General features: G+C 31.5%; 57 protein-coding genes (1 of these 57 running past the window's edge). 15 read left to right on the forward strand and 42 right to left on the reverse strand.

Annotation, left to right across the window (positions count from 1 at the left end; all coding sequences use genetic code 11):
• Positions 1-588: 588 nt before the first annotated feature.
• From perR to KA867_RS11290, 3 genes are all read right to left on the reverse strand, one after another.
• Positions 589-1,050: a peroxide-responsive transcriptional repressor PerR gene (gene perR / locus KA867_RS11280; protein WP_019469639.1), complete on the reverse strand. Its 462-nt coding sequence runs from the start codon at positions 1,048-1,050 to the stop codon at positions 589-591.
• A gap of 94 nt (positions 1,051-1,144) precedes the next feature.
• On the reverse strand, positions 1,145-2,095 hold the full coding sequence (locus tag KA867_RS11285; RefSeq protein WP_210138072.1) for an NAD(P)-dependent oxidoreductase: 951 nt from the start codon (positions 2,093-2,095) through the stop codon (positions 1,145-1,147).
• A 6-nt stretch (positions 2,096-2,101) separates the two neighbouring features.
• Complete coding sequence (locus KA867_RS11290) at positions 2,102-2,557, reverse strand: peroxiredoxin (protein WP_064264313.1); 456 nt, start codon at positions 2,555-2,557, stop codon at positions 2,102-2,104.
• Between the two features lie 81 nt (positions 2,558-2,638).
• Here KA867_RS11290 and KA867_RS11295 point away from each other — a divergent pair, with 81 nt between their 5' ends.
• Positions 2,639-3,928 (forward strand): glutamate-1-semialdehyde 2,1-aminomutase, encoded by a 1,290-nt coding sequence (locus tag KA867_RS11295; RefSeq protein WP_210138073.1) that lies wholly within the window; start codon positions 2,639-2,641, stop codon positions 3,926-3,928.
• 75 nt (positions 3,929-4,003) lie between these two features.
• Positions 4,004-5,098, forward strand: a complete 1,095-nt coding sequence (locus tag KA867_RS11300) for an FUSC family protein (protein WP_210138074.1) — start codon at positions 4,004-4,006, stop codon at positions 5,096-5,098.
• Positions 5,099-5,232: 134 nt separating this feature from the next.
• Here the strand turns inward: KA867_RS11300 and KA867_RS11305 are convergent, their stop codons facing one another.
• The 3 genes from KA867_RS11305 to mutY all read right to left on the reverse strand — a co-directional run bounded on the left by KA867_RS11305 (position 5,233) and on the right by mutY (position 8,821).
• Complete coding sequence (locus tag KA867_RS11305) at positions 5,233-6,969, reverse strand: ABC transporter ATP-binding protein (protein ID WP_210138075.1); 1,737 nt, start codon at positions 6,967-6,969, stop codon at positions 5,233-5,235.
• 196 nt (positions 6,970-7,165) lie between these two features.
• Positions 7,166-7,708, reverse strand: coding sequence for a nucleoside tri-diphosphate phosphatase (gene ntdP / locus KA867_RS11310; RefSeq protein ID WP_019469633.1), 543 nt, complete (start codon positions 7,706-7,708; stop codon positions 7,166-7,168).
• Between the two features lie 66 nt (positions 7,709-7,774).
• On the reverse strand, positions 7,775-8,821 hold the full coding sequence (gene mutY, locus KA867_RS11315; RefSeq protein ID WP_210138076.1) for an A/G-specific adenine glycosylase: 1,047 nt from the start codon (positions 8,819-8,821) through the stop codon (positions 7,775-7,777).
• 123 nt (positions 8,822-8,944) lie between these two features.
• On the opposite strand from mutY, the gene KA867_RS11320 reads away from it, so the two are divergent.
• Positions 8,945-9,922, forward strand: a complete 978-nt coding sequence (locus KA867_RS11320) for a metal-dependent hydrolase (RefSeq protein WP_210138077.1) — start codon at positions 8,945-8,947, stop codon at positions 9,920-9,922.
• A gap of 91 nt (positions 9,923-10,013) precedes the next feature.
• On the opposite strand, the gene KA867_RS11325 is transcribed toward KA867_RS11320, so the two are convergent.
• The 7 genes from KA867_RS11325 to KA867_RS11355 form a co-directional block, all read right to left on the reverse strand.
• Positions 10,014-10,874 (reverse strand): sugar ABC transporter permease, encoded by an 861-nt coding sequence (locus KA867_RS11325; RefSeq protein WP_210138078.1) that lies wholly within the window; start codon positions 10,872-10,874, stop codon positions 10,014-10,016.
• Between the two features lie 9 nt (positions 10,875-10,883).
• Positions 10,884-12,416, reverse strand: a complete 1,533-nt coding sequence (locus KA867_RS11330; RefSeq protein WP_210138079.1) for an ATP-binding cassette domain-containing protein — start codon at positions 12,414-12,416, stop codon at positions 10,884-10,886.
• Between the two features lie 15 nt (positions 12,417-12,431).
• Entirely contained in the window at positions 12,432-12,746 is a 315-nt protein-coding gene (locus KA867_RS11335; protein ID WP_119535908.1) for a YfhH family protein, read from the reverse strand.
• Positions 12,724-13,542, reverse strand: coding sequence for a recombination regulator RecX (gene recX, locus KA867_RS11340; RefSeq protein WP_210138080.1), 819 nt, complete (start codon positions 13,540-13,542; stop codon positions 12,724-12,726). The genes KA867_RS11335 and recX overlap by 23 nt, the downstream gene beginning before the upstream one ends.
• A 355-nt stretch (positions 13,543-13,897) precedes the next feature.
• Positions 13,898-14,710: a monofunctional peptidoglycan glycosyltransferase SgtB gene (sgtB, locus tag KA867_RS11345; protein WP_210138081.1), complete on the reverse strand. Its 813-nt coding sequence runs from the start codon at positions 14,708-14,710 to the stop codon at positions 13,898-13,900.
• 336 nt (positions 14,711-15,046) lie between these two features.
• A complete protein-coding gene (locus tag KA867_RS11350) occupies positions 15,047-15,565 on the reverse strand; it encodes a type 1 glutamine amidotransferase domain-containing protein (RefSeq protein WP_210138082.1) in 519 nt (172 codons plus the stop codon).
• Positions 15,566-15,654: 89 nt separating this feature from the next.
• Positions 15,655-15,825: an SE1561 family protein gene (locus tag KA867_RS11355; RefSeq protein WP_019469624.1), complete on the reverse strand. Its 171-nt coding sequence runs from the start codon at positions 15,823-15,825 to the stop codon at positions 15,655-15,657.
• Positions 15,826-16,001: 176 nt separating this feature from the next.
• On the opposite strand from KA867_RS11355, the gene yfkAB reads away from it, so the two are divergent.
• Complete coding sequence (gene yfkAB, locus KA867_RS11360; RefSeq protein ID WP_210138083.1) at positions 16,002-17,162, forward strand: radical SAM/CxCxxxxC motif protein YfkAB; 1,161 nt, start codon at positions 16,002-16,004, stop codon at positions 17,160-17,162.
• Positions 17,163-17,283: 121 nt separating this feature from the next.
• Here yfkAB and KA867_RS11365 read toward each other — a convergent pair whose 3' ends face one another.
• From KA867_RS11365 to KA867_RS11375, 3 genes are all read right to left on the reverse strand, one after another.
• The gene (locus KA867_RS11365) at positions 17,284-17,805 is read right to left on the reverse strand and encodes an acyl-CoA thioesterase (RefSeq protein WP_064264286.1); all 522 of its coding nucleotides are present in this window, start codon (positions 17,803-17,805) and stop codon (positions 17,284-17,286) included.
• Positions 17,806-17,961: 156 nt separating this feature from the next.
• Complete coding sequence (locus KA867_RS11370; protein WP_210138084.1) at positions 17,962-19,200, reverse strand: aminopeptidase; 1,239 nt, start codon at positions 19,198-19,200, stop codon at positions 17,962-17,964.
• Positions 19,201-19,214: 14 nt separating this feature from the next.
• Positions 19,215-19,418, reverse strand: a complete 204-nt coding sequence (locus KA867_RS11375) for a DUF1128 family protein (protein ID WP_046207949.1) — start codon at positions 19,416-19,418, stop codon at positions 19,215-19,217.
• A 132-nt stretch (positions 19,419-19,550) separates the two neighbouring features.
• Here KA867_RS11375 and KA867_RS11380 point away from each other — a divergent pair, with 132 nt between their 5' ends.
• The 3 genes from KA867_RS11380 to KA867_RS11390 all read left to right on the forward strand — a co-directional run bounded on the left by KA867_RS11380 (position 19,551) and on the right by KA867_RS11390 (position 21,696).
• Positions 19,551-20,015, forward strand: a complete 465-nt coding sequence (locus KA867_RS11380; RefSeq protein WP_210138085.1) for a low molecular weight protein-tyrosine-phosphatase — start codon at positions 19,551-19,553, stop codon at positions 20,013-20,015.
• Positions 20,016-20,022: 7 nt separating this feature from the next.
• A complete protein-coding gene (locus tag KA867_RS11385; RefSeq protein ID WP_019469618.1) occupies positions 20,023-20,307 on the forward strand; it encodes a YtxH domain-containing protein in 285 nt (94 codons plus the stop codon).
• A 309-nt stretch (positions 20,308-20,616) separates the two neighbouring features.
• Positions 20,617-21,696 (forward strand): YihY/virulence factor BrkB family protein, encoded by a 1,080-nt coding sequence (locus KA867_RS11390; RefSeq protein WP_210138086.1) that lies wholly within the window; start codon positions 20,617-20,619, stop codon positions 21,694-21,696.
• An 89-nt stretch (positions 21,697-21,785) separates the two neighbouring features.
• On the opposite strand, the gene vraR is transcribed toward KA867_RS11390, so the two are convergent.
• From vraR to map, 5 genes are all read right to left on the reverse strand, one after another.
• Positions 21,786-22,415 (reverse strand): response regulator transcription factor VraR, encoded by a 630-nt coding sequence (gene vraR / locus KA867_RS11395; protein ID WP_019469616.1) that lies wholly within the window; start codon positions 22,413-22,415, stop codon positions 21,786-21,788.
• Positions 22,405-23,448, reverse strand: coding sequence for a sensor histidine kinase VraS (gene vraS, locus KA867_RS11400; protein ID WP_210138087.1), 1,044 nt, complete (start codon positions 23,446-23,448; stop codon positions 22,405-22,407). Before vraS ends, vraR begins: the two co-directional genes overlap by 11 nt.
• Positions 23,445-24,146, reverse strand: coding sequence for a cell wall-active antibiotics response protein VraT (gene vraT / locus KA867_RS11405; RefSeq protein WP_210138088.1), 702 nt, complete (start codon positions 24,144-24,146; stop codon positions 23,445-23,447). Before vraT ends, vraS begins: the two co-directional genes overlap by 4 nt.
• 16 nt (positions 24,147-24,162) lie before the next feature.
• A complete protein-coding gene (locus tag KA867_RS11410; RefSeq protein ID WP_210138089.1) occupies positions 24,163-24,549 on the reverse strand; it encodes a hypothetical protein in 387 nt (128 codons plus the stop codon).
• 104 nt (positions 24,550-24,653) lie between these two features.
• The gene (map, locus tag KA867_RS11415; RefSeq protein WP_064264275.1) at positions 24,654-25,406 is read right to left on the reverse strand and encodes a type I methionyl aminopeptidase; all 753 of its coding nucleotides are present in this window, start codon (positions 25,404-25,406) and stop codon (positions 24,654-24,656) included.
• A 176-nt stretch (positions 25,407-25,582) separates the two neighbouring features.
• On the opposite strand from map, the gene KA867_RS11420 reads away from it, so the two are divergent.
• Positions 25,583-26,569 (forward strand): FUSC family protein, encoded by a 987-nt coding sequence (locus KA867_RS11420; protein ID WP_210138090.1) that lies wholly within the window; start codon positions 25,583-25,585, stop codon positions 26,567-26,569.
• An 88-nt stretch (positions 26,570-26,657) separates the two neighbouring features.
• Here KA867_RS11420 and gatD read toward each other — a convergent pair whose 3' ends face one another.
• A complete protein-coding gene (gatD, locus tag KA867_RS11425; protein WP_210138091.1) occupies positions 26,658-27,380 on the reverse strand; it encodes a lipid II isoglutaminyl synthase subunit GatD in 723 nt (240 codons plus the stop codon).
• Complete coding sequence (gene murT / locus KA867_RS11430) at positions 27,377-28,696, reverse strand: lipid II isoglutaminyl synthase subunit MurT (protein WP_210138092.1); 1,320 nt, start codon at positions 28,694-28,696, stop codon at positions 27,377-27,379. Before murT ends, gatD begins: the two co-directional genes overlap by 4 nt.
• A gap of 170 nt (positions 28,697-28,866) precedes the next feature.
• Between murT and KA867_RS11435 the strand changes: the two genes are divergently transcribed.
• Both KA867_RS11435 and KA867_RS11440 read left to right on the forward strand, forming a co-directional pair.
• Positions 28,867-29,373: a ferritin gene (locus KA867_RS11435; protein ID WP_019469608.1), complete on the forward strand. Its 507-nt coding sequence runs from the start codon at positions 28,867-28,869 to the stop codon at positions 29,371-29,373.
• A 211-nt stretch (positions 29,374-29,584) separates the two neighbouring features.
• Positions 29,585-30,139, forward strand: a complete 555-nt coding sequence (locus KA867_RS11440; protein ID WP_210138093.1) for a 3'-5' exonuclease — start codon at positions 29,585-29,587, stop codon at positions 30,137-30,139.
• Between the two features lie 38 nt (positions 30,140-30,177).
• Here KA867_RS11440 and dinB read toward each other — a convergent pair whose 3' ends face one another.
• From dinB to gatC, 7 genes are all read right to left on the reverse strand, one after another.
• Positions 30,178-31,248 carry a DNA polymerase IV gene (dinB, locus tag KA867_RS11445; RefSeq protein WP_210138094.1) on the reverse strand — a complete coding sequence of 357 codons (1,071 nt, stop codon included), beginning with the start codon at positions 31,246-31,248 and terminating at the stop codon, positions 30,178-30,180.
• 198 nt (positions 31,249-31,446) lie between these two features.
• A complete protein-coding gene (locus KA867_RS11450; RefSeq protein ID WP_210138095.1) occupies positions 31,447-32,001 on the reverse strand; it encodes a DUF3267 domain-containing protein in 555 nt (184 codons plus the stop codon).
• A 205-nt stretch (positions 32,002-32,206) separates the two neighbouring features.
• On the reverse strand, positions 32,207-33,568 hold the full coding sequence (gene rlmD / locus KA867_RS11455) for a 23S rRNA (uracil(1939)-C(5))-methyltransferase RlmD (protein ID WP_210138096.1): 1,362 nt from the start codon (positions 33,566-33,568) through the stop codon (positions 32,207-32,209).
• A gap of 135 nt (positions 33,569-33,703) precedes the next feature.
• A complete protein-coding gene (locus KA867_RS11460; protein WP_210138097.1) occupies positions 33,704-34,621 on the reverse strand; it encodes a diacylglycerol kinase in 918 nt (305 codons plus the stop codon).
• A 440-nt stretch (positions 34,622-35,061) separates the two neighbouring features.
• Entirely contained in the window at positions 35,062-36,489 is a 1,428-nt protein-coding gene (gene gatB, locus KA867_RS11465) for an Asp-tRNA(Asn)/Glu-tRNA(Gln) amidotransferase subunit GatB (RefSeq protein WP_019469601.1), read from the reverse strand.
• Positions 36,490-36,501: 12 nt separating this feature from the next.
• Positions 36,502-37,959 carry an Asp-tRNA(Asn)/Glu-tRNA(Gln) amidotransferase subunit GatA gene (gene gatA / locus KA867_RS11470; protein ID WP_210138098.1) on the reverse strand — a complete coding sequence of 486 codons (1,458 nt, stop codon included), beginning with the start codon at positions 37,957-37,959 and terminating at the stop codon, positions 36,502-36,504.
• Position 37,960: 1 nt separating this feature from the next.
• Positions 37,961-38,263 (reverse strand): Asp-tRNA(Asn)/Glu-tRNA(Gln) amidotransferase subunit GatC, encoded by a 303-nt coding sequence (gene gatC, locus KA867_RS11475; RefSeq protein ID WP_019469599.1) that lies wholly within the window; start codon positions 38,261-38,263, stop codon positions 37,961-37,963.
• Between the two features lie 382 nt (positions 38,264-38,645).
• Here gatC and putP point away from each other — a divergent pair, with 382 nt between their 5' ends.
• Positions 38,646-40,181, forward strand: a complete 1,536-nt coding sequence (gene putP / locus KA867_RS11480) for a sodium/proline symporter PutP (protein ID WP_210138099.1) — start codon at positions 38,646-38,648, stop codon at positions 40,179-40,181.
• A gap of 98 nt (positions 40,182-40,279) precedes the next feature.
• On the opposite strand, the gene KA867_RS11485 is transcribed toward putP, so the two are convergent.
• The 10 genes from KA867_RS11485 to KA867_RS11530 all read right to left on the reverse strand — a co-directional run bounded on the left by KA867_RS11485 (position 40,280) and on the right by KA867_RS11530 (position 51,848).
• Complete coding sequence (locus KA867_RS11485) at positions 40,280-41,491, reverse strand: CamS family sex pheromone protein (protein WP_210138100.1); 1,212 nt, start codon at positions 41,489-41,491, stop codon at positions 40,280-40,282.
• Between the two features lie 12 nt (positions 41,492-41,503).
• Positions 41,504-43,507, reverse strand: coding sequence for an NAD-dependent DNA ligase LigA (ligA, locus tag KA867_RS11490; RefSeq protein WP_210138101.1), 2,004 nt, complete (start codon positions 43,505-43,507; stop codon positions 41,504-41,506).
• A gap of 3 nt (positions 43,508-43,510) precedes the next feature.
• Complete coding sequence (pcrA, locus tag KA867_RS11495) at positions 43,511-45,715, reverse strand: DNA helicase PcrA (protein ID WP_210138102.1); 2,205 nt, start codon at positions 45,713-45,715, stop codon at positions 43,511-43,513.
• Entirely contained in the window at positions 45,712-46,404 is a 693-nt protein-coding gene (pcrB, locus tag KA867_RS11500) for a heptaprenylglyceryl phosphate synthase (protein ID WP_210138103.1), read from the reverse strand. Before pcrB ends, pcrA begins: the two co-directional genes overlap by 4 nt.
• A 287-nt stretch (positions 46,405-46,691) precedes the next feature.
• Positions 46,692-46,994: a YerC/YecD family TrpR-related protein gene (locus tag KA867_RS11505; protein WP_019469593.1), complete on the reverse strand. Its 303-nt coding sequence runs from the start codon at positions 46,992-46,994 to the stop codon at positions 46,692-46,694.
• Positions 46,995-47,079: 85 nt separating this feature from the next.
• Complete coding sequence (gene purB / locus KA867_RS11510) at positions 47,080-48,375, reverse strand: adenylosuccinate lyase (protein WP_210138104.1); 1,296 nt, start codon at positions 48,373-48,375, stop codon at positions 47,080-47,082.
• Between the two features lie 344 nt (positions 48,376-48,719).
• Positions 48,720-48,905, reverse strand: a complete 186-nt coding sequence (locus KA867_RS11515) for an NETI motif-containing protein (RefSeq protein ID WP_210138105.1) — start codon at positions 48,903-48,905, stop codon at positions 48,720-48,722.
• Positions 48,902-49,480, reverse strand: a complete 579-nt coding sequence (locus KA867_RS11520; RefSeq protein ID WP_210138106.1) for a DUF2179 domain-containing protein — start codon at positions 49,478-49,480, stop codon at positions 48,902-48,904. The genes KA867_RS11515 and KA867_RS11520 overlap by 4 nt, the downstream gene beginning before the upstream one ends.
• A gap of 69 nt (positions 49,481-49,549) precedes the next feature.
• Positions 49,550-50,386 carry an ammonia-dependent NAD(+) synthetase gene (nadE, locus tag KA867_RS11525; RefSeq protein ID WP_210138107.1) on the reverse strand — a complete coding sequence of 279 codons (837 nt, stop codon included), beginning with the start codon at positions 50,384-50,386 and terminating at the stop codon, positions 49,550-49,552.
• Positions 50,379-51,848 carry a nicotinate phosphoribosyltransferase gene (locus tag KA867_RS11530; RefSeq protein WP_210138108.1) on the reverse strand — a complete coding sequence of 490 codons (1,470 nt, stop codon included), beginning with the start codon at positions 51,846-51,848 and terminating at the stop codon, positions 50,379-50,381. The genes nadE and KA867_RS11530 overlap by 8 nt, the downstream gene beginning before the upstream one ends.
• Positions 51,849-52,088: 240 nt before the next feature.
• Here KA867_RS11530 and KA867_RS11535 point away from each other — a divergent pair, with 240 nt between their 5' ends.
• Both KA867_RS11535 and KA867_RS11540 read left to right on the forward strand, forming a co-directional pair.
• Positions 52,089-53,156, forward strand: a complete 1,068-nt coding sequence (locus tag KA867_RS11535) for a nitric oxide synthase oxygenase (RefSeq protein WP_281060324.1) — start codon at positions 52,089-52,091, stop codon at positions 53,154-53,156.
• Positions 53,157-53,195: 39 nt separating this feature from the next.
• Positions 53,196-54,005 carry a prephenate dehydratase gene (locus KA867_RS11540; protein ID WP_210138110.1) on the forward strand — a complete coding sequence of 270 codons (810 nt, stop codon included), beginning with the start codon at positions 53,196-53,198 and terminating at the stop codon, positions 54,003-54,005.
• A gap of 109 nt (positions 54,006-54,114) precedes the next feature.
• On the opposite strand, the gene KA867_RS11545 is transcribed toward KA867_RS11540, so the two are convergent.
• Positions 54,115-55,668: an SLC13 family permease gene (locus KA867_RS11545; RefSeq protein WP_210138111.1), complete on the reverse strand. Its 1,554-nt coding sequence runs from the start codon at positions 55,666-55,668 to the stop codon at positions 54,115-54,117.
• 131 nt (positions 55,669-55,799) lie between these two features.
• Positions 55,800-56,882, reverse strand: a complete 1,083-nt coding sequence (locus KA867_RS11550) for a glycosyl hydrolase family 28-related protein (RefSeq protein WP_210138112.1) — start codon at positions 56,880-56,882, stop codon at positions 55,800-55,802.
• Between the two features lie 135 nt (positions 56,883-57,017).
• On the opposite strand from KA867_RS11550, the gene KA867_RS11555 reads away from it, so the two are divergent.
• Both KA867_RS11555 and KA867_RS11560 read left to right on the forward strand, forming a co-directional pair.
• Positions 57,018-57,569: a cysteine hydrolase family protein gene (locus KA867_RS11555; RefSeq protein WP_210138113.1), complete on the forward strand. Its 552-nt coding sequence runs from the start codon at positions 57,018-57,020 to the stop codon at positions 57,567-57,569.
• A 55-nt stretch (positions 57,570-57,624) separates the two neighbouring features.
• On the forward strand, positions 57,625-57,671 hold the 5' end (the start) of the coding sequence (locus KA867_RS11560; protein WP_210138114.1) for a manganese-dependent inorganic pyrophosphatase. It continues 880 nt past the right edge of the window; only the first 47 of its 927 coding nucleotides appear in the window; its start codon is at positions 57,625-57,627; its stop codon lies off the right edge, out of view.

The following is a 57,671-nucleotide window of genomic DNA, read 5'->3' on the forward strand; positions in this document are numbered from 1 at the left end:
GTGTGTTATTAATAACACGTTGTTTTGATTCAACATTTAATGTTGAAATCGGAATTAACGTTGACATATTGCAATTCAGTTTTCAATGTTCATTGATGTGTTACAAGAATTAATTGTAACATTAAGCTTTTGTTAAGTCAATAATAAATTTTTGTTTGTTATTATTAAGTTTGTTTCGTTTGTTAACTCAACATTTAATATTGTATAACCATTCAATAATTTTAACAAGTGTCAAATTTACACTTTATATTATTTTTGTTTGGTTTGCTTTTAAGTCATCTCGTTTTGACGACTTTTATATAATATCAAGATTAATCTCACACGTCAATTCAATTCTAATAACTTTTTAGTTAAATTTTACCTTTGTAATAACTAATTATCTCTTATATGTATTTATATGTTAAAACGTATAATTATATTTATTTTTTGTGTCTACTCCTACTATTACATTATCAATAAATATCATCTTATGTGTCTTTCCTTTTATTAATCTATATTATCTCTTAGTAATACAAAGTGCCACATTTATAATCTTTTATAAATGTGGCACTTTGTATCTTAATAACTTTTATATTTGTTCAATTGTAATTACTGCTGTAATTTTTCTTTATCTTTACATTCTTTACATAGACCATAAATTTCCATACGATGATGCGTTACATCAAAATTCGTTACGTGTTGAGCTAATTGTTCAACTTCATCTAGTTGTGGATAATGAAAATCTACAATCTTTCCACAATTTTCACATATAACATGATAATGATTATGTGTATTAAAATCGAAGCGACTTGAAGCATCTCCATAAGGTAATTCTTTAACAATGCCAATTCCTTTAAATACACGTAAATTATTATATATCGTTGCAACACTTATATTTGGAAAATCGGGTGAAAGTGCTTGATAAATCTCATCAGCAGTGGGATGTGTTTCAGAGACAATTAAAAACTTCAATATCGCCTGTCTTTGTGGTGTTATTCTTATCCCATTATCTCTTAAAGACGCAATCGAATCTTCTAATTGATGTTCAACAGTTTCCATCTCTGCACTCATGTCCCTCACCATCTTTCTATTTAATAATAATTATTACTTAATATTAATATAACTGTTGCATCATTGAATTGTCAATAAACAAAGACCATTTCAATCAATATCCTGTTTTTGGATCAACTTCATTCTCAATTAAAGTATTCTTATTGAGAAAGTGGTTGAGATTGCGTTTAAATATCTCAGTTACTTCTTGTTTATTTTCTATACCATTACCTGTGATATGTGCTGTAATTGTAATGTTACTTATATCATATAATTGATTCCTTGATTTAAGTGGTTCATTTTCAAAAACATCTAAATATGAATGTCGTATGACGTTTTCTCTCATAACATTTGCTATTACATTTTCCTCAACAATTGTTCCTCTTCCTACATTAATAAATAAAGCAGAGTCTTTCATCTTTTCGAAATGTTCTTTTTGAAGTAAATGTATCGTTTGTTTCGTTTCAGGTAACGTATTGACAACTATATCCGCTTCTTCCAATGCTTGTGATAAATGATTAATATTGTACGTTTTTGAGAAGCCATCTACTGGGTGACCAGTTGTATTAACACCTTGTACAATCATGTCCATCGCGTTCGCAATAGTTGCTGTTTTTTGAGCTATGCTTCCTGTTCCTAAAAATAAAAGTTTTTCACCGCTCACTCTTTTACCAGTTAACTTTGAATCATAATTTTTATTTATTTGATTGATAAATGAAACTTTCATTTTCTTATAGTCATCTAATATAAAAGCCATAATAAATTCAGACATTTGTTTTGCATGTACGCCACGACCATTCGTCAACAATATATTATGTTTATTGATATAATCCAAAGGAAGATTATTGACACCGGTAGCATACCAAGCCAACCATTTTAAATTCGGACATTCCTTCAAGAAGTCTTCATCTAATTGACCATCATACCCAAACAGTATATCTAAATCTTTTTTATCATAGTCATTAATTTCAGAAACACCATTTGTAAATATAAAATTGACGTTTGGAAAAGCTTCAACTAAATTATTTTCTAACTCTCCCATTTTTTTCAAACTAACTGCTTTCATCTTTAATCACCCCAGTATTGCTTTTAATTCGTCCATTTGTGATTTTACTTTCACTTTTTCTATGACATCGATTATAATACCTTCTTCATCTATAACGAATGTAGTTCTTACGATACCCATAGTTTCTTTCCCAAAATTTTTCTTTAATTGGTATACACCCACTTCTGTGGATAATTGATAATCTTCATCGACCAAAAGGTCAAAATTTAAATTATGCTTATTACTAAAGTTTTGATGTTTTTTCTTTGTATCTCCACTAATGCCATAAACTTTTGTTTTAAGTTCATTAAAATATGATAAATTGTCTCTAAAGTCACATGCTTCTGTTGTGCATGTTGGCGTGTTATCTCTTGGATAAAAATAGAGCACTGCTTTATATCCTTTTAATGTGTCATTAGAAATAATATCGCCATTTTGATTTTCAAGTTTAAATTCTGGAAATTGATCTCCTTTTTTCAACAAATAACTCACCCTATTTCTTTTTACTAATAATTATATGATACGATAATAAACGAAAATATTAAATAAAAGAGGTTGATATAAATGAAATTTACAGAAAGTGAAAGACTTCAAGATTACTCAAATGAATATATATTGGGAGGCGTCAATTCACCCTCTCGTTCGTATAAAGCTGTAGGTGGTGGCGCTCCAGTAATGATGAAATCAGGTCAAGGCGCTTATTTATTTGATGTAGATGGTAATAAATATATCGATTATTTACAAGCTTATGGTCCAATAATTACTGGTCATGCTCATCCTCATATAACTAAAGCTATTCAAGAACAGGCTGCACTTGGCGTATTATATGGAACGCCAACAGAGCTTGAAATAAATTTCGCTAAGAAATTACGTAACGCTATCCCTTCATTAGAAAAGATTCGCTTCGTCAACTCTGGAACTGAAGCTGTAATGACAACAATACGAGTGGCACGTGCGTATACTAAAAGAAATAAGATAATTAAATTTTCTGGCCAATATCACGGTCACTCAGATTTAGTATTAGTTGCAGCTGGAAGTGGCCCTTCTCAATTAGGGTCACCTGACTCAGCCGGAGTTCCTCAAAGTGTAGCTCAAGAAGTCATCACAGTACCTTATAATGATATAGAGTCTTATAAAGAAGCAATTGATTATTGGGGAGATGATATTGCAGCAGTATTAGTCGAACCTATCGTTGGTAATTTTGGTATGGTCAAACCTAAACCTGGATTTTTAGAACAAGTAAATGAAATTACCCATAATAATGGAAGTTTAGTAATTTATGATGAGGTTATCACAGCATTTCGCTTCCACTTTGGCGGCGCTCAAGATTTATATCAGGTTTATCCAGATTTAACAGCTTTCGGTAAAATAGTAGGCGGTGGGCTACCTATTGGTGGTTATGGTGGTAAACAAGATATTATGGAACAAGTTGCGCCTCTAGGTCCTGCATATCAAGCTGGAACGATGGCTGGTAATCCATTATCTATGAAAGCAGGCATCGCATTATTAGAAGTATTAGAACAAGATGGTATCTACGAACATTTAGATAGCCTAGGTCAACAATTAGAGGACGGTTTGAATAAATTAATTCAAAAACATAATATAACTGCTACAGTCAATAGAGTTTATGGTGCACTAACACTTTATTTTACTAATGAGATTGTCACACATTATGATCAAGTTGAAAATTCAGATGGTGATGCTTTTGCACAATTCTTTAAACTCATGTTACATCAAGGTATTAATCTCGCTCCTTCAAAATTTGAAGCTTGGTTTTTAACAACTGAACATACTAAAGATGATATTGATAAAACATTAGATGCTGTAGATTACGCTTTTAGTCAAATGAAATAAACTTGAATTTTATAGGGAATCGTTGTATAACAAGTATAAACATAATTTTATTAAATATATGAAGGAGCGGTACATTTGAAATTAGGAGCACGCATTCTGAAGACAGGTATAGCTATTATACTTGCTTTGTTTATCGCTTCTCTGTTCCCTGATGAAGCAGGATTAAAAGCAATCGCTGCTGTCAGTGCGGTAATCGCGATGCAACCAAGTGTTTTTCGTTCCATTAAAACAATTTCTGAAAGAGCAATTGGTAACCTGATCGGTGCAATACTTGCAGTAGTTATGGTTACTGTATTTGGTAATAATCCAGTAATCATGGGGGTTACTGTTATATTATTAATTGCTATTTTATTCCGTTTTAACTTGGAACATGTAGCTACACTTGCAAGTATAACTGCATTAATTATTATGGGAACACATACTGGTAACTTTTATATTTCTGCATTTTACAGATTTGTCCTTGTTATGGTAGGTGTAATTAGTTCTTCTGCAGTTAATCTTTTATTCTTACCCCCTAAATTCGAGTCTAAAATTTATTATAATTCATTAAACATTTGTTCAGATATCTTCGTATGGTTCAAACTTGTGTTAAATGATACATCTGAATATCATCATATAAAAGAAGATAGAGGACTAATCAGCAAACGAATTACGAAATTAGAGCAAATATTTGAATACTATGAGGAAGAACGACCTTGGACGAAAAAACAAATTTATGCACAAAATCGAAAAAAAATTCTATTTAAACAAGTCGTGCGTAGTACACGGCAAGCATACGATGTTTTAAAACGTATGAATCGTTATCAAAACGATCTTCATAATTTAAATAATGAGTTGTTACTTCAAATAAAATTAGAAATAGATTTGCTCATTGCTTATCACGAACAAATTTTCATCAGTATTTCAAAAAAAGCGCGATATGATATAAGTCATTTTGATAGTCAGATTGAAAATCCACAAAAAAAAGATTTAATGGATGCTTTCCAGCGAGAAATCATTAAAGATCCTTACCAAACAACATATTCATTTACAAATATAATGCAGATTATTTCAGCTATTGAAGAATATCGTTATACAATAGAACATTTGGATCGCTTAGTTATCAGTTTCTTCTCATATCACTCTAATGATAATGAAATTGAAATTGAAGAAGAAGATTTTGATTTATAAAACCATCAATATTTGAACTAAAAAGACCAGAGACATTATAAAATGTCTCTGGTCTTTTTATCTCATTTATTCAACTTAAAATTATTCATACACATAAACCGCGCTTAAATAATCAAAAATTCAGCAAATCACTTTTATAGATTTTGAATGCTATAAAGATGTTCATATGCACCCTTTTTCGCAAGTAATTCTTTATGTGTTCCACTTTCTACTACCTCACCATTTTCTATAACAACAATTTTATCTGCATGAGTAATTGTAGATAATCTATGTGCCACAATTAATGTTGTACGATCTTCACTCAAAATATTTAATGCATCCTGAATTATAGATTCACTTTCTAAATCTAATGCACTTGTTGCTTCATCTAGTATAATTATCGGTGGATTATTTAAGAAGATTCGCGCGATAGATATGCGTTGTTTCTGACCTCCAGAAAGTTTGACGCCTCTTTCACCCACTTCAGTATCATATCCATCTGTTAATTCCATAATGAAGTCATGTGCGTTTGCCATTTTTGCAGCTGCAATGACTTCTTCATCTGTTGCATCAGGTCTACCTAATAAAATATTTTCCTTAATTGTATCTGAGAATAGTACGTTATCTTGTTGGACTAATCCGATTTGATGTCTGAGACTGCCTGTTAAATAGGATTTTATATTGGTACCATCAATTTTGATCTCGCCATCTGTAACATCATAAAATCTTGGTATAAGATTGATAAGTGTCGATTTACCTCCACCACTCATACCGACAAATGCTACTGTTTCTCCTTGTTCGATATCCAAATTAATGTGGTTTAATATCGTAGATTCATCCGTATTATATTGAAAACTCACATTATTTATTTCAATACGTCCTTCTTTAATTTCTAATGGTAAGGCACCTTTTTTATTTTTAATATCATAACCTTCATCCATTAGCTGAAACACACGGTCCATTGATGCAAAACTTTGCGTTAACGTAGTAAATGAAGAAACCAATCTACGTAATGGACCAAATAGTTGTTCAAGATAACCCACGAATGCAGCGAGTGTACCTACTGTAATGGAACCGTTGATAGCTAATACTGCACCAGAACCTATTACAATTAAAGGTCCTAAATCAGTCACTGTATTAATTGCAGAAAATGAATAAGCATTCCATCTTGTATGTGTAAATGCACGTTGTAAGAAATTACTATTATGCTTATCAAAGTTAACTGCTTCGTTATCTTCTATTGCAAAACTTTTAATGACTGACATGCCCTGTACACGTTCATGTAAAAACCCTTGGACTTCAGCCAAAGCTTGTGATCTTTTTCGCGTTAAATTTCTTAAACGTCCAAAGAAGAAATAGACAGTCAGAATATAAACTGGGAATATGATAATTGCAGCCAGTGTTAATTTTACATCTAATACAAACATAATTGATAACGCTATAATGATTGTTATGCAATCAAGCCAAATATTCATAAGTCCTGTTAAAATGAAATCTTTTGTCTGTTCAACATCATTAATTACTCTTGAAATAACTTGTCCAGCTTGGTTATTAGCATAAAATCTTGCGCTTAATGCTTGTAAATGATTATATAGACGCTTACGAATATCATATAATATTTTATTACTTGTCCACTGAGCTAAATATTGTCTTAAAAATTCTATAGGTGGTCTTACGATTACAAAAATAAATAAGGCTATTCCCAATGCAATTCCCAATCTAGTAAATTTTTCTTCTACCGAAATTGCACCATTATTGATAATGTCATCAATAACGTATTTAATTAATAACGGAATAAGCATTGGAATACCAAATTTTAATATACCTACAAGAATTGTGGCAATGATCCGCCATTTATATGGTTTTACGAATTGTATATATCTGCGAATCATACAAACTATACCTCCTTGCTTATTTCAGCAAATGAAACAGCCTTCGCTGAAATTCAACGAGGCTGTTAATACAATTATCTACAATCAGATGATTTAGTTAAGCATTTGCTATGAATTTTTATTCTATACAATTAACTTGTATCATATATACCTATATAACTATATCGAATATAACTATCAAATACATTAAATATGCTTAATAATCTCTAATCTTTTTGAATCTTTCACGCCAAACTTTAATAAAGTCTGGTGCAAATGGACCTTTTTTCTGTTCAATCCATTGTTGAAGAATATCTACATTTCTTCGTAAAATCACATCAATATCAGATGAATAATTCATTTGGCGCATATGTTGCTCATATTCGTCCTCATCTAACAAATGATATTTACCATTGGGATAAACTTTAATATCTAAATCGTAATCTATATATTTTAGAGCTTCCTCATCACATACAAATGGTGAAGATAAATTACAATAATAATAAACACCATCTTCTCTAAACATACAAATAACATTAAACCAATATTCGGAATGGAAGTATACAATTGCAGGTTCTCTTGTAATCCATGTGCGATTATCACTTTCTGTTACCAATGTATGGTCATTACCACCAATGACAACATGATCCGTACCTTTTAAAATAGTTGTTTCAGACCAAACACGGTGTATGTTTCCATCGTGTTTATAACTTTGAATTTTTATCGTCTGACCCTCTTTAGGTATGGACTCTTTAACCATGCTCCACACCACCTTTTCTGATTTCACATATTGAATTATAACATAATTAACGATGACAGAACGACCTTAAATATTTGTTAGCAAAAAATTATATATTTTTGACATACTTACTGGGAAGTTATATTCATCTTTATCATTAACGCGCATCCACACCATGTTGTCAGTTAATGTAATATCTTGTTGTCTAACGTAACTTTGAGATAAATACACATCAATATCCCAAGTTAAATGTGTGAATTGATGTTTTAATGAATAAACAGGTTTACTTTGAAATTGAATTTCTGTAGATAATTGTGTATTAATATTTTCATTACTTTCCGCTTCATACATAGGAAATTCCCACATATTATTCAAAAGTTTTTGAGTCCTTTTTTCAATTAGTAAATCCCCTTTTTCGTTACTCACGATATATACATTTTGCTTGATATGTTTTTTCTTCACTTTCGTAGTTTTTACAGGCAATGCTTCAACTGTTCCTTGTTCAAATGCTTCACAATGTTCTTGGACAGGACAAAAAAGACATAACGCGTTTTTAGGTGTACAAATTAATGCACCTAGTTCCATCATAGCTTGATTAAAAGTACCTGAATCTTCTTGTACATAAAATTCCAATTCTTTTTCAAATGCTTTTCTTGTGGTTTGTAATTTGGTATCACGATGATCATTGTTTAATCTTGACCAAACTCTAAAAACGTTACCGTCTACTGTTGCTAATGGAAGATTGAAAGCAATACTCATGACTGCTGCTTGTGTATATGGACCCACACCTTTAAGTTTTCCAAAGCGCTCAGGGTCATCGGGAACTTCACCATTATAATTAATTGCTACATCTTTTATCGCAGTATGGAAGTTATGTGCACGACTATAATAACCAAGTCCTTCCCAATATTTAAGTACTTCATCTTCATGTGCATTACTTAAATCAGTAATTGTCGGAAACCTGTTTACAAATTTATGATAATAATCAATAACTGTCTTCACTTGAGTTTGTTGTAACATTACTTCACTCAACCAAATATAGTATGGATTTTTAGTTTCTCTCCAAGGCATTTGTCTTTGATTTTTCTCAAACCATTTTACGAGATTATTTTTAAATTGCGATTCATTATACATGTTATACATCTCTTTCTCTAAGTGATTCTAAAACTTTTTTTCTTCATTTTAGTATGTTAATTTTATTATTTAGTATATTAGATTATAATAGAAATAATAATGAAATGAAATGAGAGGATACTTATGGATACAGGTACACATATTGTCATGGGCATTGGATTAACCGCTTTGGCAACACAAGATCCTGCAATGACTGGCTCATTTGCAGCAACAGCAACTACTCTAATCATTGGTTCACTGATACCAGATGGTGATACAGTTTTAAAACTTAAAGATAATGCTACTTATATATCAAATCATAGAGGTATAACACATTCAATACCTTTTACGATTTTGTGGCCATTACTTATAACTTTATTTATTTTTACATTTTTCAAAAATATTGATGCTAGCCATATCTGGTTATGGGCTCAGCTTGCGGTTTTTCTTCATGTCTTTGTAGATATATTTAATTCTTATGGAACTCAGGCGCTCAGACCCATCACAAATAAATGGATTCAACTCAGTGTAATCAATACTTTTGATCCAATCATATTTACCCTTTGGTGTGTTGGTATTATACTTTGGATATTAGGCTTACATCCTTACATTTCATTCTTCCCTATTTTTGCTATTCTTGTTATTTATTATATTATTCGTTTTAGAATGCAAGCCATCATTAAACAACAAGCGCTTAAACAGATAAAGCAAGAACATAATCCAGTTAAAGTTTTTGTTGCACCTACTATGCGATTTATGGAATGGCGCGTAGCTATTCAAACAGAAAAGCACGATTATGTTGGACGAAGTTATGGTAGAAACATCGTTTTTAGTGATAAATCAGAACGTCATTCTTTTCCTAGTAATGATTTAATGCAATTTGTTGAAGATGATAAAAACATCAAAACTTTCCTTAACTTCTCATCTATTTATCGTTGGGAAGCTAGAAAATTAGATGATGATACGACAGAAATTAGATTGATTGATTTACGCTATCTCAAAAATGGACACTATTCATTTGTAGCAATCGCACATTTAGATGAGTTTATGAATATTGATCATTCTTATATTGGTTGGGTGTTTAGTGAAGATAAACTACAAAGAAAATTATTTGCTAAGTGATATGCTATTGATAATAACAAAGGCTGAGACACAATCATGTGTCTCAGCCTTTAATATTATATTGAAGATATATAATTAAAATATAAAATCATTATTTATGATTTGTGTTTGTATCTTGAGCAGTTACGTTTTCGTTATGATTTGTCTCGTTTTTTAATTTAGTATCAGTCGATTTTTCTACTTGGTCATTTCCAAATCTAAATTTTTGATACGCAGTCATTCTATACATCGCAAATATAACTGCACAAACTGTAGCCATTAAAAATATAAAATAAAAATGGTACGGTATATTATTTAGACTTAATGCGCCTAAAACAACAGATTGTGAAATTCCCTCTATAAGATAAAACAACGGATTTAACATTAAAATATGTGAAATTACAGTTGAATGACTGGACGGGATAAATACAATCGGTACGATAAAGAACATGATTACTGATAATATATAAAATATGATATTTACATTATTTTTGGTAATAGTCAGTAAACCAAATACCGTAGAAATTGTTACAACAAATATAATTGACATAACGACAAAATATATTGTCGATGGAATAGAACTTTCTATGTTAACTGGTGTCATTATGATAATCATCATTAATGCAATAAACATCAATAAATTAGAAATAATAGCTATCATAATAGTTTGGAAAATGGGATTTAAATTAAAAACTTTCGCAGTAAAATACTCTTTTTTAAACAATTGGTAACTTTGATAAATAGCTACCCAAATAAATGAAAAACTTATTAATGCTGCTAACCTAAAATAGCCACGTGCTTGTTTTATTTCTTCTGTACCATTCACATTAAATATAAACATTAACAAACATAATAATAGGATGCTACTAATAAATGGTATAACAAACCATTTCCATTGTCCCTTTAACCGATGATACAAATGTTTACTTAAAAATGGTGCATTCTTATAAAAATTAATTAGATTATCTATCATTTACTACACCTACAATTCAATATATATCCATTTATCATTTTTAAAATCTGCCATGAAATAACCATCACCTGATTTAGTAATCCAGAAGTTATTATCAATATTAAATTTATCTTTTAACTTCGCTTTATCTTTCATCGGAATTGTAAATCCAGAGAGTTTATTTTGATCATTAAATATCATAGCAATCGGTTGTTGAACGATAGGAACAATAAAACGATCATTTTTTCCTTCTTCTGGAACTAGCGAATCAGTCACAGTACCATGTTTTTTATGTAAGTGACTATTAAAAAATTCGTAATAATTACTATAATTTTTACTCATAAATGGCGCAAGTGCATCACCACTATGTTCTTCAAATAAACCAGCTGGATCAAAATAGCGTATATCTTTTTTACCAACTTTATAAGACTGATTATCAACACTAACGCGATAATTTTTAGTATTTTCACCTGTTATTGTAAGCAAAGCATATTTGGTTGGACTTAAATCTTTACCATTCTTAAAATTATCTAGTTTAACTGAATCATCTAATACAATTCCATATGACAGTTTATCTTCATAGGGATTTTTGGGTTGATTCTGAATAGAAGCCTGGTCCTCGTTTTGTCCAATTTCAATTTTTCCAATATCATTAAACATTAGTAACGCTGTTAAAAATACCCCTAAGATAAAAATAGTAATAAATGTCCAGAACCTGACTAATACTATCGGTGGTTTGACGTGATTATACCTTTCAATGCGTTTGAAATTATATGTTAGTTTTGGCGTACGTGCTCTGCTCTTTTTCCAATCCAAATCAAAGTTTTGCTTTTCTTCTTTACTTTCTAAAGATGCTCTATCTTTCTCATGTTCATTAAAGACAGGAATGACTTGATTTATAGAACCTTCCATTCTAAGTTGGCCATGCGAAACCCACGCTATATAATTACTTGCTTTACTAACTCTTTCAACATTGTCATCTATCATAACAACGGTTAAATTATTATTTATGTATTCGTCTGATAGTTCAATTGCTTTTTCAAAATATTCATCTGTTAAGTTTTGTAGTATTTTATTAAAAATGATAATACTTGCTTTAGATGTTCTGGCAAGCGAAAAAAGTATACGTGCATATGCTTCATCTGATAATTCACATATGGGTGTATCACTTTGTTCTTCGACATGTGAATATTTTAAGACTTGTTCGACTTTATGCGTATTTACTTTGTATGGGAATAGCGTAACTGCATTTGATATGTAATCATTAACTGATATATTTTGTGAATATTTATCGTCTATATCTGCATAAAACAAATCTGTTTTACGCACAGCTCTACCCTTATCAGGTTTGATTTCACCACTTAATATCCGACCTACAAGTGATTTTGAAGACTCAGGTTCACCGATAATTCCAAGTGATTCACCTTGATAGATATGTAGGTTAATATTATTTAACTCTATGTTTTCTGCTTCATAACCAAAAGGTTGATACCACTTTTTTGATTTTTTATTTCTATAGTAATGTGTTACATTAAGTAACTTTAAAATAATTGAACTACCCATGCTATCTTCATCCTTCTACAGTTTTAATAATGCTAAGGGTAAACCTTCTTCTGGCTCTGAACTATTGATTCTGAATCCCCACGCAAATATTCCTTTAAGTCGCTCTACTTTAAAATAACTTCCAGTACCATCATTTAATTTATAAATTTTTCCAAGTTCTACTTTATTTCTATCTACTAAATAACTTTCCGCTATGATTGCTTTACTTGCATATACGTCATACTCATTATAAATACCATTCATTTCTGCTTTACGCATTTGTTCTTTATATCCTTGAATTTCATGACGTAATTCTATTTCGCTCATTTCACTCAATTTCTTCTGTTCCATCTTCAATACCACTCTCTTCTAGTTTAGCTTTTATTTTATCATATTGATAACCTTTTCTCATAAGTGTTTCAATTGTTTTATTGACCAATTTTCTACCTGTATATTTTTTTGAAATTTTAGTATACGCTTTTTCTAAATCATCTTGTAATAACACATCTAACGTCTCTTCTGATTGTGAAAAATCTAATTCTTCCATAACAGTATTAATCGTTTCAAAAGTATAGCCTTTTTGCATTAAAGATTGTTTTAGCTTTTCTTTACGCTTTATTTGTGGTCCCTTTTTTTGTTTCAATATTTTATTTGCTAATTTTATGATCTTATCTAAAGGTTGCTCATCATCATATAAAAGCGCATATTCATCAATGATATTTTGTTCTATACCTGCTTCACGTAATTTTTGTTTGAAAATTTCAGGCCCTTTATCTGTAGTTAAAATCATCGTATTTTTTAAACTATTAGCATAATCTTTATGATCTATTAAATTTTGTTTATGGCAATAATCTAATACATTTGCAATAACACTTTCTGAAATATCTTTTTTTGCCAGATGTTGTGATACTTCGTGATCAGTCCTTTTTCTGTATGATAAATATTGAATTGCTATATTAATTGCTTGTCTATATTGCTCATAATTTTGAATTTTTTCCATATCTGATGCATCAACGATTTGTCCTTTTTTAAGGTTGAAATATACAAAAGTATCAATATCAATACCCATCTCAAATTCATCATCTAAATATAAATTAAAACGATCTTTATTACTTTTTTGAACTTCTATTTTTGTGATTTTCGGCATTATCTTCACTCCACTTATAAGAATAACTTATATTGATTATGAATGGAATTATAGTGATTTTTATTTGCAAACTACAACTTCACTATGATTATGTTCAAATTATAACATGGTTTGCTGGATAATCCTTTCACGAAATAGCATACCTAATCTGTATATATCGATATATTTTATAGTGCTTTACATACTTAAAAATTCTCCTAACCTCAAATACAGTTAAATATTGTATATTTTTAAAATTTTAATGATATTAAAAAACTCCCTCCAAGTAATCATTTTTTAGGTGACTTCTTGGAAAGGAGTTTGTCATTGGGCATTCATTTTATACAGCTAATAATCATTAGTGATATTACTTTAATCATACACCTAATTCTAATAATGCATTTTTGTATTGCTCATCCGTAATAAATTCTTGTTGTTTCATTTTTTCTAAATCAATTTTCACTCGATTTATAAAATTATCGGACATATCATCGATATTATAAACACTAGGTGCATTAATTTTACTTGCTAAAATCGCACTTTGTAAAACTGAAATTTGTGGTAACTCCTGATTATTTTTATCTGTCGTCACTCCAAAATAATAATTTGCAGCTGATTCTACTGAATAATTATCACTACCGTAATAAATGTTATTCATATAAAAACTGAGTATTTCATCTTTACTATATGATTTTTCAACACGATGAGCTACAAATAATTCCTTAACTTTACGCGTAATTGATTGTTCGTTATCATAAAAATAATTTTTTACTACCTGCTGTGTGATTGTACTTCCACCCTGTACACTTTTATCACTTAATGTTGAAAATAGTGCTCGTGATGTTCCCTTTATATCAAATCCATGATGCTTATAATAACGCTCATCTTCCATAGCTATAAATGCACCTTTAGTATAATCTGGCATATTTGATACAGATACAAACGAATCTTTATTTTCTATTTTTTTTAATTCATCAACATCTGCACGAGTACTCAAAGCATACATTATAGCAATAAATAAACCTAAAACAATTATAATTGGAACAAGTAGTTTAAAGAAAAGTCCTTTTCCTTTTTTATGTTTTTGTGATTTTGTTACTGGTTGAAAATAAGTATTATATTGAGGTTCGTTTACAGTATCAGTTTGAGATTTTTTAGTTGTTTGCTTATAACGATCGCTTCTTTTCATGCGGTAGCTCCTTTATATTGCTCTCATATCATTATAAGTGAGTTTATCAATTGTTGGGATTTTTATCTATAGTAAATCATAAAAATCAGTCCAAGGGTGTATGTGTATCTCCTATCAAAGCATTATAATAAGCAATTTAGCCAAATCTATTTAATCATATATTTGATAATATCATCGTTTTCCAAATCTCGCTTTAAATTTAAAAATTTCTATAATAAGCAAAAAGAAGTTGCCTTTATTTTATGACGAACCACTTTTGTATCATAAAAGTAAATTCATCTAAAATAGAGACAACTTCTTTTTTAAATATCAATGATTCAATTAGCGTTTAATTTCTTAAGCGTTTAATTGATCTACAATTGCTTTATTAAAGTCATCTAAATCATCAGGTGTACGACTAGTCACAATATTATTATCAACGACTACTGATTCATCAACTACTTGTGCACCTGCATTCGCTAAATCTTTACGAACATTTAATACTGCAGTTAATGTTCTACCTGATAAGTCATCTGTATCTATTAAAATTTGTGGTCCATGGCAAATTGCAAACGTTGGAACATCATTTTTGGTAAAATATTTAGCAAATGTACCGTATCTGCCTTCAGAATCACCACGTAGATGATCAGGTGAGAAACCACCTGGAATTAATAATCCATCATAATCTTCTGGTTTTGCATCAGCAATACTTACGTCCACAGAAACTTTTTCACCATGTTTCCCAACAACTTCACTATTGGCTTCATCTCCAATAACAACAGCTTCGTGACCGGCTTCTTCAATTGCTTCTTTAGGACTTGTTAATTCTATATCTTCAAATTCATTCGTTACAATAATTGCTACTTTTTTAGCCATGAATTATCACCTTTCCATATTTATGTTATATACTCTGTATAGACGAAACTAGAGTTTTTTAAACATAAAAAACTTTTAATACTCCAAATTTAATCTGATGATTTCGAAACTGATTTAACTTTTTCTTCTAATTGATCTAATAAGCCAATCCATTCGTCTATGTCTTCTACTTTAACTTCATTGGGGTTTACATGATCGATATCATTCATAAATTTTTCTAATCTCTTTTTTATTTGATCTATTGTTTGATTGTCATCCATTGTATTAGTAACTCCTTTTTTTCAGATATTATTATACTAACATGGATTTGACAAATTTTGCCAAAGTCTTAATAATTATAAACTGAAATAATTTAACTAAATTAGAATAATTTCTATATGTTTAATCATTTCATATATTTAAACCTAAACCAAGCTTTAATAAAAGGATGTTTAAAATGACATATCAAAAATCTTTATTGTCTAGTATTAAAAAACCTATTTCTATATTTAATGATCCATGGGAAACCTATAATGATATTCAAGAACATAATGCATTAACTCTGAGTAATATTGAATTCACAACGACGAATCTATGCAATATGCGTTGTAGTCATTGTGCGGTAGGATACACACTTCAAACTGCAGACCCTTCTCCTTTGCCAATGGACTTAATTTATCGCCGCTTGGATGAAATTCCAAATTTAAAAACGATGTCAATCACTGGTGGTGAACCTATGTTTTCAAAGAAATCCATTAAAAATGTTGTGAAACCACTATTGAAATACGCATATGATCGCGGAATTTATGTTCAAATGAATTCAAACTTAACGTTACCTATCGACAGATATTTAGATATTGCTGAATATATTGATGTAATGCATATTTCACATAATTGGGGAACCATAGATGAATTTACAGAAGTTGGATTTGGAGCAATGGAAAAACAACCACCACTGAAAGCGAAATTACGACTTTATGATCAAATGTTATCAAACGCTCGAACACTTTCTGAACAAGGTATGTTCATTTCTGCTGAAACAATGTTAAACAAAAGTACAAGACCCTATTTGAATAAAATACATAATGAAATTGTTAATGATATGAAATGTCAAAGACATGAAATTCATCCGATGTATCCATCTGACTTTGCTAGTCAATTAGAGGTGCTATCATTAACTGAAATAAAAGAAGCAATTCATCATTTACTAGATATTCGACACCCAGATATATGGATGCTTTTTGGAACACTGCCAATTTACCCATGTATAACTAACGAAGATGATCAAGCGTTGCTACATAGATTAAGAAATTCAAAAAATATAACGATGCGAAATGATCCAGATGGTAGAAATAGGTTGAATGTAAATGTATTTTCTGGAAACATTATAGTGACTGATTTCGGTGATGAAAATGGCACTTTATCAAATATTAAATACGATAAACTCACGGATGTTTTTGATGCATGGCTAAAGACACCTTTAGCACAATCACTTAACTGCCATTGTCCTAAATTTAATTGCTTAGGGCCAAACGTTCTAGTAAAAAATATGTATTATCCTGATACAAATTTCAAACAAAATGAAATAGATATGCATCGACTTTATCCTATGCATTAATCATTTCTATTGAGCTTAAATTTTCAATTAGCAAGGGAATGTCTATTTTTCAAATATGATGAATATCTATAATCAAAACTAGGATTTCAACCATCATATTCGTAATAGACATTCCCTAACTTTATTCAATATGTTGCACACTAGCTAAAAACTCAATTGTTTCTTTACTTTCCTGTCTTCTTTCTTTGCGGCGTTTAACCCTCGCTAATGCTGTTTCGTGAAACCAGTTTTCAGTTTTTGTTTCTGGATACACTTGTGGCACATGTGTTGGCTTGCCATCATTATCCAGGGCAACAAATGTCAAAAAACTTAGTGCTGCTAGGTGTCGTTCATCTTTCAAAACATCTTCAATTGTAATCTGTACGCATACTTCCATTGATGATGTACCTGCATATGACACCATCGCTTCATATGACACTATGTCCCCAGTTTTGATTGGCTTTAAAAAATCAACAGAATCTGTAGATGCTGTAACAACTTGTGTGTTACTATGCTTCATTGCTGTAATAGCTGCTATTTCATCAATGTTAGCCATCAACATTCCACCGAACATCGTATGATGATGATTAGTATCTTGTGGAAATACTTGTCTTGCTTTAACACTTCTTGATTCAGACATCGATTTCATTTTTGTAGTTCCCATAATATATTCCTTCCCTTTTTAAACTTAAACAAATATAAATTAGGAGTGGGATAGAAATCTAATTTTATTAAAAAGATTTCGTCTTCCCACCCCGATAATGATGACTATAGCTGAAATAAGTGTCTCATAATCAAATTTTTCTTCATTTTCAAATGGTTAGTTTGCCCAATTACCATTTTCAAAAATCAGTTCTTGCTCACCATTTGTAGTGATACCATAAATCGTTAAATCAGAACTACCTATCATAAAGTCGACATGAATCAATGAATCATTTAATCCATGTGCTAACTTTTCTTCAGTAGTCATTGTTGTACCACCTTCAATATTAAAACCATAAGCTGAACCTAGTGCAATATGACATGAGGCATTTTCATCGAATAAAGTGTTGTAAAATATTGTGTTACGATTTGAAATTGGTGAATCGTCGGGTACTAAAGCAACCTCACCTAAATGTTTGGCACCTTCGTCTGTATTTAATAAATCACGTAGCACTTCTTCACCTTGTTCAGCTTTAAAATCTACTACCTCACCATCTTTAAACGTAAGTGTAAAACCATCAATAATATTACCGTTATGGCTTAATGGTAATTTATTGGTCACATATCCGTTCACTTTCAAACGATGCGGTGCTGTGAATACCTCTTCTGTTGGGATATTAGCAACAAATGCTTGACCATCCTCTGTATAACTTGTTGCATCTTCCCAAATATGACCTTCTGGAAGACCAATTTCCAAATCAGTTCCTTCAGAGATATAATGTAATGACGCATAGTTTTTACGTTGCAGTTTATCTGCATGTTCACTTAAATTAGCAATATGCTTTTCCCAATTTGCCACTGGATCGTTTCCGTCAACACGTACTATATCTAGCACTTCATCAATAAATTTTTCATATGCTTCTTCTACAGTTAATTCTGGATATACACGTGCTGCCCAAGCTTTAGACGGAAAGGCAGCTACACACCAAGGAAATTGATTTTTCTGACTTGCTTCCATATAACCTTTATATGCTGTAGCGTATTGTCTTTGGAAAATGGCTAATTTATCATTATCTATACCATTTAATAAATCTGGATCCTGAGTAATTAGCGCGAGATTAGCTGCGCCACGGTTAACATAATCCATACGTTTAGCAACTTCATACGCTTTAACTTCATTATTTTCAAAATGGTCAACCGTTTCATTTTCAAATTTAAGTCGTGCTAAACGATCATCACTATACTCTACTTTCACATCTGAAGCACCTCTTTTATATGCTGCTTCAACTATGTAATGCGTTAATTCTAAAGCATCAACGCTTGAACGGATAAATACTGGCTGGCCTTCTTGTACGTTCATGCCAATACCAGCTAATAATTCAGCGTATTGTTTCATTTTATGTTGTAATTGCCCCATATTTAAACTCTCCCTTATTTACGAATTTGTCCAAGTGCATCTGCAATTGCCGAAGCTTCACTTGGCGTAAATGAGGCTTTGGACGTTACATAATCATATACCTCTTTTACTTCTTGTGCATCAGCAGATTTATACTTTTCGGGATTGATTAAACTTTGATTTACTAAATTTAAACGATCACGAATTTCTTCAATCATTTCTTCGTTATTTTTAGTCACTACTCTCACCTCTTTTTAGTTTATTTTATCAAATTTGCTAACCTTGTAAAACTTTTATCATAATTCCTCTTTAGAAATGATTAATAAACCATTAAAATGGGAAATAGGATTATATAATTTGGAGGTCAATATATGATTACAGTTGCTTTTGTTTGTCTTGGAAATATTTGTCGCTCACCTATGGCAGAAGCTATAATGCGGCAAAGGTTAAAAGATAGAAGTATCAATGGTATAGAAGTCACTTCAAGAGGTACAGGTAAATGGAATCTTGGACAATCACCTCATGAAGGGACACAAAAAATATTATCTGAACACAATATTCCATTTAATGGTATGATTAGTGAACTATTTGAATCTAACGACGACTTTGATTATATTATTGCTATGGATCAAAGCAACGTTGATGATATTCAAAGTATTAATCCAAATATTAAAGGAAAATTATTTAAATTGTTAGAATTCAGTGATATGACTGAAACTGATGTACCAGATCCATATTATACAAATAATTTCGAAGGCGTGTATAACATGGTACAATCATCTTGTGATAATTTAATTGATTTCATTATTAAAGATGCTAATTTAAGAGAGGGGTAACAACATCATGCAAAACAAATTAATTCCAGGTATATTATTAGGTGCTGTAATAGGAGGCGCAGCAACACTTGCTGACAAATCTACACGCCAATCATTAAAACAATCAATTAAAGATATTAAAGAAGGCAATCGTTCTCAAAAACCTTCAGCAATTTCTAATATAAAAGATGAAGTCTCATATTGGAAAGATGCAATAGAAGAAATCAGACGTAATAATCCAGAGTTAGAGCGCTCTTTAAAAGATGCAAAAGACACATTTGTTGAACGTAAAAATAATCGTTTGAAAAATTAAATAAATAATATCGTGACTAATGAACATAATAAATGTTTGGTCACTTCATAATGATAATTTGAAATGAAACGTCATAGACGACTTACACATAATATAACTTAGTCATTCAAGCGGGGGCGGGAATAGGAAATCTACTTTTAAGTTTTGATTTCATTCCCACCCTCTTTATTTTTGATTTGTTATTTTGATATTTTATTTTTCAAAAGTTACTTTATTTCAAAAGAATATAGCAACACATATTTACCTTTATTGCATTTTACAGTATATTAAACTGTATACGTAAAATATCAATACATAAGGAGATTTGATATGTCTAAAAATGAAAAAACATCTTCTAATTTTCTGAATGAAACTAAAGAAATGGAAGATCAAAAGAACAAAAAAGATAAGAACGAACAAATTGAACGTGATCGTATATACATAACACCAAATGAATTTAAATCGAAATCGCCAAAAAAAGACAATCAAGAATTTTTTGTATCACGTATCAATAAGCCTGCAAAATATACTAAAGATTCAAATTTTTTCTCTTATTTAGTATATAGAATAGGAAAAGACGATGCATCTGGATTATCAGCACAACTATCCTATTATTTTATGTTATCTCTATTTCCTATGTTACTTTTCTTGTTATCGATTGTGCCGTACCTCGGTATTAAACAAAGTTCGATTAGAAGCATGATTAAGGAACATGTGCCACAAGATTATGCACCACAAGTATCATCTATTATTGGCGATATTATGGGCAATGCAAGTGGCGGCATTTTATCTGTAGGTTTAATCTTAGCGTTATGGTCTGCTTCTAATGGTATGACTGCTTTGATGAATTCTTTTAATGTGGCTTATGACGTAGAAGATAGCAGAAATTTTATTGTTTCTAAACTATTAAGTGTAGTATTTACACTGGCATTAATTATTGTCTTACCACTAGCGATTGTACTACCTACATTTGGTGAACAAATCGGGTCATTGCTATTTGGACCTTTAGGCTTAGGCGATCAAGTTAAATGGATTTTCAACTTAGTTAGATTTGCACTACCTGTTATTGTAGTACTTATAGCATTTATAGTACTATATACGTTAGCACCAAATGTTAAAATTAAAATGCTTTCGGTTATACCCGGTGCTATTTTTGCAACTATCGTATTTTTAGGCGGCTCTTATTTATTTGGTATTTATATTTCAAATTTTGCTAATTATTCTAAAACATATGGTAGTATCGCTGGTATTATCATATTAATGTTATGGCTTTATATCACTGGTTTTATCATTATTATTGGTGCTGAAATCAATGCAATTATGCATCAAAGAAAAGTAGTTGCAGGTAAAACACCAGAAGAAATTACAATTGATCAAATTGAAGAAGAAAAAAATAACGAAATAGATTAAGCGACAGAAGCTTTCTTCGAATATAAATTTAAAAAAGCTAAAACCTAGGCATACATTATTTTGTATCTCTGCTTAGGTTTTAGCTTTTATTATTGTATTAAATTATGTTGAAATGCATAAATTACAGCTTGAGTTCTATCTTGTACTTCTAATTTACTCAATACGTTGCTCACATGTGTTTTAACTGTTTTGATTGTAATGTGTGAAGCACTGGCAATCTCTTGATTTGAGTACCCTTTAGCAATCAATAATAATATTTCCATTTCACGTTCAGTTAGCATCTCATATAATTCAGCACGTTGTTTCATACGATTTCTCATCTTAACCAACACTTCTGCTTCAAATACAGATTCATCTCGATACGTTTTACGTATCGCCTCAGCGATATCACTGGCACTTGTTGTTTTTAAAATATAGCTATCTACACCAGAATCTAATGCACGGTACACTTCATTATCTTCAATATAACTTGTTAGCATAACAACTTTAATGTGTGGCAAATCTTTCTTAATTTGTTCTGTAGCTTCTACGCCATCCATATCATCCATCAGTAAGTCCATTAAAATTAAATCGGGTTTTAGTTCATGTGCTTTTTCAATTGCATCTTTTCCCGATTGCCCTTCTCCGACTACTTCTATATCTGGTTGAGTAGATAAATAACTAGAAATACCAATTCTGACCATTTCATGATCATCAACAAATAATACTTTAATCGGCATATGAATCCTCCTTATTTAATGGGGCTTTGACTTCAATTCGTGTTCCTGAATCTGGCAGTGATAGTATATGAAACGTTGCGCCAATTTCAAGTGCTCGTTCGCGCATATTTTTTAAACCATAGCTTTGTTCTACCTTATCATCTACGTTAAAGCCTTTACCATCATCTTGTATACGTAATAATAAATATTCTTCTCTATTAAACAATTCAATTGTAACTTTTGTCCCTTTTGAATGTCTTAATGTATTTGAAATTGCTTCTTGTGTAATTCTAAATAAATGATCTTCTATACCTTTAGGTACGTCGAATTCTTCAATATCATGTACAACTTTCATAGGCACTTTTTTCTGCAAATCAACCACTAAATCTTTGATACCTTGGCCAAGTGATTTATCTTTCAAGCCAATTGGTCTTAAATGTAATAGCAAAGCACGCATCTCTAATTGTGAATCTTGAATCATTTTTTCTAATACTGGAATTTGTTGATCTAAAGGCGCTTTCAAATCAGTTTCTTTAATAGCAGAGAGCATCATACTTGCTGCAAACAATTGCTGGCTTACGGAATCATGTAACTCTCGAGCCAGTCTTTGTCTTTCATCTTCAATTATTTTTTTAACTTTCACATCGTTCATATTATATGATTCATTTGTTAAATTTTGTGTTTTTAAACGCAATCTATGAACTTCTTGATTGAGTGGTACAAGCGTTTGATATAATTCAATGGTTTCATTATATAATTCTATATTTTGGTCATTGATACCTACTGTTTGCCCTTCTATAGAACGCTCAATTTGGTCTTGTAACCAATGATTTTGTTGATTGATTTTATACGCTAGCACTGAGCCAACAATGATGCAAAGTAATATAACCAATAAGTTGATAAATAGTAAAACTGGTATTCCAAAAATTTGCGTATAAATCATGCCTTGAAAATATATAATATTCACAAAAACTTTATCTATAAAAAACATAGCGAAAAATGTACTATAAACTAATATCAACATTGATCCTATTGCTCTTATGTAGTGATTCATTTATAAATCACCTCAACATCTCCTATAAATGTTGACAAATAGACATTAACAGCATAATTATCTTCTTTTGTTTCTTCAACAACTTTAATATTGTTGTTTTCAACTTTATATGATGTTTCATTAACATAAGCATTACCATAAAGTGCTGAAAAATGTAATTTTATATTGTAATTTAAAGGTACAATAATTTGCACTTTACCTAAAAAATGTCTTATCACTACAGTATTATGTTCTCTAATATTAGCAGCTTTAGACATATCTATATGAATGTCACCAATACCATGCTGTATTTGTAAATCTTCCCATTTATAAACATAAATAGGTGTACGTTGTTCACCAAACCACTTTTGCTTAATAAATTCTGGAGATTCTACTGCCTCTTCTGTCGCAATGATTTTCAAAGGTTTGAACCTATAAAATATATATCTCACAATTAACACAATTAAAAATATAAACAATATGATAATTGTGTATTTATTGGATAGTAAAGTAAAAGCAATAAGTAATACCCCAATCCAAAACGATAATAACCCGCGTATTTTATGAAAATATAAATATCCTACATAAACCAATATACAGCCTAATAATAATACAAAAATAAAACCTATTTTTTCAAAGAAAATATAGTAGAAATTTGCTATTATCATTAATGCTGTAAACACAATCAACATCTCAGTTGATATATATTTATGAGTCATGTTTCGCCACCTTTCTTCAAGCGACTAAACTAATTTGTTCGATTAAATCACATTCTGTTTCAACATTCACTTTTTCCTTTGCCTGTTGTGATAAATCGGCTACAATACGTGCGTAGTCTGCTTCCATTTCATTCAAATCTTTTTTAATTTTTTCTATATCATAGTGCTCAATCTCTTGTGCACATTCAATATCAGATTCATCTAAAATGTCGATATATTTATTTTCTAAAGATAATGTTAAATGATCTATTAATCTAGCTACATAAGTTTTTCTTTCAAATAGATAATTTATGTACATTTCTATACTTCTTAATTTTTTATCAAGATATTGTCTATATTCAATTAAACTTGAATAAAAGGTTTGTTTAGTCATTTTTTCTAGATAAGTCGTAATATAATTCATAGAATCACCTCATGATTGATTAGATTCTATTATAAAAAATTTCCGGAACCATTAGTATAGGCTCCGGAACCATCTTATATTAGGACTTTAGACCGAAACTTATTCTAATCTATTTTAGTAGTTAAAACTGGTCCTTCTTTTGTTACTATAACGGTATGTTCAATTTGTGCAACAAAGCTTTTATCTTGAGTTTCAAATGCCCATTCATTCTTACCTTCTGTGACAAATGTAGCTTTTGAAGAAATAAATGGCTCAACAGCAATTACAGTGCCTTCTTTAAGCAAAGTTTTATCTTTTGGATCATAATAATTCATCACATGGCTAGGAGATTCATGTAATGATTGACCAACACCATGACCTGTTAAATTTTTAATTACTGTTAAGTCATTTTTACGTGCTGTTGCGTGAACCGCTTTACCAATTTGACTTAGCTTTGCACCAGGTTTGATTTTTGTCATAGCTGCTTCAAATGCTTCTAAAGCAACATCACAAACTTTTTGTTTCAATGGATTATCCGCTTCACCAACTACAAATGAAATACCAGTGTCAGCATAATACCCATTTTTCAATGCAGAAACATCAATATTTACTAAGTCACCTTCACGAATTTTTCGTTTTCCAGGAATACCATGTGCCACTTCTTCATTAACACTGATACAAGTTTGACCAGGAAAGTTTTCATCATGAATTGGTGCTGAGATAGCTCCGTGTTCTTCAAATAAATCTTTTGCGATATCATCAAGTTCTTTAGTAGTGATGCCAGGTGTAGTAGCTTCTTGCATTTTGTCTCTAACTAGTGCGCAGATATATCCAATATCTTTTAGTGCTGTTAATTCTTCTTCTGTTTTTACAATCATTTTATCCCGTTCCTTTTTGTAAATTATATTCTTTCTTATTATAGCAGACTTTTTTTGATATAATAAATTAGAAAATTTTTATCATATATAGTTTAACATTTTAACCAAATAATGACATAACCACTTTTACAATTCTGGTTAAATCATTAAACGTTTATTTTTATAGGAGTTTTAATATGAATGATTCTTGGTATAAAAATATTGTTGGTGCAAGAACTTTGAAAACAGGTTTAGCTACATTTTTAACTGCTCTTTTTTGTCTAGCTTTAAATTTAAATCCAATTTTCGCTATATTAACAGCTATCGTCACAATTGAACCAACCGCTAAGGCCTCTTTAATAAAAGGTTATAGAAGACTGCCTGCAACAATTATCGGTGCCTTATTTGCCGTTATATTTACTTTTATTTTCGGCGATCAATCTGCTTTTGCCTACGCATTTAGTGCAACATTCACCATTATTCTTTGTACAAAATTAAATTTACAAGTAGGTACAACTGTAGCAACTTTAACAGCAATGGCTATGATTCCGGGCATACATGATGCTTATTACTATAATTTCTTTTCCAGATTATTAACGGCTATCATTGGTTTAGTTACAGCGGGATTAGTAAATTTTATTGTCTTACCTCCCAAATATTATAATCAATTGGATGATGCTATTAATCAAACTGAAGAAAAAATGTACGCGTTATTTCATAAACGTATGCGTCAACTTGTTATTGGTAAATTTTATAATGGAACGACCAACCAACAATTAACTACATTATTAAATTTAAACCAAAAAGTCGAGACGTTACTTTCTTATCAAAAAGATGAGCTCAGTTATCACAAACACCACAATTCAGAATGGATTCGTTTAAAATCTTTAACTACGCGTACACATACAAATCGCTTATTTATAACGCACTTATCTAACTTAGTTTTTTTACCAAAAGACACACAAGTTACTTTTACTAAAGATGAGCAACTTGCCATCCTAAATATTGCTGAGAGTATAAATAACATACATAGAACTGGACATTTTGAGCGTCATCCAAAATCAGCGTCGTTACTTAAATCCACCGTCAAAGGTTTAGATGAGTTTGATAAAAATCAATTAAAAAGTCATATTGTCTATGAAATACTATTAATTTATAGAATTTTAAATAGTCGATTTGCTTAAATTGATTAAATATTGTTACATCAAAAAACAGCCTAGAACATTTTGTCCTAGGCTGTGATTTATTTTATTCATACTCGTTAAATCTTTACTATTTTTGTTGGGAAACGCGCTCAACAATTACTTTCTTAGCTGCTTCTTCCTCTGTATTGTCTAATTCTTTCGGTTCAAATACAAGGCCTTTACGCTCGCAAGCTTTTTCTAATAGATAATCTGTAATTTCATGATTTTTAGGTAGTATCGGTCCATGTAAATAAGTACCTAGTAGATTCTTGTAATGAATGCCTTCTTTAGCATCGTCATCATTATTACCAAAACCATGCGTAACTTCACCTAAAGTACCGTAATTATGATAAGTACGGCCCCCATGGTTTTCAAATCCTACAATTGTACCAAAAGTATTACTTTCAATAACGATATCTCCTGTTAAACGATTTTTTTTAGATTCTGTATAAAAATCTAAAATATTTAAACCGTCTAGTTCTGTGCCATCTGGTGTAATGTATTTACGTCCTAAAAACTGGTAACCACCGCATACAGTTAGACCAGGCAAACCATCTTCAATAGCAGCTTTTAACTTACTTTTTATTTTACTCAATTCTAATGTTGCTAATGCTTGTTCTCTGTCACTACCTCCACCAATAAAGAAGATATCACATTCATCAAAAGTAACATTATCCGTCTGATTAATATCTACAACTTTTAAAGTGATATTACGGCGTTTTGCACGTTGTTTAAGTGCAATGATATTACCTATATCACTGTACAAATTTAATTTATCAGGCATAAAGTGATAGACCGTTAACTCATTCATTTTACGTTATCCTCCTCAAAAGAGTGATTCAATTGTTTTAACATAGGGGCAAGCGATGTATAGTTAGGTATTGCTACAGTAAAACTATTAGTATATTCCATTGTTTTCGCAGTAGCTTTATAGATATCATTTTCTAAAATAACTGGTACATTAATCTCTGCGAGCTTTAATCTCAATTGTAGCTCTTCTGCTCGTGTACCTGTAACTATTATAGCTTCTATCTGTTGATTCGCTAATTTTTCAAAGTCAGCATCATAAATCCAAGATGTATCACGTCCATCTGCAGCATGATCATTTAAGCTGATGACGTAAACTTTGTTCCCCTCTATCCGATCACCAACTGAGAGACTTGCATTCATACCTGCAGGGTTCTTAGCTAAATTAATCATTGCTTCTTTCGTACCCTTTTTAAAATATTGCATTCTGCCATTATCAGAAGTATATGTTTCAAATCCTTTTCGAATTGACGCATCATTTAATCCAAGTTCTCTGAGCACGGTATAAGCAGCAATTGCATTATATGCATTAAAATCGCCTGCAATTTTCATATTAAATGTTGTAGTGCCAACATTTAAATTTATAAAAGGTGTTAAATCAAAGTGAGCTACTTCATATTTTGTGTTTTCTCGTTTAAAGCCACATTCACAATAATAATGACCCAATTGATTATAATGAATATAATCATAATGTAATAAGCGACCACAATTTGGACAATATCTACTTTCATTCATAGAACTTTGTTCAAAATCATACGCGTGCTTTTTCATTCCATAATAATTAACAGTGTCACTCGCTATCTTTAATCTACTGACAAATGGATCATCAGCATTTAACAATAATTTTATCCCTTTATTATCAATTGCTTTTGCAATATTATTTACCATAATATCGATTTCCCCAAATCGATCCATTTGATCACGGAAGAAATTAGTGACTACCATCATCGTTGGCGTAACTTCATTAAGTACTCTTGGTATTGAACCTTCATCAATTTCAATAACTGCGATTTTAGTATTTTTTTTAATTTGCAAAATAAAGGCAGATGTAATGCCAGCAGCCATATTAGCACCTTCATTATTATGTATGATTTCTATTTGATTCTCTTTCAAAGTATGACCTATTAAATTTGATGTAGTCGTTTTCCCATTTGTACCACTTATAAATACAATCTCATCTACATGAGATGCTAATTCTCTTAAAATATTTTTATCCACTTTTCTAGCTACTTGCCCTGGTAAGTCTGTTCCCTTTTTCCCAACACTACGACTTACTTGTCTTGCCAGTCTCGCTAGACGTGTTGCAGTCCATTGTCTCATCTACTTCCTCCTCTACTATTCACTCAAATATTATAACACGATTAAGTTGTATTCCAAACAATTCTCAATGCAAATATCTTTCACTTTCTTTAGATTAGAATAATTATTATTTACGAATGAGAATAAATTTGCTATACTAATGAAAAATGATAGATGGAGGCTATTAACTTATGTTGAATAAAGAATTATTAGATGCATTAAATGAACAAATGAACCACGAATATTTTGCTGCACATGCTTATATGGCAATGGCTGCATATTGCGATAGCAAGTCCTACGAAGGCTTTGCTAATTTCTATATCCAGCAAGCAAAAGAAGAAAGATTTCATGGTAAGAAAATTTATGATTATATCAATGATCGTGGTGAACAAGCAATATTTAATTCAATACCAGCACCTAAATCTGAATTCACAAGTATCTTAGAAACTTTTGAAGATGGCTTAGCTCAAGAACAAGATGTAACACGTAGATTTTACAACTTATCTGACTTAGCTAATAAAGATAAAGATTACGCCACAATTTCATTTTTAAATTGGTTCCTAGATGAACAAGTCGAAGAAGAATCAATGTTTGATACACATATTGATTATTTAAACCGTATCGGTGATGATAGTAACACTTTATATTTATATGAGAAAGAATTAGCTGCACGTTCATTTAATGAAGACGAAGCATAGCGTTAATATGCTAACAACTTTTATTAATTAAATTAATGATGAATATACAGAAGCATGCCAACATAATTGGCATGCTTTTTAAGTAATTTTTTGTTAGTAGTAAAGGACTGTTGGTCATCTATGAAGTTTAATTGAGTTTTACTCACTTGACTTCGAAAAGAGAATTATATAAAGTCAAAACATATTCTATAAGAGAAAGGGTTCTTGCTTGATGACAGCCAATGCTTATATTGCTTTAGATTTTGAAACTGCAAACGGAAAAAGAACGAGTATATGTTCAGTGGGAATGGTCAAAGTAATCAATCATCAAATCACAGAATCTTTTTATACACTGATTAATCCAAATGACTATTTTTCAAAACAAAACATTGCCGTACATGGTATTAATCCAAATGATGTAAAAGATGCACCGACATTTGAATCAGTATATCCATATATGATGCAATTCATTGATGGATTACCAGTTGTTGCTCATAATGCTGCATTTGATATGAATGTTTTGTATGACAGTATTAAGCAAATTGGTCAAGATACACCAAAAATCACTTATTTTTGCTCACTACAACTATCAAGAAAGACAATAAATAATCATCGTTATGGGTTGAACCATATGATGCATTATTACAATCTAGATTTTCATGGTCATCACGATGCTTTAAATGATGCTAAAGCATGCGCAATGATTACATTTCGATTATTAAAACACTATGATGATTTGAATAGTATATTAACAATATTTGGTAAGCAGTTAAAAGATAAAGATTAATTTATTCAAAATCAGGATTTATTTCCATGGTATTTCGTTTATATATAGTCATAAATTGTCATGTTTTCATATGTCGCATTTTCTAAGTTACCTACTGTAACGCCCACCAATCTAATTGGTGTTTCTGAATCTTTGAGTTCAGTATATAAACTATAAGCAATGTTATAAATATCCGTCTCATTTCTAATCGGATCTCTCAAACTTCTTTGTTTTGACAGAGTTTCAAATTTAAAAGTTTTAATTTTAACAGTGACAGTTTTGCCAGATTTTTGAATTCTGGCTAAGCGTTCAGCTGTTTTATGGCTTAATTCCCAAATTTTTTGAAGTATTTGATCATCATCATTAACGTCTGTTGCAAAGGTGCGTTCTGTGCCAACGGACTTTCTAATTCTTGTGGCTTTCACTTCATTATTATCTATACCTCTCGCCTTATTATACAATCCATAACCGCGTTTCCCAAAAAGACGAATTAATTCACGCTCACTTTGATTATATAAATCTTGGCCATTATAAATTTCATGCTCATGCATTTTTTCTTTAGAAGCTTTGCCCACTCCTGGAAAATCACCAATATCTAAGCCCATTAATATTTCATGTACATTTTTATAATCAATAATGGTTAAACCGTTAGGCTTATTCATACCGCTCGCTAATTTTGCCAAAAATTTATTATAAGAGACACCTGCAGAGGACGTTAATTGGGTAGCTTCGTAAATATCTCTACGAATATATTGCGCAATCATAGAAGCTGGTAAATCAGGACGGACTAAATGCGTAATGTCTAAATATGCTTCATCCAATGACAATGGTTCAACAATTTCAGTGTAACTTTTAAAAATATTCATAATTGTGTTTGAAGCTTCCTTATAAGCTTCAAATCTAGGAGATACATAAAAACCATTCGGACATAATTTATGTGCTTGTGCGGTGGGCATTGCAGAATGAACACCATATTTTCTTGCTTCATAAGAAGCCGTTGACACCACGCCTCTACCACTCGCTTTTCCACCGACAATAACTGGTTTCCCTTTTAAATTTGGATTATCCCTTATTTCTACTTGAGCAAAGAAATAATCCATATCTATATGAATAATTCTTCTTTCTGTCAATGCACACACCTCCCTTTTTAAACTTATATAATTATATTATTGATATTTATCTTACAATCTAAATGATTTTGATACATAATATATGCTCATGATAGTAAAACAAACAAAAAAGAGTTAGCTATCCGCTTCTTAAATACGATATCATCTATAATGATAATTATGTATTTAGCAGTAATACTAACTCAGATTAATTAATGCTTATGATTTTGGTTCAGTTTGCAATTCAATTGAAGGGTTTTTTGTATAATATTTAATACCATCCTCAGTATCTTCTATGACTTCCACTTTTTCATTTAACACACCTGAAAGTAAATACAAATCCACAACACAATATCCAATATGAAAACTTGTAATAAATATGATAGATGAATAAGGCATAATAAAAAATATGATAAATAAAATGGATGATATAATAATTAAAGGGGCTAACATAATTAAGCTATATTGCCATTTTTTGAAATAAACTTGTGGCATATGTGACTTTATCAAACCATATTTAACTCGATAAATAGGTTTTCGACCTTTTGATAAAATGCGAAACATTAAGTTATGAATCAATTCATGTAAGAAATAAACTATTGTAAAACCTAAAATACCATACAATAAATTAAATAAGATATTTTGCTCTATAACCGAAGCAAATAAATAAGCAAATTTATATGATAACAATATACTGATCATTACTATTGTTAATTGGAATAGTAAGAATCCTTCTAATAACTTTTTATTAGAAAACAACTCAATTTTAAACATTAGCAACCCTCCAAATGCTTTGTTGTTACCTAGAGTATACAATGATTTTTACCACTTAGAAAGAGCTCTTGAACAAAGTTAATGACTTGTAATTGAATTTTAACAAATCTTCTTACATTGAAATAAACTGCAACACTGAGTAAACAACAAGTTAATTAACTTTACACAATATTTATTAAATCATGCTTATCTATTAACCTACGTTTTATATACGATTGAATTGAGCAACCGTTTCAACATGTGTTGTATGAGGAAACATATCTACTGGTGTAATCTTCGTTAGTTTGTAATGTTGTGCTAAATATTGCGCATCACGTTGTTGTGTTGAAGGATTACATGAAATATAGACAATTTTTCTTGGGTTTAATTCTAATAATGTTTTTAAAAATGTTTCGTCACAGCCTTTTCTAGGCGGATCAACCATCACTACATCTGGTTTAATTCCTTGTGCTTTCCATTTTAATATAACCTCTTCTGCCTTACCACAGACAAAAGTAGTATTTTCAAATTGGTTTATAGTCGCATTTTGTTTTGCATCTTCAATGGCTTCTGACACAACTTCTACACCATAAACATGTTTCGCTTTTGGTGCCATATATAAACCTATCGTTCCGATACCACAGTAAGTATCCAAGACAACATCATCCTGCTTTAAATTTGCATATTCAATCGCAAGTTGATACAATTTTTCAGTTTGTATCGAATTAATTTGATAAAAAGATTGATCACTTATTTTGAAGGTAACGTCTGATAATTTATCATTGATTGTTGTCTTACCATATAAAGTATTAGATTCTGGTCCTAATATTACATTTGAATGTGTATTATTGACATTATGCTTAATACTTGTAATTTCAGGAAATGTTTTAACTAATTTTTGCACAAGTAAATCACTCTGTTTAAACTTCTTACCATTCGTCACAAAGATTACCATTAACTCTCTTGTATGGTGTCCAGTACGAATGACAACATGTCTCATAAGCCCTTGTTTTTTATGTTCATTATAAACACTAATATTTAATTCGTTAAACCAAACTTTAAGTTGGTTCATAACTTCTTGATGCAATTGGTCTTGGATTAAACAACTTTCCATATCTATAATATCGTGACTTCTTTGTCTATAAAAACCTGAAATAACCTCTTCGTCTTTATTCTTTCCAACAGGTATTTGTGATTTATTTCGATAATACCAAGGATTTTCCATACCAACTGTGTCATTAATAATCGTATCTTTAAAATCTGCTTTTCGATGAAACAAATTTATTACTTGTTCTTTTTTCATATTCAATTGAGCTTGGTATGTCATATGTTGTAATTGACAGCCTCCGCATTTGTAATAATATACACATGGTGGCTCAACACGTTCATTACTTTGTTCTTTAATTTCTATCAATTTACCTATTGCAAAATTCTTTTTTACTTTAATCACTTTGAATTTAATCGTCTCATCTATTAAAGTATTAGGAATAAACACAGGATACCGATCTAACTTTACAACGCCATGTCCTTCATGTGTTAAATCAATTACGTGTCCTTCTAAGATTTCATTTTTTTGTAATATGCTCATATTATCACCCCATATAAAAGAGGTTAGGCTATTTGTATCTTTACCTAACCTCGTTGTCTATTAACGTTTTTTAAGATTCATTTTTACTTATTTAAAACTAGTTCACGATTACGATTTATTTTAATATTATATTTGTTATTGCTCAACTAACTCCTCATTTTTAATGTCATTTGGTGTATAAACTTCAATATGCTGTTTTAAATTCAAGAAGTTTCCGGGCAATTTACCACCATATTCACCGTCCACATTTAATTGCATATCTATAAATGAAGAGATATTGATTGATTTTGCTTTTTTATAATGCACTTTAGGATGTTTAATATGCTCACCTCTTGATGCAAGGGTCATAATATGCCCTAACTCTGCTAAATTCGCTTTTTCCACTATGATCAGGGTGAAATAACCATCATCTAATTTTGCATCAGGCACTAATTTTTCAAATCCTGCCATAGAGTTGGTCAAACCTAGTAAAAATAAGAGCGCCTCTCCCTGAAAAACCTCATCATCATATTCGATACGTAAGTCAACAGCTTTCATCTGAGGTAACATTTCAAATCCTTTAATATAATACGCAAAAGGCCCAACAATTGATTTCAATCTACTTGGTGTTTCATAAGATACTTGTGTCAATTGTCCCCCTGCAGCTAAATTAATAAAATATCTACTATTCATTTTTCCAATATCAACGCGCGTTGAATGGCCTTCTATAATCACATCAATCGCACTCATAATATCACTGGGTAAATGCAATGCACGCCCAAAATCATTTACAGTTCCCATTGGGATAATTCCAATCTTAGGTCTATTTGGATGTTCTGCTATACCATTGATGACTTCATTGAGCGTTCCATCGCCTCCTGCAGCTATTAAAACATCATAGTTTTGGGTTAAACAACGTTTAGCTTCAGTTGTTGCATCACCAATTTTTTCAGTTGCATAGGCACTCGTTTCAAAACCGGCCTTTTCTAATTTTATTAACACATCTGGCAATGTTCGTTTAAACAATTCTTTACCAGATGTTGGGTTATAAATGATTCTAGCTCGTTTTCTCATATTTTATCCCTCAACTTTTTATACTCAGTATATATATTAAATGATTTAGTTAAATGATAAAAGCATTTAGGCTATTTTCAAAAAGAAAATATAATATACTACTTAATATTAAAGAAATTGAAACTCCCATTCCTATTCTCAAAACATGGCACTATCCATAATTTAAATTAGCACGCTTATAGTTTAAGATTTTGACTGTGTATCATACTTGCCTGATACATCGTTCATTCTTATAGTAGTTCACACTTATTATTCCCTTGAATTCAGCAGTTTATAAAATCGCATTAAAAAGTAGTAGTCAATGGGCACTTATAGTTTTATAAAAAAACGTCAATTCCTATTTTGTTATAGAAATTGACGTTTAATACGTTATCCAAGATGTTTATGTCTCGGGTTCTTCATTCATTAGATTATAACTGTTCAAAATACAAATAATATTGTTATCTTTTATCTAATTCTTGTTTTAATAGTTGATTCACTAATTGTGGGTTAGCTTGACCTTTTGAAGCTTTCATAATTTGACCAACTAAGAAGCCCATTGCTTTACCCTTACCATTTTGATAGTCTTCAACTGATTGTGGGTTGTTGTCTAACGCTTCATTTACAAATTTAAGAAGTGTCGCTTCGTCAGAGATTTGAACTAAACCTTTATCTTCCATAATTTGTTTTGCGTCTCCACCATTTTCAGCTAGTTCCGGGAAAACTTTTTTAGCAATTTTACTGCTCATTGTGCCATCTTCAATTAATTTAATCATACCAGCAAGATTTTGTGGTGTAAGTTTTGTATCTAATAATTCTATTTGATGTTTATTCAAGTATTCGTTAACGCCACCCATTAACCAGTTAGAAGTTAATTTTACATCAGCACCTTCTGCTACGGCACCTTCAAAGAAATCAGACATTTCTTTTGTTAATGTAATCACGTGTGCATCATATGCTGGTAAACCAAATTGATTCACGTATTTTTCTTTTCGTTCATCTGGTAATTCAGGAATTGTTTGTCGTACGCGTTCTTTCCATTCATCGTCAACATATAAAGGTACGATATCTGGTTCTGGGAAGTAACGGTAATCGTCTGATCCTTCTTTCACACGCATAAGAATTGTTTTACCTGTAGATTCATCAAAGCGTCTCGTTTCTTGTAAGATTTCTCCACCATTTAGCAATTCTTCTTCTTGACGTTTTTCTTCATATTCTAACCCTTTACGTACATAAGTAAAGGAGTTTAGATTTTTCAGCTCCGCTTTTGTTCCAAATTCTTCTTGACCGTATGGACGTAAAGAAATATTGGCATCACAACGCAGTGAACCCTCTTCCATTTTACAATCTGACACACCAGTATATTGAATAATTGAACGTAATTTTTCTAAATAGGCATATGCTTCTTGTGGAGAACGAATATCTGGTTCAGACACAATTTCAATCAATGGTGTGCCTTGTCTATTCAAGTCAACTAATGAATAACCATCTTTATGTGTTGATTTACCAGCATCTTCTTCCATGTGTAAGCGTGTGATACCTATGCGTCTTGTTTCACCGTCTACTTCAATATCAATATAACCATTTTCACCTATTGGCTGATCAAATTGTGAAATTTGATATGCTTTAGGATTATCTGGATAGAAATAGTTTTTTCGATCAAATTTTGATTCTGTTGCAATATCCATATTTAATGCCATTGACGCTCTCATCGCCCAATCAACGGCACGTCTGTTGACAACTGGTAATACTCCAGGGTAAGCCAAATCAATTACGTTTGTGTTTGAGTTAGGTTTCGCTCCAAAATGTGCTGGCGATGGAGAAAACATTTTAGATTCTGTTTTTAACTCAACATGGACTTCTAGTCCAATAACTGTTTCAAAATGCATGATTTCCACTCCTTATAAATTTTCGTATTCATTATGCAAATTAAATTTTGATTCATATTGGAAAGCGACACGATATAATGTTTTCTCATCAAAAGGTTTACCAATAAATTGCAAACCAATAGGACGTCCATTCGCTTTACCACAAGGAATAGATATACCTGGCAAGCCAGCTAAGTTAACTGGTGTTGTTAGTAAGTCATTCGCATACATTGTAAGTGGATCATCGATTTCTTCACCTATATTAAATGCAGTTGTTGGTGTTGTTGGCCCAACTACAACATCATAGTTATCAAAAATACGATCAAAATCGTTTTTTATTAATGTTCTAACTTTTTGTGATTTCTTATAGAACGCATCATAGTATCCTGAACTTAGTGCAAATGTACCAAGGAAAATACGACGCTTAACCTCTTCACCAAATCCTTCACTTCTTGACATTTTATATAATTCTTCAAGTGAATTTGCTTCTGTAGAATGATAACCATATCTGATACCATCAAAACGTGATAAGTTTGAGGATGCTTCAGATGATGCGATTACATAATAAGAAGGAATACCATATTTCGTATTCGGTAATGAAACTTCTTCTACTGTAGCACCTAGTTCTTTCAATGTTTCAACAGCTTTTTTCACAGAAGCTTTCACTTCATCAGATATACCTTCGCCGAGATACTCTTTTGGTAATGCCACTTTAAGGCCTTGAATATCTTTACCAATATCAGATGTAAAATCAGCATCTTCTACAGGTGCACTCGTACTGTCATTTTCATCTAAACCAGTAATTGCTTCTAATACTAAAGCATTGTCCTTAACATTGCGCGTTAACGGCCCAATTTGGTCTAATGAAGACGCAAATGCTACTAAACCAAAACGTGATACACGACCATAAGTTGGTTTTAAACCTACTATACCGCAATAAGCCGCGGGTTGACGAATTGAACCACCAGTATCTGAGCCTAAACTAAAAGGTACTAATCCCGCTGCAACTGCTGCTGCTGAACCACCAGATGAACCACCAGGAACAGCAGTATGATCAAATGGATTTAATGTTTTCTTGAAATAAGAAGTTTCTGTAGAACCTCCCATTGCAAATTCATCCATGTTTAATTTTCCAATTAAAACAGCTTGTTCATTGCGTAATTTATTCATTACTGTAGATTCATAAATAGGTACAAATCCTTCTAACATTTTACTAGCGCAAGTTGTTTCTACACCTTCAGTAATAATATTGTCTTTAATTCCCATTGGAATACCAAATAGTTTGCCTTCCATTTGGTCTTTAGCTTGTAACTCATCTAATTCTTGTGCTTTTTTAATAGCATTTTCTTTATCTAATGCAAGAAATGAATTAATAGTTGGATCAGTTTCTTCAATTGCATCATAGATATCGTTCACTATTTGTGAAGGTTTAATTTCTTTGTTTTTTATTAATGTAATTAAATTTTCCACAGATTCATAACGGATGGTCATCTTAAGCGTCCTCCTCATTCATGATAGATGGTACTTTGAACTGTCCATCTTCCGTCTCTTTAGCATTCTTTAATGCAAGCTCTTGAGGAATGCCCTCGATTGCTTTATCTTCTCTTAACACGTTTTGTAAATCTAATACGTGATAAGTTGGCTCAATTGAGCTAGTGTCTGCTGTATCTATATGATTAGCAAAATTTAAAATACTTTCTAATGTATCTTGCATTTCAATTGTTTCTTCTTCAGATATTTGAAGTCTAGCTAAATTAGCAATATGCTCTACCTCTTCACGTGTAACTTTAGCCATTAAATAAAAGCCTCCTTTTTACTCATTCATTATAAAATTGTATCAAAATTCCAAGCAAAAATCTAAACTTTTCAACAATAACAGTAAATAACCATATTTTAATTAAGTTCCATTTGCTAAAACATTTGTAATTATGTAACTTAAATATGCTTCAAATATAATATATATACTTTTCATAGTATTAATGACAATTATTGCATAATAAATCATAAATTTTATAAACTGTGTAATATCATTTTACATTTTGTAAGCACTCCCATTTTTGTCATTGAGCTAAATATTTTAAAATCCTAAAAATAAATCTACTCTATTTATAAATTATATTGTATAATAATTCATGTAACACAATTTAATATTCTGGGGATAAGGGAGTTGAAGTATTATGTTTATTCTAGGCACTTCTTTAGCTAATCAAGTTCACGTTACTTGGCAAACGTATATTATGATTATCATTTATTTTATCATTTTATTAGTTATTGGCTATTACGGTTACAAGCAATCAACAGGTAATTTAAGTGAATTTATGCTAGGAGGTAGAAGTATTGGCCCTTACGTAACTGCCTTATCAGCAGGTGCATCCGATATGAGTGGATGGATGATTATGGGTCTCCCTGGATCTGTGTATAGCACTGGTTTATCAGCAATGTGGATTACAATTGGTTTATCACTCGGTGCTTATATTAACTATTTTGTAGTCGCACCTCGACTCCGCATTTATACTGAAATTGCAGGAGATGCTATCACCCTACCAGACTTTTTTAAAAATCGACTCAATGACCGTAAAAATTACATAAAAATAATTTCAGGTCTAATTATTGTTGTGTTTTTCACTTTATATACACATTCTGGGTTTGTATCTGGTGGAAAATTATTTGAAAGTGCTTTTGGTTTAAACTATCATTGGGGACTTATCATAGTTGCAGCAATAGTTATTTTTTATACCTTCTTTGGTGGATATTTAGCTGTATCCATTACTGATTTCTTCCAAGGTGTAATTATGCTAGTCGCAATGGTAATGGTTCCTATTGTAGCACTTATAAAACTCAACGGTTTGGATACATTTAGTGAAGTAGCAGCTATGAAACCTACCAATATGGATTTGTTTAAAGGTACAACTTTTTTAGGTATTATTTCATTATTTGCCTGGGGGTTAGGGTATTTTGGTCAACCACATATCATTGTCCGGTTTATGTCCATTAAAACACATAAACTTTTACCAAAAGCAAGACGTTTAGGTATTAGCTGGACTGTTATTGGTCTCTTAGGAGCAGTTGCTGTAGGCCTAACAGGTATCGCATTTATACCTCAATACCAAATTAAAATGGAAGATCCAGAAACACTTTTTATCATTATGAGCCAAATTTTATTCCACCCTCTTGTTGGCGGTTTCTTGTTGGCAGCTATCTTGGCAGCTATTATGAGCACAATTTCATCTCAGTTATTAGTGACTTCTAGTTCTTTGACTGAAGATTTTTATAAACTTATTCGTGGTGAAGCGAAAGCAAAAACTCACGAAAAAGAGTTTGTAATGATTGGACGACTCTCTGTTTTACTAGTTGCAATTATTGCAATTTGGATTGCATGGTCACCAAATGATACAATTTTAAATCTTGTCGGTAATGCTTGGGCAGGATTTGGCGCAGCATTCAGTCCGTTAGTGATTTTCTCACTATACTGGAAAGGGTTGTCTCACGCTGGCGCGCTGAGTGGTATGATTACAGGAGCTTTAGTCGTTATTGTGTGGATTGCTTGGGTTAAACCGTTAGCATCAGTAAATGAAATATTTGGTATGTATGAAATAATACCTGGTTTTCTAGCAAGTGTGATAGTTACTTATCTGGTAAGTAAAATCACTAAAAAACCTGGTGAATTTGTAACGCATGATTTAAATAAAGTAAAAGAAATTGTTAAAGAATAATCGAATCGCAACGCATTCACTATAAATTGATACTAAAAAGCCACTCTTGTAACACATGACGTGATTACATAGAGTGGCTTTTATCGAGGAAATATATACTAATTATTGTTTTTATAAATATGAACTTGTGGGTCTTTGTCATCCTCAGTTTTACTGATTAAAGCTTTTGCTTTGTTACCATCTTTTATGCGGATTTCATATTCGTCAATATCATCAAAGTATTTCTCTGCTTGTTCCGTGATGTATTGTGTGATACCAATTGTTTCAGCTTCACCATAATAATCAATCGGTACATCAACTGTTAATTGTTTTGCTTTTTTATTATCGAATTTAACTGTACCCACTGCTTGAGTAAAGTTGTTAAAATACGTCTGTAAATCATCATTAAATTGCTTAAAATTATTATTTAAATTTTCATCAATTTTCCCTGCTTCATCAGAAGGTAACAAGGCTGTAGCTTGATTTATATCTTTCCATTCATTAATACGCGTCTTGCCGTCTTCAACTGTCGTACCTGCAATAAATTCACCTGGAACAATTGAATTTTCACCAGTTTGTTTATAAATTGCAAAGTGGATTGGTATATCTTTCAACTCTTTATTTTCTCTGACTCTCGACAAAATTTCTCCTGCCATTTGCTTACCTTGTTTTTTAATTTCTTTGTCATCTAATTCTTTACTATAGGTTTCGCCATCTTTTTCTTTTTGATAATAATATGTACTATTCATAGCTAGTCCGATAGTCATACCTTTAATTTCCTTACCTTTAGTATCACCACTCGCATAAAAATCTTGTTCTAAAATATTAGAAAGATAAGCAGGTGATTCTTCAGCAATTTTTTCTGGATCTGTTTCTCCATTATGAGATGGATTTAGACCTAAATTCTCATTCGCTTTCTTTTCTTTTCGTTCATCTTCATCCATCGCATCTACTTCAGATTTAGTATATTTTGGATCTAAATAAGCATTGATCGTATCTTTATCTAAGTACTGACCATCTTGATATAAATAATCGTCAGTTGGAAAAACTTGTTTACTTAATTCTAAGAGGCCATTTTCGAAATCTTCTCCATTATAACTATTTGCCATGTTATCTTGTAATAAACCACGTGCTTGGCTTTCTTTAAATGGTAAAATCGTTCTATAATTATTACCTTGAACATGTTTATCAGTTGCGATTTCTTTTACTGAACCGGATTTTTCTTGCTGTTTATTGTCATCAGGTTGTTCTTTACTTTTTTCATTATCATCATTTCCACATGCTGATAATAGAAAAATTGCTGAGATGAATAGTATAATCGTTCTTTTCATGCATTATCTCCTCTATCCCTCTATTTCTTTTTGTTTCTGGACAAAGTCATCCTCCGTCCAAACTTCTGTTCCAAAATTTTCGGCTTTTGTAAGTTTTGAACCAGCGTCTTCTCCAGCAATTACTAAATCTGTCTTTTTAGTAACACTATTTGTAACTTTAGCACCTTGTAATTCTAACCATTTTGAAGCTTCATTTCTTGTCATTTGATATAACTTGCCTGTTAATACAATAGTCTTATTAATAAATTCTGGATGACCCTTTAACTCAGTTGTTTTAACACCTTTGTAAGTCATATTAACATGTTTTTCCTTTAATTTATTAATAAGTGCACGGATATCTTCATTTTCTAAATAAGTGACAAGTGACTGTGCTAATTTTTGACCAACGTCATAAATTTCAATTAATGATTCTTCTGTAACATCAAATAAATGATCCATCGTTCCATATTTTTCAGCAATAACTTGACTCGCTTTGACCCCTAAGTGTCTGATTCCTAAACCAAATAGTAGATGTTCCAATGAGTTTGTTTTAGAATGTTCAATCGCATTTAATAAATTGTTGACTTTCTTCTCACCCATTCTCTCTAATGGTAGCAAATCGTCTTTAGTTAAGTAAAATATATCAGCAACATCTTTTATTTTTTCATTTTCATAAAGTTGTTGAATGATTTTAGTACCTAAACCATCTATATTCATTGCTTGTCGTGATACAAAATGAATCATACCTTCAACGAGTTGTGCTTGGCATTTTGGATTGATGCATCTTAATGCTACTTCCCCTTCTATTCTAACTAGTTCATGATCACAACTAGGACAATGTGTTGGCATATGATAAACTTCAGCATTTTTCGGTCGACGATCTAAAACGCTTTTTATAACTTCTGGTATGATATCTCCAGCCTTTTTAATTACTACACTGTCGCCAATTCGGATATCCTTTTCATGAATTAAATCTTCATTATGTAAAGAAGCTCTAGAAACTGTAGTTCCCGCTACTTTTACTGGCTCAAGTATGGCCGTAGGTGTAACGACACCTGTTCTACCAATACTCAGTTCAATATCTAATAAATCTGTTATGACTTCTTCGGCAGGGAACTTATATGCAATTGCCCAACGCGGTGATTTTTGTGTATAGCCAAGCTCATCTTGTTGATCTAAATCATTCACTTTAATAACAATGCCATCAATATCATATGGCAATTGTTCCCGCGCTTCCGTCCATTTTTCAATATAGTCGAATACTTCTTCTATAGTTTGAGCACGTTCTCTTTCTTTATTTGTTTTAAAACCTAATTTATCTAATTCATCTAAAGCTTCACTTTGTGTATGAGCATTAAATTGTGTAAAGTCATTCACGCTATATAGGAAAACACTTAGTTTTCTTTTTGCTGCAAGTTTGGAATCTAATTGGCGCAGTGAACCGGCAGCTGCATTTCTTGGATTAGCAAATGGTTGTTCATCATTTTGTGCTTTAGCTTCATTTAAATTAAAGAATGATTTTCTAGGCATATATGCTTCTCCGCGAACTTCAAATGTTCTGGCTTCATTAATCTTTAATGGTATCGCATGTATCGTTCTTAAGTTTTCGGTAATATCTTCGCCTGTCGTACCGTCACCGCGTGTTAAACCTTGAACGAACCTACCATTTTCGTACTTGAGAGAGACAGCCAAACCATCTATTTTCAACTCGCACATATATTCAACATGATCAATTTGCTCACGTATACGTTGATCAAATTTTCTTAAATCTTCTTTATTAAAAGCATTTCCTAAACTCAGCATCGGTGTATCATGATTTACCTTTTCAAACGTTGATTGAGCTGAGCCACCTACCCTTACTGTAGGTGAATCAACTGTTTGATACTCTGGATAGTTTGTCTCAATATCTATCAATTCGTGCAAAAGTTTATCATATTCACTATCTGGTACTGAAGGATTATCTTGTACATAATATTCATAGCTATATTGATTTAGCAATTGATGTAATGCATCGACACGCGATTGTAAGTCAGCCACACTTTATTCCCCTTTCTTTTCAATAGGTGCAAATTGAGCAAGTAAACGTTTAGGCCCTTCAGATTTAAAGATAATATCTAGTTCAACTGAACCATTTTTTTCATTAACATTGCTCACCATGCCTTCACCCCATGATTTATGAATAACTTTGTCACCAACATGCCAATTCGTTGATTGTTGTGCTTTTTTAGAAGAAGTAACACGTTTACTATAACCTCTTTTTTCGGGTTGTTTGGTTGCAGATTTAAATCGATTTCCTTGTGCTGTAGCTCGTGTTTTATTTTCGTTTTCTAATAAATCTTCAGGTATTTCTTTCAAGAACCTTGAAGCCATATTGGACTGTGGTCTTCCAAAAAGCATTCTTGAAGTTGCATGTGTTAAATATAACGTTTCTTCAGCACGTGTAATCGCAACATAACAAATCCTTCTTTCTTCTTGCATTTCATGATCATCATCACTTTTTATAGCTCTTATATGTGGGAATAATGATTCTTCCATTCCCATTATAAATACAATAGGAAACTCTAACCCTTTTGCTGAATGCATTGTCATCAATGTTATACCATCATCTATTTGTGCTTCATCTATATCTGCAACTAAAGATAAGTCTGTTAAAAAGTTAATTAATGACTGTTCTTCTAATGGGGTATTCTCTTCGTAATCTTTAGGCACTGACATAAATTCATCTATATTTTCTAACCTACTTCTTGATTCTAATGTTTGTTCTCGTTCCAACATCTCACGATAACCTGATTTAACTAATACCTCTTCTACAATTTCAGTAATCTCTAAAAATTCTTGTTGTTTAATTAAGTTCTGTATCATGTCATAGAAAGTAATACATGCTTGCGTAACTTTTTTAGATAAACCTATAAAATCCACCTCTGCTAGCGCGTCAAACATACTTATATCGTTTTGAGCAGCATAAGCTTGAATTTTATCTACTGTTGAAGGTCCAACACCGCGTTTCGGCACATTTATTACACGGCGTAAACTTATATCATCATTACTATTGGCTATAATTCTCAAATAACTAAGTAGATCTTTAATTTCTTTTCGGTCATAGAATTTTTGACCACCAACCATTGTGTAAGGCATATTAGATTTCATAAATGTCTCTTCTAACACACGAGATTGTGCATTAGTACGATACAAGATAGCCATGTCTTTGAATTTTTTTCCGTTGCGTTGTTGTTTCATAATTTCTTTGACTACATATTCAGCTTCATCTCGCTCGGTAGTAGCTTCGTAGTAGTGAATTTTATCTCCAGATGTATTACCTGTCCATAATCCCTTAGGTTTACGCTCTGAATTATTTTTGATTACTTCGTTAGCTGCATTTAATATATTTTTAGTTGAACGATAATTTTGTTCTAAAAATATCGTTTTAGCTTCAGGATAATCTTCTTCAAAGGAAAGTATGTTCTGAATATCGGCGCCACGCCAGCCATAAATAGATTGATCTGAATCTCCAACTACGCATAAGTTTTTAAATTTAGATGCTAAAAGATTAACTAATGTATATTGTGCTTTATTTGTGTCTTGGTACTCGTCAACGTGTATGTATTGGAATTTATTTTGATAAAATTCTAATACATCTGGTACACGTTCAAATAATCGAATTGTAACCATGATTAAATCATCAAAATCCAATGCTTCGTTTCTTGATAACTGTCTTTGATATCCTTTATATACTGTAGCAATCATTTGCTCATGATAAGTATCGGCTTCTTTTTGAGCATCTTCCGGCGTTTTTAATTCATTTTTCAAATTACTTATAGCACCTATAAACATTCTCGGTTCGAACTTTTTACTATCTATATTTTCATTTTTCAATACATCTTTGATAACTGATTTTTGATCGGTTGGATCAATAATTGTAAAATTACGTTCAATGCCAATTCTATCTGCATCTCTTCTCAGTATTCTTACACACATTGAGTGGAACGTTGACATCCATATAACTTGAGCAGGTTCACCAACTAAAGCTTCCACACGTGCTTTCATTTCTTTTGCTGCCTTGTTTGTAAAAGTAATCGCTAGAATGTTGTATGGGGATACGTCTTTTTCATCAAGCAAGTAAGCTATACGATGAGTTAAAACACGTGTTTTGCCTGAACCTGCACCTGCCATAATAAGTAATGGGCCTTCTGTAGTGCGTACTGCTAAGCTTTGTTCATCATTCATCTTATTCACTAATGCATTCATTTATGTGACTCCTTTATCTTAACTGTTTTTAATGCGCTTTTAATATCTTTATAAACGATATCTCCAACGATAATCGTATCAGCAATCGAAGCCATTTCTTCAGCTTCTTCTTGATTACTAATACCACCACCATAAAATAGTTGTGTATCACTTAACATATTTGCAGCTGTCTTAACCTTTTCAATATCTCCATATGTACCACTATATTCAAGGTACATGACTGGTAATTTATACATTTCATTAATCATTTGAGCATATGCTTCAATATCTTCATCTGTTAAATTTGTTTCAGCTTGTGTAACTTGTGCTACTTTACTTTCAGGATTCATCACAACATATCCTTCAAAAACAACCTCTTCAAAATCAATGACGTGTCCAAAAGATTTCAATGCTTCTAAAAGTATGCCGTTGTGATATTTTACATTTGTACTATTCAATACAGTCGGTACGAAATAAAAATCGAATCCAGGCATAACACTCTCTATATTGGAAATTTCAAAAACTAGAGGTAAAGGATATCTCCTTACCCTACTCATCAATTGAATAACATTATCTTCAGTAACATCATCTGTTCCACCGATCATAATTGCGTCAGTTTGAGACATACATACTGCGTCTAAATCATCATCAGAAATAGACTTGGCAGGATCTAATTTGAAAATATGTTTCCACTTTTTAATGTCATACATGATATGTTACTCCTTTTTTTAGCATACTTTTGATTATATCATTTTTGACCACTGAGTTCTAAAACGATATAAGATTTTATAATGTATTTTAACATGGCAAATAAATCATAGGATAATTATGTTAATCGCTAAATGTATTCAAAAAAATTTAAAGCCTCGTCTCTATTTTATCAATACACTTTAAATTAACAACATAAAAAGCTGTCAGCAAAGAAGGTTTCTTTGCTAACAGCTTTCCAAATGAAATCATTAAAATTACACTTTGCTACAGTATATAGAATTGTTAATTAATCGGTCGTTTCAATATTCATGCGGTCTAGAATCATTGTGTAAGCATCATTTCCCCATTGTAAAGATCTTTTAACACGAGAAATCGTTGCAGTTGAAGCACCGGACTCTTGTTCAATCGTCGCATAAGTATAACCTTGCTTAATCATTTTTGCGACTTGCAATCGTTGAGATAACGATTGAATTTCATTAACTGTACATAAATCGTCAAAGAATTGATAACATTCTTCTCTGTTTTCTAATGTAAGAATTGCATCAAATAATTCATCTAATGCTTTTCCTCTTAATTTTTCTATTTGCATTAAAAACAACCCCTGTACTTTCATTTTAATCTTAATTCAACGTGCTAATACATTAAAGTGTAACGATTTCATCAATAAATTTCAATTATTCTAATCCTGCACGACTAAAAATCGTATCAACTTGGTTTAAATGATGTTTTGGATTGAAGCATTCATCTAATTCTTCAGCGCTTAATAAATCTGTTATAGATGTATCTTCTTCGATTAACGTTCTAAACGGCGTTTTTGTTTCCCAAGACGTCATCGCTTTTGGCTGTACTTTATCGTATGCCGCTTCACGTGCTAAACCTTTATTTATCAACGCTAATAATACGCGTTGTGAATAAATAAGACCAAATGTTTTATCGATATTTGCTAACATATTATCTTCAAACACAGTAAGTCTTTCTACAATGTTTGTAAATCTGTTTAATCCATAATCTAAAGCTATCGTTACATCTGGTAACATGATTCTTTCTGCAGATGAATGCGAAATATCTCTCTCATGCCATAAAGCTACATTTTCATATGCAGTCGTAATGTATCCTCTGATAACACGCGCAATACCAGTGATATTTTCTGAACCAATTGGATTACGTTTATGTGGCATTGCTGACGAACCCTTTTGTCCTTTAGCAAAAGCTTCTTCTACTTCTCTTGTTTCAGTTTTTTGTAAATTACGTATTTCCACTGCAAATTTTTCCATAGAAGTGCTAATCAACGCTAAGGTAGCGATATAATATGCATGACGATCACGTTGTAATGTCTGAGTAGAAACAGCTGCTGTATCCAAACCTAAATTTTCACAGACATGTGCTTCAATTTCGGGCGGGATATTCGCAAAAGTACCTACTGCACCACTCATTTTACCGACTTCTATTTCTTTTCTCACACGTTTAAAACGCTCTAAATTACGTTTCATTTCTGTATACCATAACGCCATCTTAACACCAAATGTCGTAGGCTCCGCGTGTACACCATGTGTACGTCCCATCATTAAAGTATATTTATAATTTTTAGCTTTTTGGGCTAAAACATCAATAAATCTTTCTAAATCTTTTTCAATAATATCGTTTGCTTGTTTAATAACATAACTTAATGCAGTGTCAACTACATCAGTTGATGTTAAACCGTAGTGAACCCATTTACGCTCTTCACCTAATGTCTCTGATACTTGTCTTGTAAATGCAACGACATCGTGTCGTGTTTCTTCTTCAATTTCTTTAGCACGGTTAACATCAACCTTTGCATTCTGGCGAATTTTCGATACATCTTCAGCAGGTATATCACCTAATTTACTCCAAGCTTCACATGCTAGTATTTCTACTTCTAACCAAGCTTCATAGCGATTTTGATCTGTCCAAATATTAGACATTTCTTCTCTAGAATAACGTTCTATCATTGAAATAAGCTCCTATCTTGCGTAAGTTTTAGTCCACAAACTCCAAAACATGTACATTCAATTAAAAAATGTGATTAAAGTTCGTGTTTAATCTTGTCATTATTAGTTTAACAGAATTGACCATAAATGTATAAGTCTTTTCTATCTTCTTACAGAAATTTTAACACGTTTTATCAAAAGGCGTGCAGAAAAACCATATTCTACTCAAAAATTTTATTAATCTATTTCAAAATGGAACTACATGATTAAAAAAATCGTTGACCTGAGTTTTTTATCTCTGTCAACGATTACACTTATATATCTAACACTAATTCATATCTGATTTCTTAGCTATTTTGGAACAATTATTCCATTAATTTACCAACAAATTGAATTTCTTGTCTATATACTTCGTATTTACCATCTTTATTTTCTTTATAAATTGGCTTTTCAAAGCGTTTAATAGGCATATATCCAGCATCTCGCATACGTTGCAAACAATCTTGTATCGTTTCGTTTTCTTCTACTTTAAACTTTTGCTGCTTTTTCATATACTTTCCACTTTATCTGGATCATATTGTTTAAGTTTCTTACTACGCACACCTTTAACCCAAAAACCACCATGGATTGTTCTAGGTTCGTATCCAATGATAAACGCTTTTTCATCAATTTGTTTAATTGTTTCTATTAATTTCAATTCAAAACGTCTTGGTGTTAGTATTTGTAAAATTAATCTCGTACCATCTCTACCATAAGCAGTATTATGCGTAACGCCATAACCTAAATCTCTTAATTGCTTAGGTAAATCTAATTCATATTCAGATGAAGTAACATTCACAACTGTATAGCCAAGTGCTAATTTCTCTTCAATTTTCATGCCTACAATAATACCGATTGAAAATCCAAAAGCATATGCAAAGACATTTTGAATTTGATCTAAACTAGACATAACCATTCCCAAACCAATTACATATACTAAAACCTCTAAGAAACTTACAACTGCTGCAACATAACGATACCCTTTGAGTGTTAATATCGTTCTCATTGTCAAACAAGTTACGTAAGCAACATTAATAATAAAAATAGCTAAAACCATTAACCATGGATTAGATGTGATTACTGACATGTTCATTTTCCTTTCTTTCTCATTAAATCCAAATTATTTTATCAGTAACTTATTATTTTGTCACTAAAATCATTCGAAATCTGTTTGATTCTTTGGCCATGTATATCTTGTGTAAGCTAATTCTCTTTTATGTGCATTTTTAATATAATGATTTTCTATGATAGCTTTTGCTTCTTTTGACACTTGCTTACCTTCTAAATAATCATCTATTTGAGCATAACTAACACCAAGTGTTTCTTCATCTGGTAGCTGTGGTTTATCTTCTTCTAAGTCAGCTGTTGGTATTTTTTTATATAAATGTGCTGGTGCATCTAAATATGTTAAGATTTGTCGTCCTTGACGTTTATCCAGACCAAATAACGGGGCAATATCTGCCGCACCATCGCCATATTTTGTAAAAAATCCTGTTAAGTTTTCCGCTGAGTGATCAGTTCCCACTACGATACCTTGTTTATTTGATGCAATCGAAAATTGTACTTTCATACGTTCACGTGCTTTTTCATTCCCTTTTTGGAAATCAGTCAGCGTAATTCCAGCTTCTTTTAACGATTGTACACTTTGATCTACAGCAGGTTTAATGTTAACCGTAATTGTTCGATCTGGTTGTATAAACCTCAAAGCATCTTCAACTTCATCCGCATCTTTTTGTTCGCCATATGGTAATTTAACAGCAATAAATTGACAATCAATATCCTTTTCCTTTAATTCATTCACTGCAATTTGACACAGCTTACCAGCTAAAGTCGAATCTTGTCCGCCTGAAATGCCTAAAACCAAGGATTTGATAAATGAATGAGATTGGATGTAATTCTTTATAAATTGAACAATATTACGTGTTTCTAATTTACTATCAATGTTGGGTTTAACCTTCATTTCTCTAACGATAATATCTTGAATTTCATTCATTTTCTTCTTCCATCTCCTTCACATGTTCTGCCACTTCAAATATACGTTTGTGTTTATTTTCCCAACATTCTGTACTTAAATCAACTGGATACTCTTGTGGATTAAGGTGACGTTTGTTTTCATCCCATAAATATGAAAGATTTTCAGTCAAATAGTTTTGCGCTTCCTTTTCACTCGGTAAGTCATAAACGAGTTCACCAGCTTTAAAAATATCATGATGTAATGGTTTAGCTATAAAAGACTTTATAAATTTCATCTTATACGTATGAACGGGGTGGAATAATTTAAGTGGCGACTCATCATAAGGATCTTCATGCGCTAACGTTATGTAGTCACCCTCAGCTTTGTTGGTTTTCTTATTAATAATGCGATACACATTTTTTTTACCTGGTGTTGTTACCTTTTCTGCATTGTTAGATAGCTTTATTCGGTCTACATAATTCCCTGAAGCATCTTCAACTGCCACAAGTTTATATACAGCACCTAAGGCTGGTTGGTCGTAACCAGTAATTAACTTAGTACCAACCCCCCATGAATCGACCTTTGCACCTTGCGATTTCAAACTTGTAATTGTTTGCTCATCTAAATCATTTGATGCAATAATTTTAGCCTCAGTGAATCCAGCCTCATCTAACATGCGACGTGCTTCTTTTGATAAATATGCAATATCACCAGAATCTAAACGTATGCCAATAAAGTTAATTTTATCACCTAGCTCTTTAGCCACTTTAATCGCTGTTGGCACACCAGATTTTAAGGTATGAAAAGTATCAACTAAGAACACGCAATCTTTATGGCGTTCTGCATATTTTTTAAATGCAATATATTCATCACCATAAGTTTGAACCATTGCATGCGCGTGTGTCCCAGATACTGGTATACCAAAAAGTTTTCCGGCACGCACATTACTAGTTGAATCAAATCCACCAATATATGCTGCTCTTGCACCCCACAAAGCAGCATCTGCTTCTTGTGCACGTCTTGTTCCAAATTCCATTAATGTGTCATTTGGAGCAACTTGTTTTATTCTACTTGCTTTCGTAGTAATTAATGTATGAAAATTCACGATATTTAACAACATCGTTTCAATTAATTGCGCTTGGATGAGTGGTGCTTCGACTCTTAATAAAGGTTCATTACCAAAGCATAATTCTCCTTCTTGCATAGAACGAATATTACCAGTAAACTTCATATCTTTTAAATATTTCAAAAAGTTTTCTTGATAACCAATAGATTTTAAATATTTAATATCCGATTCTGAAAAATGAAAGTTATTAATATAAGCAATAACTCTTTTTAATCCATTAAACACTGCATAACCACTGTTAAATGGCATATTTCTAAAATATAAATCAAATACAGCATATCTCTCATGAATATCATCATTCCAATAACTCTCCGCCATATTTATTTGATATAAATCATTATGTAATACTAAAGTATCATCCTCAAATTGGTACACCGCTATCTCTCCTATCGGCTTTTTCATTAGTTTAACACAAAAAATTAAACGTTTATATCTGAAACAAATTTATCTATATTACTTCAATTATAACTCTGCATATTATTAAATATAATTTTGTTATTTATTAATTATTTAGTTAGTAGTAAATTCAAAATAGTAGCGACAAAATCATGACAATTCTATAGTTAAGCATTAAAAATAGAAAAAATACCGTATAATATGTGCGAGGTGTTTTATATGTTAAACGAAGCTAAATCATTTATTCAAGCAATGTATCAAGAATTAAATTATAATGAAAATGTTATATTAAAACGGATTAATCAGATAGAAACACAAATCAACTTAACAGGTACGTATGAACATACGAATGAAGAACTTGAATATGGTGCTAAAATGGCATGGAGAAATTCAAATCGTTGTATAGGTCGCGTATTCTGGGATGCTTTAACTGTCAAAGATGCAAGGCATATTCAGTCGGAACACGAATTTATAAACGCAATAGAAAATCATATTCAATTTGCAACAAATGAGGGGAAAATCAAGCCATGTATCACTATTTTTGCCGCTCAAAACCCACCAAAAATATTTAATAATCAACTCATCAGATATGCCGGATATGAAGATATTGGTGACCCTGCTGAAATAAAAATCACTCAATTAGCAGAACATTTAGGGTGGACGAGCAATCATACTGATTTTGATATTTTACCTTTAATTTATAAAATCCCTGGGGAAGCATTAAAATTTCATAATTATCAACCTGAATTAATTAAGGAAGTACCCATTACGCATGATCGTTTTCCAAAATTAGCAAAGCTTGGATTAAAATGGTATGCCGTACCAATTATATCTAGCATGGACTTGAAAATTGGTGGAATTACATATCCAACCGCACCATTCAATGGTTGGTATATGGTAAATGAAATTGCTGTGCGTAATTTTACCGATTCATATCGCTATAATTTATTAGAAACCGTTGCAGAAGCTTTTGAATTTGATACACTAAAGAATAATTCTTTTAATAAAGATAGAACATTAGTTGAATTGAATTATGCAGTATATCAGTCATTTAAAAATGAGGGCGTGTCAATGGTTGATCATTTAACCGCGTCAAAACAATTTGAAAGATTTGAAAAAAACGAACGCAAGAATGGAAGAGAGGTAACTGGTAAATGGTCTTGGTTAGCACCCTCTTTATCTCCAACGCTAGTATCTAATTACCACCATGGATATAAAAATGAGATGAGAGAACCAAATTTCTTTTATAAAAAGCAGTCATCTGCTTCTGGGTGTCCTTTCCATTAATTTTTAAAATTAACACATATATATAAGGGGTAACGTCTAATGAAATTATATTATTTAGGTCCAAAAGGAACATTTTCATATTTAGCGGCAAAACAATATCAATCAGAGTCTGAATTTGACTATATATCTAAATCTAATTTGTATGAAGTAGTTACTGCTGTTTCAGAAGATGATCAAAGCATTGCTGTTGTGCCTATTGAAAATTCAATCGAAGGTACAATCAATATTGTTGCCGATGCCTTAACTCAGCAGAACATTTATGCTCAGGGAGAAATTCATTTAGATATACAATTTGCTTTATATGGCCCTGAAAATGCTACAGTAAATGATATCTCAAAAGTTTATTCAATAAGTCCAGCAATTAGTCAAACAAGTAAATATATACAACAGCATAACTTCACATACGATTATGTAGATAGCACGATACAAAGTTTAGAAAAGATAACTAACCAAGTTGGTGCAATTGCACCTTTAGGTAGCGGGGAAACTTATGGTTTTCAACCTATAGAACAAAACATTCAAGATTTCCCTCACAATGTTACACGTTTTTTAGTTGTAAGTAACCAGCCGCAACATTTGGACAATGCAAGCGATACAATGTTACTCATCACACCGCAATTTGATAAACCAGGTTTACTAGCAAGTATTTTAAATACCTTTGTGCTTTTTAACATCAACTTATCTTGGATTGAGTCCAGACCTTTAAAAACACAATTAGGCATGTATCACTTTTTCGTCCAAGCAGACACTGGGTTAACGGAAGAATTATCTAAAGTCATTAAAATTTTGAACACTTTAGATTTTCAAGTTACAGTTATCGGGTCTTTCAATAAGTTAAGTGACGATTAATTAATAAAGTAAAACTTACTGAAATTTCAACTCGAGAACTTATCATCTTATATACTTCAATAATAGAGCCTGAGGCATTTATATACCTCAGGCTCTATGACGTTTTTAGTTATTTTAATGGTAATGGTTGGGTAACATCTATTCCTAATACTGGTGGTACTAAGAAATAAACCACTAACACAATGACAATAATACTCAACATATTGACCCAAAATCCAACTGTTGCCATTTTTTTAATACTAATTTTTCCAGTACCAAATACAATAGCATTTGGCGGGGTACCAACCGGTAACATATAAGCACAATTGGCAGCCATAGCAGCCGGCACCATGAGTAGTAACGGATGTACATTAACTGCAACAGAAAGCGTAGCAAGAATAGGTAAAATCATAGTCGCAGTAGCTGTATTCGAAGTTATTTCTGTTAAAAATAGCACAAATATTGTAATGACAAGGACGATAATTAATGGACTGACACCTTCGATTAATTTTAATTGTTCCCCTAACCATGTGGCTAAACCGCTCTCTGAAATACCTTTAGCAAGTGCTAAACCTCCACCAAACAAAATGAGTACACCCCATGGCAAGTCCTTGGCAACATTCCAATCAATAATACGTGTATGTTGCGTTTTATTTTTAGCAGGTATTAAGAATAATAATACAGCTATAAACATTGCAATCGTACCGTCGGCAACTTCTGAGGTGAACGACCAATTTTTCAATAAGAATTCTCTACTAATCCATAATAAACTTGCCAATATAAAAATTGCTTGTACTACTTTTTCTTCATATTCCATCTTGCCTAGTTCATCTAATTTTTTTCTAATTAAATTTTGACCGCCTGGCAGTTCTTTCATATCATGATTAAATGCAACATAACGCAAATATAACCATACTAAAATCAATAGCACAATGACCGTTGGCACGCCAACAACCATCCATTTGGCAAAGCTGATTTCTTCACCAAATGCTGATTGATATTGACCTTTTAGAATAATAAGTGGTGGCGTTCCGATCAAAGTTCCTAAACCACCAATTGTTCCTGCATACCCGATAGCTAATACTAATGATTGTTCAAATTTATTGATGCTTGTAGCATTCATTTCTTCCCCTTTTAAATCATTTGCTTCTTTAATAATTGCTAAACCTATTGGTATCATAATCATCACAGCTGCAGTGTTCGAAACAAACATAGATAAAAACCCTGTCGCAATCATAAAACCTAATAAAATTTTTCCAGTACTTGTACCTAAAATACTGATAATTGTTAATGCTACACGTGTATGTAAATTCCATCTTTCCATAGCTATAGCTAGTATGAATCCACCTAAAAATAGGAAGATAATATCATTACCATACTGAGCAGATACTTCTTCTGGGCTAAGTACATGACCAATAGGCAATAAAATTAATGGTAATAAACTAGTTGCTGCAATTGGTATTGCTTCAGTAATCCACCAAATAGCTATCCAAATTGTAATTGCTAACACAAAAACACCTTTATAAGATAAATTTTCAGGTTGAAAAGTTAACAATGTCAAAATAAATAGTAGTGGCCCTAAAATTAATCCTGTCAGTTGTCCTGCATTATAAGATTTATTTTTTTCAGAAAAAAATGTTAAATAATGTGAACGCTTAAATTCCCCTTTGTTCATGTTATTCATAATGTTCCCCCCGGATTTAGTTGTTTTCTGAATTTTCTTACATCATTACTCTTTAAGATAATATAATTTCAATTAAATTACAATATGTTTTATATTGTGTTTTAATTCAGAACTACTAAAACAAAGAATCATTATTTTATGTTTATTTTTTTTATGTTAATATTTTTTTCATCTGATAGATACAAATTTTCTATATCTTTTAAATAAAGCCTCTGATGTTTATTATCAAAATAATTCTGTGCAATAAATATATTGTTGTGTTTTACGTTATGGTAACTTTGCACTCGAATTGCATCTTTAGACATATGACCAACAAAATGATTCTGATAAATATACAAATTACTTCCAGATTGTGTTGTTCTTACCTTACCTGTAAGATCTTGCGCATTTTTACCATCTTTCACTGCTAAAAACCGAATACCGCCTCCACAATTTTTGAATATATTATCGTGAATAAAAGTATCTTTTGATTTTAAAGGTGTCAGTGCATATTGGTTTATACCTTCAAACGTATTAAAACGAATGTGTATGTTTTCATAAAATTGATTGAATCTACTCGCGTGAGATCCTATTGCTCTATTCCACGCACCCATAGTAGGTGTTTTCGAATTTCCAAAATAACAATTTTCAATCACTACATTTTTAGTTATCGTACCATCCGTTGCACCGAATTTTGGAAAAGCACCTTTTACTTGTATATCAATTTGTACCGCTTCTGAAAACAATCTTTTCCCTTTGTCATCTTTAAATCCTAAAAATTGACATCCATTGATATATAGTCCATTGATGCCACATGCATCTATAGCGTGACCTCCAACAACATCTTTAAATGTTACGTCTAAAATTTGAATATTTTGAGCATGACCCATGCACATTGCCGTATTGTTATACGGATAATCATAACCATTCATATCCAGTGTGCCACCAGCAATACAGATTGCACCATTACCTTCGTATCCATAATAAGATTTCAACCATCTACCATTTTTTATTAAAGTATCCTTACCTACTCTTTTTAATACTGCATTATCATCCAATATCAAAGTAGTTGAGTCATATATTACCAATGGTCTACGAATATGATACTCCCCTTTAGGAATATAAATTGTTGTGTTTTTGTGGGTTCTAGCATATTTCAATGCTTTTTGAATCGCACGTGTATCTGCCCATTTATGCTTACCTTTTAATCCAAATTGCATTGCATTAATGATCATTAGCAACTCTTCCTCCTTACTTAATACTTTATAATAAACTAATATTTAATTTTTAAACGCTTTAAATGCACCTTTAATGATTTATGTACTTAGTATATAATAACTATAATCTTAATTTTGGGAGTGTTACATTAGATGAAAAATAGTGCACTTATTATTGTTGACTATTCAAATGATTTTGTTGCTGATAATGGCAAATTAACTTGTGGCCTTCCTGGTCAACAAATTGAAAATTATATTGTTGAAAGAATTGAAGTATATAACAAAAAACAGTCTAATATCTTTTTTCTTATGGACTTACATTATGAAGAAAATAGCTATCATCCAGAAAACAAACTTTTCCCACCGCATAATATAATAGACACCACTGGAAGAGAACTCTACGGTAAAGTGAATGATATTTATCAGAATATCTTATTTAATGATCATGTTCATTACTTAGATAAAACGCGTTATGATTCATTTTGTGGTACGCCTTTAGACATTATGTTACGCGAACGCAACATTACACATTTAGAAATCGTCGGCGTATGTACAGACATTTGCGTGCTTCACACTGCTATCACTGCCTACAATTTGGGATACACTATTTCAATTTCCCATAAGGGTGTTGCCTCATTTAATCCAACAGGACATCAGTGGGCATTAGATCATTTTAAAAATTCATTAGGTGCTGAAGTAGAATAACAATAGAAAATCATGATAAAATAAAATTAAATAAAAAATTAAGGAGAATTAAAACATGGCAAAAACTTATATTTTCGGTCATAAAAATCCCGATACGGATGC

The organism is Staphylococcus sp. GDH8C109P, assembly GCF_017893405.1.
GTDB classification, from domain to species: Bacteria; Bacillota; Bacilli; order Staphylococcales; family Staphylococcaceae; genus Staphylococcus; species Staphylococcus cohnii.

Coding starts and splice junctions, on each gene's coding strand:
- KA867_RS11410 (WP_210138089.1), bottom strand. CDS start 24,549: ATGAATTATATTACGACTTATCTAGAAAAAATGACTAAACAAACCTTT.
- KA867_RS11380 (WP_210138085.1), top strand. CDS start 19,551: ATGATTACAGTTGCTTTTGTTTGTCTTGGAAATATTTGTCGCTCACCT.
- murT (WP_210138092.1), bottom strand. CDS start 28,696: ATGAGACAATGGACTGCAACACGTCTAGCGAGACTGGCAAGACAAGTA.
- gatA (WP_210138098.1), bottom strand. CDS start 37,959: ATGACCATCCGTTATGAATCTGTGGAAAATTTAATTACATTAATAAAA.
- gatD (WP_210138091.1), bottom strand. CDS start 27,380: ATGAATGAGTTAACGGTCTATCACTTTATGCCTGATAAATTAAATTTG.
- pcrA (WP_210138102.1), bottom strand. CDS start 45,715: ATGAATGCATTAGTGAATAAGATGAATGATGAACAAAGCTTAGCAGTA.
- KA867_RS11535 (WP_281060324.1), top strand. CDS start 52,089: ATGTTAAACGAAGCTAAATCATTTATTCAAGCAATGTATCAAGAATTA.
- vraT (WP_210138088.1), bottom strand. CDS start 24,146: ATGACTCATAAATATATATCAACTGAGATGTTGATTGTGTTTACAGCA.
- vraR (WP_019469616.1), bottom strand. CDS start 22,415: ATGCCGATTAAAGTATTATTTGTTGATGATCATGAAATGGTCAGAATT.
- KA867_RS11440 (WP_210138093.1), top strand. CDS start 29,585: ATGACAGCCAATGCTTATATTGCTTTAGATTTTGAAACTGCAAACGGA.
- KA867_RS11420 (WP_210138090.1), top strand. CDS start 25,583: ATGAATGATTCTTGGTATAAAAATATTGTTGGTGCAAGAACTTTGAAA.
- purB (WP_210138104.1), bottom strand. CDS start 48,375: ATGATAGAACGTTATTCTAGAGAAGAAATGTCTAATATTTGGACAGAT.
- pcrB (WP_210138103.1), bottom strand. CDS start 46,404: ATGTATGACATTAAAAAGTGGAAACATATTTTCAAATTAGATCCTGCC.
- KA867_RS11350 (WP_210138082.1), bottom strand. CDS start 15,565: ATGGCTAAAAAAGTAGCAATTATTGTAACGAATGAATTTGAAGATATA.
- mutY (WP_210138076.1), bottom strand. CDS start 8,821: ATGTATAATGAATCGCAATTTAAAAATAATCTCGTAAAATGGTTTGAG.
- KA867_RS11305 (WP_210138075.1), bottom strand. CDS start 6,969: ATGATTCGCAGATATATACAATTCGTAAAACCATATAAATGGCGGATC.
- KA867_RS11390 (WP_210138086.1), top strand. CDS start 20,617: ATGTCTAAAAATGAAAAAACATCTTCTAATTTTCTGAATGAAACTAAA.
- KA867_RS11550 (WP_210138112.1), bottom strand. CDS start 56,882: ATGATCATTAATGCAATGCAATTTGGATTAAAAGGTAAGCATAAATGG.
- ntdP (WP_019469633.1), bottom strand. CDS start 7,708: ATGGTTAAAGAGTCCATACCTAAAGAGGGTCAGACGATAAAAATTCAA.
- KA867_RS11555 (WP_210138113.1), top strand. CDS start 57,018: ATGAAAAATAGTGCACTTATTATTGTTGACTATTCAAATGATTTTGTT.
- nadE (WP_210138107.1), bottom strand. CDS start 50,386: ATGAATGAAATTCAAGATATTATCGTTAGAGAAATGAAGGTTAAACCC.
- KA867_RS11520 (WP_210138106.1), bottom strand. CDS start 49,480: ATGTCAGTAATCACATCTAATCCATGGTTAATGGTTTTAGCTATTTTT.
- KA867_RS11540 (WP_210138110.1), top strand. CDS start 53,196: ATGAAATTATATTATTTAGGTCCAAAAGGAACATTTTCATATTTAGCG.
- yfkAB (WP_210138083.1), top strand. CDS start 16,002: ATGACATATCAAAAATCTTTATTGTCTAGTATTAAAAAACCTATTTCT.
- KA867_RS11515 (WP_210138105.1), bottom strand. CDS start 48,905: ATGAAAAAGCAGCAAAAGTTTAAAGTAGAAGAAAACGAAACGATACAA.
- rlmD (WP_210138096.1), bottom strand. CDS start 33,568: ATGAGCATATTACAAAAAAATGAAATCTTAGAAGGACACGTAATTGAT.
- KA867_RS11460 (WP_210138097.1), bottom strand. CDS start 34,621: ATGAGAAAACGAGCTAGAATCATTTATAACCCAACATCTGGTAAAGAA.
- perR (WP_019469639.1), bottom strand. CDS start 1,050: ATGAGTGCAGAGATGGAAACTGTTGAACATCAATTAGAAGATTCGATT.
- gatB (WP_019469601.1), bottom strand. CDS start 36,489: ATGCATTTTGAAACAGTTATTGGACTAGAAGTCCATGTTGAGTTAAAA.
- KA867_RS11370 (WP_210138084.1), bottom strand. CDS start 19,200: ATGGGGCAATTACAACATAAAATGAAACAATACGCTGAATTATTAGCT.
- KA867_RS11545 (WP_210138111.1), bottom strand. CDS start 55,668: ATGAATAACATGAACAAAGGGGAATTTAAGCGTTCACATTATTTAACA.
- KA867_RS11505 (WP_019469593.1), bottom strand. CDS start 46,994: ATGCAAATAGAAAAATTAAGAGGAAAAGCATTAGATGAATTATTTGAT.
- KA867_RS11295 (WP_210138073.1), top strand. CDS start 2,639: ATGAAATTTACAGAAAGTGAAAGACTTCAAGATTACTCAAATGAATAT.
- KA867_RS11320 (WP_210138077.1), top strand. CDS start 8,945: ATGGATACAGGTACACATATTGTCATGGGCATTGGATTAACCGCTTTG.
- KA867_RS11485 (WP_210138100.1), bottom strand. CDS start 41,491: ATGAAAAGAACGATTATACTATTCATCTCAGCAATTTTTCTATTATCA.
- KA867_RS11285 (WP_210138072.1), bottom strand. CDS start 2,095: ATGAAAGCAGTTAGTTTGAAAAAAATGGGAGAGTTAGAAAATAATTTA.
- KA867_RS11330 (WP_210138079.1), bottom strand. CDS start 12,416: ATGGGTAGTTCAATTATTTTAAAGTTACTTAATGTAACACATTACTAT.
- KA867_RS11365 (WP_064264286.1), bottom strand. CDS start 17,805: ATGGGAACTACAAAAATGAAATCGATGTCTGAATCAAGAAGTGTTAAA.
- KA867_RS11450 (WP_210138095.1), bottom strand. CDS start 32,001: ATGTTTAAAATTGAGTTGTTTTCTAATAAAAAGTTATTAGAAGGATTC.
- map (WP_064264275.1), bottom strand. CDS start 25,406: ATGATTGTAAAAACAGAAGAAGAATTAACAGCACTAAAAGATATTGGA.
- vraS (WP_210138087.1), bottom strand. CDS start 23,448: ATGAATCACTACATAAGAGCAATAGGATCAATGTTGATATTAGTTTAT.
- KA867_RS11435 (WP_019469608.1), top strand. CDS start 28,867: ATGTTGAATAAAGAATTATTAGATGCATTAAATGAACAAATGAACCAC.
- KA867_RS11385 (WP_019469618.1), top strand. CDS start 20,023: ATGCAAAACAAATTAATTCCAGGTATATTATTAGGTGCTGTAATAGGA.
- KA867_RS11325 (WP_210138078.1), bottom strand. CDS start 10,874: ATGATAGATAATCTAATTAATTTTTATAAGAATGCACCATTTTTAAGT.
- recX (WP_210138080.1), bottom strand. CDS start 13,542: ATGCCGAAAATCACAAAAATAGAAGTTCAAAAAAGTAATAAAGATCGT.
- gatC (WP_019469599.1), bottom strand. CDS start 38,263: ATGGCTAAAGTTACACGTGAAGAGGTAGAGCATATTGCTAATTTAGCT.
- sgtB (WP_210138081.1), bottom strand. CDS start 14,710: ATGAAAAGAAGCGATCGTTATAAGCAAACAACTAAAAAATCTCAAACT.
- putP (WP_210138099.1), top strand. CDS start 38,646: ATGTTTATTCTAGGCACTTCTTTAGCTAATCAAGTTCACGTTACTTGG.
- KA867_RS11355 (WP_019469624.1), bottom strand. CDS start 15,825: ATGGATGACAATCAAACAATAGATCAAATAAAAAAGAGATTAGAAAAA.
- KA867_RS11335 (WP_119535908.1), bottom strand. CDS start 12,746: ATGGAACAGAAGAAATTGAGTGAAATGAGCGAAATAGAATTACGTCAT.